This is a genomic window from Achromobacter seleniivolatilans, from assembly GCF_030864005.1.
Classification (GTDB): domain Bacteria; phylum Pseudomonadota; class Gammaproteobacteria; order Burkholderiales; family Burkholderiaceae_B; genus Achromobacter; species Achromobacter seleniivolatilans.
Genome location: NZ_CP132976.1, coordinates 168878 through 223944, shown reverse-complemented (window position 1 = coordinate 223944; position 55067 = coordinate 168878). Strand labels below are relative to the sequence as shown.

Below are 55067 nucleotides of genomic sequence, written 5' to 3'. Positions count from 1 at the left end.
GTCGTGTTTACGGGCGCCGGCGTCTCTGCCGAAAGCGGCATCGCCACATTCCGCGACGCATTGACAGGCTTGTGGTCGCGCTTTGATGCGCAGGCATTGGCGACGCCTGAAGCGTTCAGGGCACATCCCGACATCGTGTGGGGGTGGTACGAATGGCGTCGAGCGCAAGCGTTACGCGCCACCCCCAATGCCGCGCACCACGCCATTGCCGAACTCGCGCGCCACGTGCCCGAGCTGACCGTCGTCACACAGAACGTCGACGACTTGCATGAACGCGCAGGCAGCACAGGCGTGGCACATCTGCATGGCAGCCTGCATGCGCCCCGCTGTTCCGCTTGCGCAGCGCCGCAAACCTGCGCCAACGAAGCGCCAGACGAACCCGGCGAAGGCCGGCGCATCCCTCCGCCCGCTTGCACGGTCTGTGGCGCGCCAGTCAGGCCCGGAGTCGTATGGTTTGGTGAAAGCCTGCCTGGCGACGCTTGGAGCGCCGCCCTGCGCGCCGCTGAACAATGTGACCTGCTGTTCAGCATTGGCACCTCGGCGCTGGTCTACCCTGCGGCAGAGCTGCCACAACGCGCGCTTGCGGCGGGCGCAACGGTCGTGCAGATCAACCCCGCCGTCACGCCGCTGGACAAGCAAGCGCACTGCAACCTGCATGGGCTGGCGGCTGACGTCATGCCACGGGTGGTTGCTGCAATGGGCCACTCCACGAGCTAGCCGCCTGCGCACTTTTCAACGAATCAGACTCTGATGATCACGTCATGCCTCGTGAACATTTGTGAAGATCTTTCAGCCCGAACTGGAGTAGAAAGAAGGTTGCTGCGGCAGTCGAGGGGAAACCCCAAATCTCATTGATTGCGCAGCGGGATACAGTGGCGTCTAGCTTCGGCCGTGGAGAACATCATTCCTTTTTCGTGGAGACTTCCAGACGTTTTCGTGCGCTCATCAGACGGTGTCTTGCACCGGGTGGTGCGGCACGCGACGACCACGGCAACCATTGCCAAACTTGAGAGCATTCCAAGCAATTACCACCTGGATTGCGAGTGCATGCTGGACAATGGCGAAACGCTATCCTGGATCGGAAATAACCAGTATCGTCAGACCAAAGGCGGCGCAATTTTCACCGCCGAATCCGACGTCACAACACCCCGTGGCGAATCCCGCAGAAACGGCGGCGCCCGGAAAAACGTATTGACCGAACACAGGACACCCGCCCCGCACAAGAAACTGACTGTCGGGCAGAGTTCTCTACCACTAGCTGTCGTCAATCTAAAAACCGGCAACGATTGGAGTTTGATACGCGCTTGGCGTGAGCATCTTGATATCAGCACGACCGATATGGCTGCCCGGCTTGGCGTTGACCACTCCATCTATATTGAATTGGAACGGCCGCGCCCTACGCCCCGGCAGGTTATTCTCGACCGAGTTTCCGAGGCTTTGGGCGTAACACCCGACCAACTCGATGAATCATTGTTAGGAGGACATTTTCAATAGCGCTTGCTGGGAAACATCACTCTTTCCCGCAAGCTCCAGATTGAAAAGTCCGCGTGACTTTGGCGCCGCATCTATGACGGCCCGCGCATGGAGGTACAGAATATGCTCGGCACCGCAAGACGATTGACCGATGTGCTTGCCACCTCCCCTGATGGCACGCTGTATCGCATTGAACGATTCGTGGCAGACCCTGATGCGTACTCGGCATTGGGCACATCCCGTTTCGACCCTAAAACGCACTGCGTATGCCGTACCAGCTCTGGCGAAAAAGTCGCTTGGCTGGGCGGCCAGATCTATCAATTGCTTAAAAGCGGCACATCATTGACGGCGGTCGACCGACGGCGGCGCTGAACCACGCCAGTCAGCGCGCAAAGCGAGAGACGACAAAGTCCACAAACGTCGTCAACTTGGGCAAGGCCTGCCGGTCTTTGGGATACAGCAGCGAAATGGGCCGCGATGCGGGCCAGTAATCCTGCAAGACCGGCACCAGCTTGCCCGCACGCAGATCGTCAGCCAGCAACAGTTCCGGTTGCAGCAAGATACCGAAACCTGCCAGCGCGGCCTGCCGCAACGCCTGACCATTATTCGAAACGAAGCGGCCAGCGGGATACCCCGTCTGGCTGCCGTCGCTGCTGGCCAGTTGCCAGCCGGTACGGCGGTTCCAGTACGAAAAGTCCAGGAACTGGTGCTGCGCCAGATCCGCTGGCGTTCTCGGCGTGCCATGCTCCCGCAGGTAGGCGGGGGATGCGCAGATGATCATCTGATAGCGCCCTATCTGACGCGCGACCAGACCAGAGTCTGCGGGCTCGCCGATACGCACAGCCAGGTCGTAGCGCGCCGCAACGATGTCTTCCACAGTGTCGCTCAACACCAGCTCCACGCTGACCTCGGGGTATTTGGCCAGGTAGTCGGCGATCGCTGGCGCCAACGCAAATGAGCCAAACGTTACCGTGGAAGTAATGCGAAGCTGGCCGCTTGGCGTGAGACGCATGGCTTCAGCGCCCTGCTCGGCTTCTCGGATATCAGTAAGAATCGCCTTGCACCGCAGGACGTACGCCTGCCCCGCCTCCGTCAGACTTTGTCTGCGTGTAGTGCGATTCAACAGCCGCACACCCAGCCGGCTCTCCAGACCTTTGACATGCTTGGCCGCCATGGCGGGCGACATGCCATGCCTGGCCGCCGCAGCGGTCAGGCTGCCCAATTCAACCACCGCCACGAAAACTTCCATGCTTAACAAGCGGTCCATTGATTTCGTACCCTGAGTGTGAAGTGTTTCCACCATTCTAGGATTTTTCGATTGGAATGGAACGCGGAGAATGCAGTCATGCACTGGCGTCCCGCCAGCGTTCCCCCTAAACCGGCATGACACGGGAGACCATTATGAAAATCATCCTTATCGGCGCCAGCGGCACCATCGGCCGCGCCGTCGCGCAAGAATTGGGCCAGCGCCACGACATCATCACCGTCGGCAAGACCAGCGGCCAGTATCAGGTTGACATCACAAGCAGCGACAGCATTCGCGCGCTGTTTGAGCGCGTGGGCAAAGTCGATGCCATCGTGTCCGCGGCGGGCGCGCTGCACTTTGGCCCCCTGGCTGAAATGACGGCAGAGCAATTCAAGATCGGCTTGCACGACAAGTTGCTGGGCCAGGTGGACCTCGCGCTGATCGGACAGCACTATGTCAACGCGGGCGGTTCCATCACGTTGACCAGCGGCTGCGTCAGCGACGAACCCATACGCTTCGGCGCCAATGCGTCCGCGGTGAATTCAGCCATCGACGGATTCGTGCGCGGCGCTGCGGTTGAACTGCAAGGCATACGAATCAACTCGATCAGCCCCACCGTGCTGCAAGAGTCACTGCCCAGCTATGGCCCCTACTTCCAAGGCTTTGAAGCCGCCCCCGCCAGCCGCGTGGCGCTTGCCTACAGCCGCAGCGTGGAAGGCGCGCAGACTGGACGCACATTCCGCGTGTGGTGACGTGGCAGTGGTGATGCACCCGCAGTGATGCGATGGCAGTAACGGGCAGCGCGTTCTGCCAGACAAAAGAAAAGCGGCTTGATGGATAACCATCAAGCCGCTTTTGACTTTCGAGTAGAACTGCGGCGGCGCTGCTGATACTGATGCTGCTGATACCGCTAATTCTGAAATAAGGTTGGTGCGCCCGGCAGGATTCGAACCTACGACCCCCTGGTTCGTAGCCAGGTACTCTATCCAGCTGAGCTACGGGCGCCCCGAAAGAGGCGTGTTTATAACATGAAAAAAACACTTCATGCAAATCGAGAGGCGAAAATGTGCGCTTTTCCAGCTGCACCCTCAAGGGCTTGAGCCAAATCAATGATCGCTGCGGAGCCGGAGCAGTACGCTGAATGGCACGCAGCGAATGCGGCGAACCCAGCTGCAACCCGCCAACCAAAGGCAGCCGATCTGATGGCAAAGAAATTTCCGATGCACCCCAAACACCCAGAGCGTGTCTGCTGGGGCTGTGATCAATATTGCGCCACGGATTCCATGAAGTGCGGCAACGGGTCAGACCGCACCATGCACCCCGCAGAACTGCTGGGTGACGATTGGGCAAGCGTAGGAAACTGGGGATTTGACGACGCCGACAGCAAAGAGGCCCAAAGCCTAACCACCGCACCGGCGCATACCGGCTAACGAGCATTGCGGGAAACGCGCGGCACAAAACAAAAAGGCCTTCGATCTAAGATCAAAGGCCCTTCTATTTTCTTTTTTTTTCTTTCTCTTTCTTTGTTGGCACAAGCATCAATGTGACTTGAAACTTGGTGCGCCCGGCAGGATTCGAACCTACGACCCCCTGGTTCGTAGCCAGGTACTCTATCCAGCTGAGCTACGGGCGCTCCGACAAAGAGGCAAAATTATATCACAAAAATTTCGCCAATTTTAGTGCTTGTCTTAGCCACTTTTAGTGCTTGTCTTAGCCACTTTTAGTGCTTGTCTTAGCCACTTTTAGTGCTTGTCTTAGCCACTTTTAGTGCTTGTCTTAGCCACTCTTACTACGGCAGTTTTCACTACCCTTGCTTGGCTCCCAAAGTTTTTGCCTTGCCCCAGATGCACTCTTCTTTGCAGAAAAGGCATTCCTAAACAAAAACAAAACTTGGTGCGCCCGGCAGGATTCGAACCTACGACCCCCTGGTTCGTAGCCAGGTACTCTATCCAGCTGAGCTACGGGCGCGTCTTCAAGCAAGCCTTGAATAATAGCGCGATTTTTTTAGGCGTGCAAGTTAGGGGGACAGCAAGGCCTACGTCTGCCAGTCTCTCCCACCGATCAGATTCGTGCGCTCGCAGTGCGCGGTCAGCTTTCTGACAGCGGACGGTCACACCGATAGAACCTTGCCTCTTTAGCCTAGCGACCGTTAACGATGCCGGCTGTCATCCGGCGATTCCGTGGCGCAATGACAGTGCGCCACGTCACCCGCTAGCTCAAGAGTCCCTTCTCATGTCTGACAAAGAAAAAAGCAACGGCGAACCGTCCGCAGACTCCGCACACGCGGAACCCGCCGTACGCGCCACGCGCCGCGGCTTCCTGACCGGCATCGCTGCACTCGGCGCAAGCGCCGCTGCGATGGGCGCGCTGTCCGGTTGTTCCAGCGATGATGACGATGACAACACCGCCCCTGCTGCACCCGCTACACCCGCAGACCCTGCGCCCGCACCCGCGCCCGACCTGACCAAGCAACTGCGCGACAACGTGAAAACCGTCGTCGTGATCTTTGCCGAGAACCGCAGCTTCAACAATCTGTTCGCCAACTTTCCCGGCGTGGAAAAGCCCCTGTCCGCCCTGACCGCTGCTGACTACACGCAGAACGACCGCGACGGCACGCCGCTATCCGTGCTGCCTCCCGTGTGGAATGGCATGGTGCCCACGTCACAGCAGGCCAACCACATCACCTACCAGGTGGACCAGGCCGCGGCCTACATGAACAACCTGCCCAACGCGCCCTTCTCGCTGCTGGGACCGCAAGGCGAACCGCTGCCGCAAGGCGTCGTCACGCGTGACTTGTGGCATGTGTTCTATCAAAACCAGATGCAGATCAATGGCGGAAAAAATGATCGCTTCGTTGCCTGGGCCGACTCGGGCGCGCTCGTCATGGGCCACTACGGCGATTCCGCCTACAACCTGCGCCTGTGGAAGATCGCGCAAGAATTCGTCCTGTGCGACAACTTCTTCCAGGGCGCGTTCGGCGGCTCGTTCCTGAATCACCAATACCTGGTCGCGGGCCGGCCACCGTTCTATCCAGATGCCGCGACCTCCGTTGCCCAGACCCAGATCGCGCAGCTGCAAAGCGCCGACCCGGCCGATCCACGCTTGCAACCCAAGCCCGCCTCGCCCGCAAGCGCATTGACGGGCATTCCGCAGTTCGGCGCCAGCGCCTTGACGCCCGACGGCTACGGCGTCAACACCATGGCTCCGCCCTATTGGCCCTCGTTCACCCGCGATGCCACGGACCCGACATTGGCCGACCCCGCCAACCCGCAAACCATGGTGCCGCAATCACATAACAACATCGGCGACCTGATGACCGCCAAAGGTCTGGACTGGGCCTGGTACGCCGGCGGCTGGCAGGCTGCGGTGGACTCCACCGCCAGCACGGGTTTTCCGTCGTCGCCAAACTTCCAAGCGCACCACCAGCCCTTCAACTATTTCAAGAGCACCGCGCCCGGCACCGCCGCGCGCACCGCACACGTGCGCGATGGCGGCTTGGGCGACCTGTCGTCCACCAACAAATTCCTGGCCGATTCAGAAGCCGGTAAATTGCCACCACTGACGTTCTACAAGCCCCAAGGCAACTTGAATATGCACGCGGGGTATGCCGACGTGGATTCGGGCGATCGCCACATCGCCCACATCATCGACAGCCTGCGCAAGAGCTCGCAGTGGGCCAACATGGTGGTTGTGGTCACCGTGGACGAAAACGGCGGCTGGTGGGATCACGTGGCGCCCCCTAAGGGTGATCGCTGGGGTCCGGGCACGCGCATTCCCGCGCTGGTGATTTCGCCCTTCGCCAAAAAGGGCACCGTGGACCACACGACCTACGACACGGGGTCCATTCTGCGCCTGGCGACTCGCGTGTTCGACCTGCCGATGCTCGAAGGCCTGAAGGCGCGCGATGATGCCATGACCGCACGCGGCCAGAAACCGATGGGCGACCTGACCAACACGCTGACGTTCAGCGCCTAAGCATGACGCGCGTGCCGCTTCCGGCACGCGCAGCTTTGTCCTCTTTCAGACCGCTAAAATCGGACCGTTTTACTCACACGGCCGCAGCCCACTCTGACCCATGGATTTCTCCTTCAAATGCGCCTCATGCAATGAGGTGCACCACGGCTTGCCAAGTTTTGGCGCCGACGCGCCTGAAAGCTATTACCGCATCCCGCCGGACGAACGCGGCGCTCGCTGTGACCTGGGCAGCGACGACTGCGTCATCGACGAGCAGCACTTCTTTGTGCGCGGCTGCATCGACATACCCATTCAAGGACATGACGAGCCGTTCACGTGGGGTGTGTGGGTATCGCTTAGCCTGGAGAGCTACGAGACTTGGGTTCGCATGTCTGACGAGCCTCTGCGCGATCACACCCAGCCATTGTTCGGCTGGCTCAACACGCGGCTCGATCCCTATCCCGAGACCCTGAGCCTGAAGACGCACGTGCATCTGCGCAACGATGGTATCCGGCCATTCATAGAGCTGGAGCCAACAAGCCATCCTCTTGCGATTGAGCAGCGCGACGGCATCACGGTTGACCGGGTTGCGGAAATCTATGCCATGTTGGTGCACGGCGCGAACAACGCGTGAACCGAGGAAACCGGATGGACACAAGCAAGATATTTGACGCCGCGCGCAGCGGCGATGTGGCCCAGGTACGCGCCAGCCTCCAAGCCGGCGCAGATCCCGCAGCAGTCAATGACTATGGATTCACGGCGCTTCAGCAGGCCGCCATGGGCGCGAACGACTCTGAAATCGCCCCCAATCTGGCCGTACTCAAACTGCTGATCGACGCGGGCAGCCCGCTTGAGTTTCAGCGCGATGGCCGCACGGCGCTCTACTTGGCTGCGGAGTTTGCGCCCAGCACGGACGCAGTGCAGTTGCTGATCGATGCAGGCGCGCAAGCCGATATCCGCGACAGCCATGGCAACCACATCACCGTGAACGCGATGATGCCCGAGGTGCAAGAGCTGCTGTCCGCGCTGACGGGCGTCGCCATCGAAGCACCCGAACCCGAACCCGAACCCGCGCCGGTCAAACTCACCGCGGCGCAATGGCGCGCGGCCCAAGCAAAACTGGACACACTGTTCGAGACACTGACGCAAGCTGGCTTGGTCGCATTGCAGGACACGGGCACCACACAGTCGGATGGCTTCTCCGACTGCGCTGAGATCTTTCACGAACGCGGAGGGCTGTCAGCGGGAGTTCTTGGGTTTTGCTTCTACACCCGCCAGGATCGCAATCGCGCAAAACGAGAAGGCCGACTCGACCTGGCGTTCTGGGGTGCGCCAGACGGTGAATACGCCGACATGCTGAAGGTCGGCGATCTCATCGTCAGCGCCGCCGAGGCTGCCGGATTGCCCGTGACGTGGCATCGCAGCGCCGCCAAACGGCCGTCGGTGTTGCTGTACTGAATCCGCAGGAGCGGCCGCTATCTCCAACACCATTTCTCATGAGACCTCGAACACCATGACCGTCCCTCACCAACGCACGCTGGAAATCAGACGCCTATCCCCAGCCGAATGGAGCCAAGCCTACCCCGTCATGGCTCAACTGCGATCGTTGGACGAGGCAGAATTCTTGCAGCGGGTTCGCCGGCAATCACATACGGGCTACGAGCTTGTTGCTGCGCTTCTGGATGGAAGAATCATCGGCGTGCTGGGCATGAGGCCCGTCCACACCTTGGCTCGCGGACCGCACCTGCATGTCGATGATCTTGTCGTGGATACAGCGGTACGAGGCAGCGGCGCTGGCCGCGCCTTGATGGAATACGCCGAGACCGACGCACGCGCTCGCGGCATGACCGCAGTATTTCTTGATGCGCGGCCCGATGCCGTTGCGTTCTATGAGCGCGAGAGCTATCAGTTGCACGCCGCGCCATCGATGAAAAAGGTTCTGGCGCCGTGATGAGAATCCGCGGGCGGTTAGCGCCGCCGCTCTGACTACACAAGAAATCAAAGCAGACAGCCAAAGAAAAAACCCGCAATCACTTACGCGATTGCGGGTTTCTTAGCTTCGGTACTGAGCATGTTGCCAGAACCAAAACAGATCTGGCGGAGACGGTGGGATTCGAACCCACGATGCAGTTTTTAGCCACATACTCCCTTAGCAGGGGAGCCCCTTCAGCCTCTCGGGCACGTCTCCGAAAAGAGAACGAGATTCTAGCACGTTTTTTTGGAGTCTTGCCCGCACAGGGCCACTCTATTCAAAAAAAGTGCCAGAACCGTTTTCTTTATTCCTTGGCGCCCGGCGCTTGATCCAGGCCGAAGGCCTTGTGCAAGGCGCGCACACCCAACTCCATGTACTTGTCGTCGATGATGACGGACGTCTTGATTTCGCTGGTGCTGATCATCTGGATGTTGATGCCTTCTTGCGAAAGCGTCTGGAACATCAGGCTGGCAACGCCAACGTGCGAGCGCATGCCAATGCCCACGATCGAGACCTTGGCGACCTTTTCGTCGGTGGACAGTTCACGCGCGCCAACGGCGGGGATCACTTCGCGCTTGAGCAGGTCCACGGCGCGCGCAAACTCATTGCGGTTCACGGTGAACGAGAAGTCGGTCGTGCCAGCCACGGACTGGTTCTGCACGATCATATCGACGTCGATATTGGCGGCAGCGACCGGGCCCAGGATGGAGAAAGCGATACCCGGTTTGTCGGGCACAGCCAGCAAAGTGATTTTGGCTTCGTCGCGGCTGAAGGCGATGCCGGAGACAACGGCGGCTTCCATTTTTTCGTCTTCCTCAAAAGTAATCAGCGTGCCCGAAACCATTTCTTCTTCGAGCGGGATTTGCGGGTCGGTCAACGAGGACAGGACTCGGACCGGAACACGGTATTTGCCGGCGAATTCAACCGAGCGGATCTGCAGGACCTTGGAACCCAGCGACGCCATTTCCAGCATTTCCTCGAAGGAAACGACGGCCATGCGGCGCGCTTCGGGCACCACGCGCGGATCGGTCGTGTAGACGCCATCCACATCGGTGTAGATCAGGCACTCGTCAGCCTTGATAGCGGCTGCCACGGCCACGGCCGAGGTATCGGAACCGCCACGGCCCAGCGTCGTGATGTGGCCTTCGGGGTCAATGCCCTGGAAGCCCGTCACGATGACGACACGGCCTGCGTCGAGATCGCCGCGAATGCGAGCGTCATCGATGGAGCTGATGCGCGCTTTCGTGAACGACGAATCGGTGCGCACGGGCACTTGCCAACCGGCGTAGCTGCGCGCAGGCACGCCTTCGGCTTGCAAAGCAATGGCCAGAAGGCCGCTGCTTGCTTGTTCGCCGGTGGCGGCAATCATGTCGAGTTCGCGAGCGTCGGGCTGGGGCGTGATTTCGCGCGCCAGACCCAGCAGACGATTCGTCTCGCCGGCCATCGCCGACGGAACAACAACAACCTGGTGGCCGGCAGCGTGCCACTTCGCGACGCGACGCGCCACGTTTCTGATGCGCTCAACCGAGCCCATCGAAGTACCGCCATATTTGTGAACGATCAGGGACATCTCGTACTCTGGCTGGGAACCCGCCGCAAGAATGTTGACGGGCAAAACCATATATTCTAGCGTGGCGGTAAAAATTTGCGCAGATTGAGGAAATTTATGTTCATTGCGCAGCTATTTTTACGCTAATTCTTTCCAAATCCGCCTTTTTTTCAGCGACGGCCGCCCTGCTCTCTGGGCTCTACCCAGACCCGTCCCCGATGGCAACGGATTACGTGGCCAGCCTGTTCCACCCGCAACTGGCGGTCGTGGCCCAGGCTGTGCAGTTCGCGCAGCTGGCGCAGCAAGTCCCGCATGCGCGCATCCGTAGGCATGCGGGCGCCGTTGCGTTCCAGCCAATACCGCAACACCTGCGCCTGGCGCGCAGGCGACAAGCTGCGCCACGCTTGCAGTGAAAAGCTGTTGCCGTCGGGACTTGCGTCCAGTTGCGCGAAGTCTTCCTGCGCAACTTCTTCCAGGATTTCAGCGGCTTGCGCCATATGGCCGGCGTGACGAGCAACGATCCCTCGCCAGCCGGGCCAACGGCTGTCGAGCACAGGCGCCAGCAATTCACGCAAGGCAGCGCGGGTGTAGTGCGGATCGGAATTGGTCGGGTCCTGCACGGCACGCCAGCCGGTGGCGGCTTGCACCGCATTAGCGGCCTCCAGGATGGCCTCCCGGTCCACCGTCAGCCACGGACGCAGGTAGCAGACACCGTCGCGCTGCGACACGGCTGCCATGGCGGCCATGCCGGCCAATCCCGTTCCGCGCAGCAGGCGCAGCAAGACGGTTTCAGCCTGATCGTTGCGGTGATGCGCCAGCAGCACATGGCTGGTTCCATGCGTGCCGGCCAACTGCGCCAGTGCGGCGTAGCGGGCCTCGCGGGCAGCGGCTTCGATGCCCTTGCCGGACGCCTGCGCAACATCGACACGGGCTTCGAACACGGGCACTGACAACAGGCTGGCCAACGCTTGCACCTGCCTGCTCCACTCATCGGCAGCATCCTGCAAACCATGATGCACGTGGAACAACGCCAGCCCGATGCCCAGCTCGCGCGCGACGGCCGCAGCATGCACCGCCAGCATGGCGGAATCTGCACCGCCACTGATCGCTACAGCGACGCGCGCAGGAAGCGCCGGCAAGGCGCTCAACGCGCCGCGCAGCGCGTTGCCCAGGACGGGCGATAGCGGCAAAGGCGCAGGGCCGGAATGCAAGACGCCCGCCTCGGCCCGGGACGAAACATCGGGCGGTTGGCGGGCGGTCATGGAGTATGGCGCGACGGGCGCGGCCACGGCACAGGCGTCACCGCCCGCACCGGAGCACGCATTAAGCGCGCACTTCCTGGTAGGCGCCGTAGGACAGGACGCGTTGCACGCGCTGTTCCACAAGCTGGTCGGGCGTCAGCCCCTGAAGCTGGCGCAAGGAATCGCCCAGTGCGCGGCGCAGCAGGCGAGCCATGACGCGCGGATCGCGATGGGCGCCGCCCACCGGTTCGTTGACCACACGGTCGACCAGGCCAAGATCCTTCAGGCGCGGGGCGATGATGGCCAGCGCATCGGCGGCATCGGGCGCCTTGTCGGCGCTGCGCCACAAGATCGACGCGCAGCCTTCCGGCGAAATCACGGCGTAAGTCGCGTATTGCAGCATCAGCACGGCGTTGCCCACGGCAATAGCCAAAGCGCCGCCCGAACCGCCTTCGCCAATGATCGTGCAGATGATCGGCACTTTCAATTCGGCCATGACATACAGATTGTGGCCAATGGCTTCGGACTGGCCGCGCTCTTCCGCGCCAATGCCGGGATAAGCGCCCGGGGTGTCCACAAAGGTGAACACGGGGATGCCGAATTTTTCAGCCAGACGCATCAGGCGCATGGCCTTGCGATAGCCTTCGGGACGCGGCATGCCGAAGTTACGCGCGGCGCGTTCCTTGGTGTCGCGGCCTTTTTGGTGACCAATCACCATGCAGGGCGTGCCATTGAAGCGCGCCAGCCCGCCGATGATGGACTGGTCGTCGGCGTACATGCGGTCGCCGTGCAGTTCATGGAAGTCGGTGAACATTTCGCGCACGTAGTCCAGCGTGTAAGGACGCTGGGGGTGGCGGGCAACAAGCGCCGTCTGCCAGGGCGTGAGCTTGGCGTAGATTTCCTTGGCCAAGGTCTGGCTCTTTTGCTGTAGACGTCCGATTTCGTCGGAGATGTCTACCGCAGAGTCGGCCTGCACATAGCGCAGCTGCTCGATCTTGTTTTCAAGTTCGGCCAGCGGCTGTTCAAATTCCAGAAATGTATTGCGCATGTAGTGTGGTTCCGTAGATGGGCTGCCTGGTGTGCATCAGTATTGAACCGGTGTCGGTTCCAGACTGCGCCATAGGTACCAGGTCGCCACGGTACGCCAGGGTTGCCACGCCAGCGAGACTTCGCGAGCCTCGAAGCGCGAGACAGGCTCGCCACTGAAATAGTGTAGCGAGATTGCCTTGAGCAGCCCTGGATCATCCAGCGGCAGAACGTCAGGCCGCTGTAGATTGAAAATCAAAAACATCTCCGCCGTCCAGCGCCCAATGCCCCGGATGGCGACCAATTCAGAAATAACGGCCTCGTCGTCCATGGCCGCCCATTTCTCGGGATGGACCCGTCGCTCGCCGAAATGCACGGCAAGATCCAGCACGTATTCGGCCTTGCGTTGAGACAGGCCCGCTTTACGCAGCCCGTCCACGCCAACGCGCAGCACGGCGACAGGCGTGGGGCGTTTGCCCACGGCGTCGATGAACTTGGTCCAGACGGCATCAGCCGCCTTGGTGGAAATCTGTTGCCCGATGATCGCCCGGGCCAGCGTCACGAACGGCGTGCCGCGCGAGGTCAGCCAGACCTCGGGATGCTGGGGAATGATCTTTTTCAGGATGCGGTCGCGGCGCATCAGATGGGCGACGGCGGCTTCCCAGTACTCAGGCTTGGGAATGTCGAGGTCAGGAGCGGACATGTCGGGTGTATCCACTGGGCTCAAGCCCTGCGCCATTGCGTCAGACCACCCGGCTTGTCATCAAGCTCGATACCGGCATCGCGCAATTCCGCGCGGATACGATCCGCCTCGGCAAAGTTGCGGGCGGCCTTGGCCGCCGCGCGGGCGTCGATCAGGGACTGGATGGCATCCGCGTCCAACATGGCGCGCTGGCCCTGTTCGATGGCAGCCGCCGAGTAACGCGTGGACGACTGGAAATACGCCGCCGGATCTTGCTGCAACAGCCCCAGCAACGATGCCAATGCCTTCATCTGGCCGGCGCTGCGCGCGCTCTTGCCGCGGTTGGCCTCGGAGGCCAGTTCGAACAAGGCCGCGACAGCGCCCGAGCTGTTGAAGTCATCGTCCATGGCCGCTTTGAAGGCCTGGGCCTGCGGCTCGTTCCAATCGATGCCTTGATCGTCGGCCGGCACGTTCTGCAAGGCCTGATACAGGCGGTCCAGCGCGTTTTGCGCGTCGACCAGATTGTCAGGTGTGTAATTCTGCGAGCTGCGGTAGTGGTTGCGCACAATAAAGAAGCGCACCATTTCCGCTTCACGCGGGTTGACCGCGTAGGTGGCGGCATCTGCCGCCGGCTCGCCTTGGGCGACCGTCTGGCGGATGGTGCGGAAATTGCCCAGGGACTTGGACATCTTGTCCGAATCAACCATGAGCGGACCGCAGTGCATCCAGATATTTGCCAGTGTGCCGCCAAAGGCGCCTTCGGTCTGGGCAATTTCGTTTTCGTGGTGCGGGAATTTCAGGTCAGGACCGCCACCGTGAATATCCAGCGGCAAGCCCAGCAGCGACTTGCTCATTGCCGAGCATTCAATGTGCCAGCCAGGACGTCCCATGCCGTAGGGCGACTCCCACTTTGTGTCGGCCGGTTCTTCGGCTTTGGCCGATTTCCAGAGCACGAAATCGAGCGGGTCGCGCTTGGCCGAACCCACGGCTACACGTTCGCCAGCACGCAGGTCATCCAGCGTTTTGCCTGACAACTTGCCATAGCCGGGAAAGCCGCGGACGGCGTAATTCACGTCGCCGTCATCGGCCTGATAGGCCAGGCCGTTCTTTTCCAGCTTGCCGATGATGTCCAGCATCTCGCCCACGTACTGGGTGGCGCGCGGCTCACGGTCCGGCGATTCCACGCCCAGCGCTTGCTCGTCGGCATGCATGGCGGCAATGTAGAAGTCGGTGACTTCGCCGATGCGGCGGCCGGTTTCCACCGCGCGGCGGATGATCTTGTCGTCGATATCCGTAATATTGCGCACGTAGTCCACCGCCAGACCGCTGGCGCGCAACCAGCGCTGCACAACGTCAAACGAGACCAGCATGCGGGCGTGGCCCAGATGGCAGAAGTCATACACGGTCATGCCACACACGTACATGCGCACCTGACCAGCCTGGGCCGGTTTGAACGGTTCTTTGGTACGCGATAACGTGTTGTAGATTTGCAGCATGGCGCTTTTGGATTCGTCTAAATGTTCCGTGGCGGTTTCGGAAAGTGTTGCTAGCGAAGGACGATACCTTCACAGCGTGCCGCCTCTGGCCAAACTCGGTCAGACTCTGGCCAGATTACGGTATACCGTCAGAGCGCCCTGCCCAATGTCGAGCCAAAAACTCAACCGAGGCTAAAATGGCGGTCGTCAAGTATAGCAAGCGGCCCGGTCGCGCGCGTAAGTGCAAGCCGGCCACGACTTTTAACGGATACCCACGTGACTATCAAGCCGCGTTTTTATGTCGCCCTGCTCGCCCTGGCTCTTGCCGGCGCGCCGGTTGGAGCCGCCCTTGCCCAGTCGATGGCGGGTGGAGCGGGTCAGAACCCCAACGCTACCCGCACGACGTTGGACCCGATCCCGCCCGAAGGCGGCTGGGACGGTCTGGCAAAGCTGCTGGAAGCCGCCAAGCCCAGCGTCGACACCCGTCTTACGCCGTCCCCGTCGCAGATCACGACGTACATTGAACGCCTGCTGAACCAGGGCGACAACGAAGCCGCGCTTGCGATGATCGAAAAGCGCGAAGCCCAGATCAAGGACCAGCGCGGCACCGACGTGCAACTGATGTTCCAGCACGCCCGGGCGCTGGCCGCGCTGAACCGCACGGGGGAAGCCATCGACATTTATACCGACATGACCACCCGGTTCCCGGAACTGCCGGAACCTTGGAACAATCTGGCGGCTCTATATGCAAGCCGCGGTGAACTTGAAAAAGCGCAAGACGCCCTGCAAATGGCCCTGCGCGCCGACCCCGGCTACGCGGCTGCCCGCGCCAACCTGGGCGACCTGCAACTTCTGCAGGCGCTGAGCACCTACAAGAAGGCCGCCAGCGATGGCGTGCCCGGCATGCAGGACAAGGCCCGCGAAGTCGAAACCATGTTGAAGGATAAACAAGGCAAATGATGTCCCGTTACTCTCCTCTTCACCTGCTGCGCCTGACGGCGTGCTCGTTTGCGCTGGCGGCATTTGCCCCAGCCCTCGTCAGCGCCGCCCCCGCAGCCACTCCCTCCACCTCCACTTCTGAAGGCACAAAAACCATGAGCACCAACCCCCGCGTCAAACTCATCACGAACCAAGGCGACATGGTCATCACCCTGGACGCCGCCAAGGCGCCCAAGACCGTCGAAAACTTCCTGACGTACGTCAAAGAAGGCTTCTACAACGGCACGGTGTTCCATCGCGTGATCGACGGCTTCATGATTCAAGGCGGCGGTTTCGAGCCCGGCATGAAGCAAAAGCAAACTCACGCCCCCGTTGAAAACGAGGCCAACAACGGCCTGAAGAACGACAAGTACACCCTGGCGATGGCCCGCACCAGCGACCCGCACTCGGCTACCGCTCAGTTCTTCATCAACGTGTCCAACAACGACTTCCTGAACTTCACGTCGCCCACGCCGAATGGCTGGGGCTACGCTGTTTTCGGCACCATCACCGAAGGCACCGACGTGGTCGAGAAGATCAAGGGCGTGAAGACCGGCAACAAGGGCTTCCACCAGAACGTTCCGAACGACGACGTGATCATCGAGAAGGCCGAAATTCTTGAATAAGATCGCCCTGTCCGGCCCGATCTGGCTGGCGTCCGACCTGCATCTGGGGCCGGCTACGCCTGCTACCTCCGAGGCCTTTCTGGCCTTTCTGGAGGCCGCGCAAGAAGAAGCCGCCGCCCTGCTGCTGCCGGGCGACATCTTCGATGCCTGGATCGGCGACGACGTGATACGCGCCGCCCCGCCGTGGCTTGCCACGGTGGTGGCGGCGCTACGGGAAACAGCTGCGCGGATTCCCGTGTGGCTGGGCCGCGGCAACCGCGACTTCCTGATCGGCGAAGAGCTGGCGCAAGCCGTGGGCGCGCGCCTGCTACCCGAGCCCGCGGTGCTGGAAACGGATTTTGGCCAAGTGCTGCTGACCCATGGCGACGAGTTCTGTACGGACGACGCCGCCTATCAGCAATTCCGCACGATGGTCCGCAATCCGCAATGGCAGGCCGAGTTCCTGGCCAAGACCATTCCTGAACGCCTGGCAATGGCGCAACAGGCGCGTGGTGAAAGCCAGGCGGCGAATCAGACAAAATCCATGGAGATCATGGACGTCAATGCCGACGCCATCAATGCCATCTTCCGCGAGTCAGGCGTGCGCGTGCTGGTCCATGGCCACACGCACCGCCCCGCCCGTCACGTCATCGACGTGGATGGCAAGAAGCGCGAACGCTGGGTGCTGCCCGACTGGGATTGCGACCACGTGTCGCCCGCACGCGGCGGCTGGCTCGTCATCGACCGCGACGGCCTGGAATTCTACGATCTGGAAATGTAGGATGCGTTGCACACGATAAAAAAATGGCCTTGCATGATTGCAAGGCCATTTTTATTCCATCGCCAGAAGTCCTAGCGGGTGAAGACCCACGCGGCAACTATCGCGCCAAACACGATCCGGTACCAGGCGAACACCCGGTACGTGTGGTTGGCCACAAAGCGCAGCACGGCTCGAACCACCACCATCGCGCTCAGGAACGCCGCGATGAAGCCCACGGCAATGCCGGACAGGTCGTGCTGGGTCAGCACGCCAAAGTTCTTGTACATGTCATAGACCGCCGCGCCCAACATCGTGGGCATCGCCAGAAAGAACGAGAACTCGGTCGCCGTTTTGCGCTGAATACCCGCGATCATGCCGCCGATGATGGTGGCGCCTGACCGCGACGTACCGGGAATCATGGCCAGACATTGCGCCACGCCCACACCCAGCGCCTGCTTCCAGGTGATCTGTTCCAGCGTGCGCGCCGTGGCGCGCTCATCAGAAGCGGTGTCGTCAGCGGCGCCAGGCACGTCGCCCGGCGTGTGATGCGTCTTGCGTTCGACATACAGCATGATCAGGCCGCCCAACACTAGCGTCACTACGACGACGCCCGGATGGTAGAACACCGACTTGATGGACTTGATGAAGATCGCCCCGATGACCGCCGCCGGCAGGAAAGCGATGATCAGATTGCGGGTGAATGCGACTTCGGTCGGCACGCCAGTCAGCGTGCCGCGAATCAGCTGCAACAGCCGGGCGCGAAACACCCACATGACGGCCAGAATGGACCCCAGCTGGATCACGACCTCGAACACCTTGCCGTCGCCCGACTGGAAATTGATCCAGTCGCCCACCAGGATAAGGTGGCCGGTGCTGGACACCGGGATGAATTCCGTCAGGCCCTCAAGAATACCCAGGATAAAAGCTTTGATCAGATAGAGCGCGTTTTCAGTCACGATAAGGAGCAGTCCCGGTTAGTCGTTGGCAAGCGATGCTTCATCGGAAAGCGGCTCGTGGCGACGCTTCTCGACGCGCACCAGCGCAATGCGGCGGCCATCCATTTCCAGCACTTCAAAACGGAAATGCTCATGGTGGATTTCGTACTCGCAGACATCGCCCGGTTTGGGCAGGTGTCCAAAGCGCGACAGCAAATAGCCCGCCAAGGTTGAAAATTCCTGGGCCTCGTCGACCAAGCCTTCGGTTTCCAATACCTGTTCTACATGATGCAGGTCGGCTGCACCATCGATCTTCCAGGTGTTGTCGCCATCGGCCACAATATCGGGCAGTTCATCCTCATCGGGGAACTCGCCGGCAATTGCCTCGAACACGTCGATAGGCGTAACCAAGCCTTCAATGGCGCCGAACTCATCGGCGACCAGCACCAGTTGGCCGCGCGAACGCTTGAGCGTATCCATCAAGCGCAGGATACCGATGGCTTCGTGCACGATGATGGGGTCACGCAGGCGATTGCGGCGCACGCGGCCCTCGGTGATCAGGTCGGCCACCAGATCTTTGGCGCGCGCGATGCCCAGCACCTCGTCAAGCGAACCCCGGCAGACCGGGAAAAAGCTGTGCGGCGCTTCGGTCAGCTGACGGCGGATGACTTCCGGGTCGTCATCGATATTGACCCACGACACGTCCGTGCGGGGCGTCATGATCGACCGGATGGAGCGTTCGGCAAGCGTCAGCACCCCACTGACCATATTTCTTTCTTCGACCCCGAAAGCGGGCACCGACGGGCCTGCATGCGGCAGATCGGGTTCATCGCTGGCCGGCGGCCGCTTGCCCAACATGCGCAGCACAGCCGAGGCCGTGCGTTCACGCATGGGACGGCGGGCATCCAGCTTGAGCAGATTGCGGCGCGCGACCTGGTTCAGCGCTTCGATCGCCACCGAGAAACCGATGGCCGCGTACAGGTAACCCTTGGGCACCTTGAAGCCAAACGATTCAGCCAGCAGCGAAAAGCCGATCATCAGCAGGAAGCCCAGGCACAGCACCACCACGGTCGGGTGGGCGTTGACGAAACGCGTCAAAGGCTTGGACGCCAGCAGCATGATGCCAATGGCGATGATGACAGCAATCATCATGATGGCCAGGTGGTCCACCATACCGACGGCGGTAATCACCGAGTCCAGCGAGAACACGGCGTCCAGCACCACGATCTGCGTCACGATCACCCAGAAACTGGCGTACACGCGCGGCCCGGACGAGCCCATATGCTGGCCGCCCTCCAGACGCTCGTGCAGTTCCATCGTGCCTTTGAACAGCAGGAAGAAGCCACCCACCATCAGGATCAGGTCGCGTCCCGAAGGGGACAGCGGACCGATGGAGAACAAGGGGGTGGTCAAGGTGACCAGCCACGACATGACCGACAACAGGCCAAGGCGCATGATCAACGCCAGGCTCAAGCCCATGATGCGCGCGCGATCGCGTTGCGCAGGGGGCAGCTTGTCTGCCAGGATGGCGATGAAAATCAGGTTATCAATGCCCAGGACGATCTCAAGGACGACCAGGGTAAGCAAGCCGACCCACGCAGCGGGGTCTAGCAGCCACTCCATCAGGAGCTCCAGAAGTTATGCGACCGGTAATCGTACATGGAAAACCTGTGACATGCCGGTGACGAGTCCCGTCCGTATGCCTGATGGCCATTGGCTTTGAGCCATTTTCACCATGCTGGGCGAGGGGGTGAGCAGCGCGCGCGGACAAAAAAAAACCGGCCGAAGGCCGGTCTTTCAGCAGCGGGCTTGCGCCCAGTGCGTGCAAGGCGGCGGCAGTTAAGCCGCACGCCGGGGGTCTGCGTCTTGCGCTTTAAGCGGCCGAAGGCGGGTTGAGCGCCGACAGCATTTGCGTGAAGATCTTGGGGCTGGCGGCCAGGACGTTGCCGCTGTCCATCCAGCCTTGCTCGCCGTCAAAGTCAGCGATCAGGCCGCCTGCTTCCAGCACCATCAAGCTGCCCGCAGCGACATCCCAAGGCTTCAAGCCCACACCGCAGAAGCCGTCCAGACGGCCGCTGGCCACATAGGCCAGATCCAGCACGGTGGCGCCCAGGCGGCGAACGCCGGTGGCGCCTTCGGCCATTTCGCGGAAACGCGACGAACCCTGTTCGGGATCACCAGCTTGGGGCCAGTGCGCGCCCAAGAGCGCTTCGTGGTAGCGGGTACGGCCCGACACGCGCACGCGGCGGTCGTTCAGGAAGGTGCCGCTGCCACGGCTGGCCGTGAACAGTTCGTTGCGCGCCGGATCATAGATGACCGCTTGGGTCACTTGACCGCGATGCGTCAGCGCGATCGACACGGCGTAGTTGGGCAGACCATGAATAAAATTGGTCGTGCCGTCCAGGGGATCAATGATCCACTGGAACTCGGCTTGGTCAGGGCCTTGCAGACCGAATTCTTCGCCCAGAACGGCATGGTCCGGGTAAGCCGCATGCAGCGTCTCGACGATGGACTCCTCGGCGGCGCGATCGACTTCCGTGACATAATCGCGCGGCCCCTTGCGAGCCACGCTGAGTCGTTCCAAATCCATGCTGGCACGGTTGATAATGGTGCCGGCACGCCGGGCCGCCTTGATGGCGATGTTGAGCATCGGGTGCATAAAATTCCGTACGTATGCGGTGGGTTCGCGTGATGGTTGGCCACTTGCCGCCCCCCCGGGTCCGTCGTTGCCCCAACCGGGGAAATCGACCCAAAAAAACAGGAAGGCACTAAGCCAAACGTGCCATTTTAAATGACTCAAGCATTTTCACGTGTTCGCTTCGTTATGGTGAACCCCAGCCACCCCGGAAACGTGGGTTCGGCGGCCCGCGCAATCAAGACAATGGGCTTCTCCGAACTCGTCCTGGTGGCCCCAAAGTTTCCAGATGTAACCAGTCAGCCAGAAGCTGTGGCACTGGCCAGCGGCGCTCTAGACGTGCTGGAAAACGCCCGGATTTATGACTCCCTGGAAGAAGCGCTTGCGCCCGTCACCATGGCGTTTGCGTTGACCGCCCGCGTGCGCGACCTGGGCCCCCCGCCCTGCGACATCCGTCAGGCCGCTGATCTGGCCTGCGCCCATCTGGCCGAGACGGCCGAGGGCGTGGCAGCCATTGTGCTGGGCACCGAGCGCGCCGGGCTGACCAACGCGCAGATCGCGCTGTGCCATCGCATCTGCCACATTCCCGCCAATCCCGAATACAGCTCGCTGAACGTCGCTCAGGCCTTGCAACTGGCCGCCTGGGAGCTGCGTTATGCGTTGTTGGTGGACCAGGGCGCTGCTTTGCTGCCGGTGTCGACCGCACAGGAACCCTCGCGCGGCGCCGAACCGGCGTCCAGCGAAGCCGTCCAGGCTTTCCTGGCCCATTGGGAAGAAGCGTTGATCGGCGTCCAGTTCCTGGACCCTGCCCATCCCAAAAAGCTGATGCCGCGCATGCGCCATCTGTTTTCGCGTCCCGCCCTGAGCCGGGACGAAGTCGACATGCTGCGCGGCGTCTGCACTGCCATGCTGGCCACCGCAAGGCGCAACGGCGGCGCAAAAAAATAGGGACAGGCGCGAGCCCATCCCTATTTTCCGCTCTCCCGGCGGCATGCCGCCGGGAAGCCTTGCAGATCAGTCCACCGTGGCGCCCGAGGCCTTGATGACCGGGGCCCAGCCTTCCACTTCCGACTTGATGAATTGGCCAAACTCGGCCGGCGTGGTCTTCACGCCGACGGCGCCCAGCTTCTCAAAACTGAGTTGCACTTCGGGCTTGTCCAACGCCTTCTGCATCGCGGCGTTGAGCTTGTTGACCACGTCAGGCGGCGTACCGGCCGGAGCGATCAGGCCAAACCACGACGACACGTCGAAGTTGGCATAACCCGCTTCCTTCATCGTGGGCACATCCGGCGCGCTCTTGGAGCGTTCGGCGGTGGTCACGGCCAGGGCGCGCAGCTTGCCCGATTGCACGTGCGGCCAAGCCGACGGCATGTTGTCGAACATGAACTGCACCTGGCCGCCGATCAGATCGGTGATGGCCGGCGAGCTGCCCTTGTAAGGCACGTGCAGCACGTCAATGCCAGCCTGCATCTTGAACAGTTCGCCCGCCATGTGGATGGACGTGCCGCTGCCCGACGAAGCGAAGGCCAGCTTGCCCGGATTCTTCTTGGCGTAATCCACCAATTCCTGCACCGATTTCACCGGCACCTGGGGATTCACGACCAGAATATTCGGCACCTTGGCGCCCAGGGCGACGGGCGTGAAGTCCTTGGTCAGGTCAAACGTGACGTTCTTGTACAGCGTCTGGTTGATGGCGCTGGTCACCGCCACGAACAGCAGCGTGTAGCCGTCGGGGGTGGCGCGTTGCACCTGATCGGTCGCGATGTTGCTGCCGGCGCCCGGCTTGTTTTCAACCACGAACGATTGGCCCAGGCTCTCGGTGAGTTCCTTGGCCATAATGCGGGCAATCACGTCAGTCGTGCCGCCGGCGGAAAAACCGACCACGATGCGGACAGGTTTGTCAGGGTAGGCGGCATGGGCCGAACCCATGGCAAATGCGCTTGCGGCGGTGGCCAGAAGGGTGGCGGCAAGACGCCGCATGCCAGGCTTGTGACCTGTAGTCATAGTGTCTCCGTGCAGGTACTGTCCACTAAGTGGACGATTTGAATTATTAGATGCTGCATTCTCAGCTATACAGCCGTGGTACATCAAGGTAGAGTCCACGGTACGGACAATGGTTTTCCCTTGACCGTTCCGCAATAACCTAAAGTTTTCAGAGATTTACATGCAAGACAGCGATGCCGCGGCCGCAGGCCCACGCACATTGCGCCGTGGGTTGGCCGTTTTGGCCGCCTTGCGTGACCAAGGGCCCGACGGCCTGAGCGTGACAGATATCGCCCGCCTGACGGGCATACAGCGTCCCACCATCTACCGGTTGCTGGCCGCCCTGCTCGACGCGGGTCTGGTGCTGCCGGTGGCGGGTACCAAGAAATACCGCGCCCAATTGGCCGTAGACCCGGACACGCGTTCGCGAGATCCGCGCGTGCGCCAGTTGCTGCCCGTGTTGCGCCGCCTGGCCGACCGGACTGGCGACGCCGTTTTTCTGGTGGTGCGCGAAGAAGACGACTCCATCAGCCTGCACCGCGAAATCGGCAGCTACCCCGTCCAGATCCTGGCAACCTACGCGGGCAAGCGTCAGCCGCTGGGCGTCGGCTCTGGCGGCATGGCCTTGCTGGCCGCGCTGCCTGACGATCTGGCGCGCAGCATTGTCGAGCGCAACTCCGGCAGGCTGGATGAGTACGGCGGCATGACGCCGCAGGAAATGTACCGTTTGATCGAAAACACCCGTGCCCGCGGCTATTCAGTGGTGGGCAACCACGCTGTGCGCGGCGCATTGGGCGTTGGTTGCGCATTGCTGGATGCGCAAGGCGTCCCGCTGCTGGCCGTAAGCGTCACGGCCATCATCGACCGCATGCCGGCCCAGCGCCAGCGCGAAATCGCGGGCTGGATCAAGGCTGAACTGGCGCGGCTGGCCATGCAGGCCTGATCCGCCGGCAGTGCGAGCAGCCTGCCGAAACCCTAAGCAAACGGGCGCCCTAGGGCGCCCGCTGCCTGCCAGCCATAGCCGCGCCTGGATCAGGTCGCCGCGTCGTCCGACACGTTCTTACCCGAGTCCTTGGCGCCCAAGGCGGGCGCGGCAGGAGCGGCGCCCGTTCTGGGGTTCTGGATTTCGCGCAGCGGAATCGGCGGCTGGAAACCGGCGGCTTCCAGCGACGTGCGAATTTGCTGGTACAGGCCCCAACGCAGGTCCCAGTACTTGCTGGCTTCGGCCCACACGCGCACATTCACGATGACGCCGTTTTCCTTGTACTCAAACACCTTCACCTGCGGCGCCGGGTCTTTCAGCGCGTCTTCGCGACCGTTCACGATTTCGGTCAGCTTGGCCAGCACTTGCTCCAGGTCATCGCCATAACGGACCGGCACAGGGATATCCAGGCGGCGCGTCTTGTTGCGGCTGTAGTTCGTGATGGTGGCGTTCCACACCGTGCTGTTGGGCAGCGTCAGATGGATGCCATCGCCCTGCACCAGACGCGTCAGGAACAGGCCGACCTCTTCCACCGTGCCGTCGGCGCCGGAGCTCAACGCCACATACTCGCCAGCGCGGATCGGGCGCAACATCAGCAGCATGATGCCGGCGGCAATGTTTTGCAGCGTTCCTTGCAGCGCCAGACCCACCGCCAGACCTGCCGCGCCCAGCACGGCAATCAGGCTGGCCGTCTGCACGCCAAAGCGTGCCAGCACGGCAATCACCGTGAAGATCCGCACTGCCCAAACGACGGTGCTGTAAAACATCGGCACAATCGTGCGGTCAATTTTGCTTGAGCGCGTGGCCGCGCGGCGGACCCAGCCGCCCAGCAAGGACGATATCCACCAGCCGGCGATAAGGATCAACAAGGCCACGAGCAGATTGATGCCCATGTCCATCAGCCTGGGGGCCCAGGCGTTAAATTCTCTAACGGCGTCTTCCACGGAATCTCCTGCAAAAAAAATGCGACCGAAAACTGTATCAGATGGCGGATGCGCAAAGGGCCGCATCGCGGCCCTGGAGTGTCAAGCTTTGTAAGGGAACGGCATGGCCGTTCAAGCATGCCTCTAGGCCGCAACGATACGGAAATGATTGTCCCAGGATAGCTCACGAGACGGCGGCAGCACGGGTTTTTCTTGCCCAGCCGCATCCGTGCGCACCATGGCGCCCAGCCCGCTGCTGACCAGGAATCCCGCTTGCGTGGCGGGCGCCACGCCGCAGCCATCTGCAAGCTGGGTCGTGCCCAGGCAACGCCCGCTGGCCGTATCCCAATAAATCACCTGCCCGCCCACGGGGCTGGACGTGGCGGCAATGCTGCCCGAAGCATCAACCGTTACCGAGCCCACATAGTTGCGCATATTGCGCAGTGTCTCTACGGGTCCTTCGAATAATTCCAGCTGCGCGCCACGGCGATGACGGCCCACCAGCGCGGGGCGATCGGCGGCGGGTCCCATGTACTGGCAGCCGAACCAGACGCAACCATCTGCCGCCAGCGCCAGATGCCTGATCGACAAGCGATGCAGTTCCGGCGCCAGCTCCACCTTTTCCAGCAACTGGCCGCTTGCCGCATCGATATACGCCAGCGATGGCCGCATCGTGTCCAGATTGAGTTCCAGCTTGCCGTAGTCCGGGTGAGTCAGAATGCCGCCATTGGCCACGCACAGCGTCTTGCCGTCGGGCATCAGCACGACTTCATGCGGCCCGATGCCGCCGGAATCGAATTCGCCGATACGCCGGTAGGCGCCGCCGGGCGTCGCGTCGTAGATACCCAGTACGCCCCGACCCGCTTCAAAATCATTTTCTGTCGCCACCAGCAGCCGGCCGCCATCCACAAAGGCTCCGTGGCCAAAGTAGTGACGTTCGTCCGGTATCGGAAGGGCCTGGGGTTCGCCCGCTTGCTTGAGCGAAAAGGCCAGCGCAAAAAACCCCGGCTGCCGCCCGAATACCACGGCACGCTGGCCGATGGCATCAATGGCAAAGCTGTGACCGCGAGCAGGCATGGGGATGACAAGGCGGTCGCCGCCGGCCTCATCCAGCAAAACGGCTTCGTCCCGCCCTCCGCGCTTGCGGGCGCTGAGATACAAGGGGCCGCCATCCGCCGGCAGCGCAGCCAGCGCGGCGCAAGGCGACATGCCAAGCGCCGCGGCCAGCGTCAAGAAACGGCGGCGATCAATCACCATCGAGCGCATTGAATCCGATGGTGACGCCTAGCGCTGGCGCCAAGTCCTGATCAACGATGGCCTTGGCATTCTTGATGGTCAGCGAGGCCAGCTGGAGCAAGCGGCGGCCTTCTTCAGCGGCCAGAGCCTTGTCCAGCGGCACAGGCACGGCTTGCAGGGTCTGCGCGGCGCTATTCAATTCGCCGCGCACCGACACGTCCATCCAGTCGCCGCCCTTGGGCAGCGGATAGGCGCCTGCCTGATAGAACGCATTCAAGCCTTCAAGATTGGCCGCGAGCAAGCGTGTGGACAAATCACTGCGCCAGAACGCGGCGCGCTTGGGCCGTGCCGCTTCAGGCGAATCGCCCAGCACCGGCAGAATCTTTACGTCGCGCGCGAACTGCAATCCGGTGGACAGCGCCTTCATCGCCTCGGCCGCGACTTCCTGCGGATCACGGTACAGATCATTGCCCGCTTGCGGCTTTGCAAACTGCCGGCCGAATTCGCCATTCGGCCCCCAGGCCGCTGCCACATCGCGCGACATTGCGGCGACATTGGCCGCGACAGCCCGGGCATAACCGCAGGAATAGGCAAAGGCTGGCGCGCTGCTCTGCTTGAGCAAGGCGGGCTCGCCATACAACACGTATTCCAGCGCTGGCAGGCCCTGCACGGCCACACTGCGGCCGGCCAGCGCCCCCGGAGCCAGCAAGGCTTCGTCGCGGGCCGCAATCAGCGCCTGCACCTGTTTGGGCATCACCCCGCGAGTATCGGGCCAGAAAGCCAGGCGCTCGAAACGGTTGGCCTGCACCAACGGACCAAAGCGCAGGATCTCGACTCCCGACCAGGCGAGCGCAAGCCCTGTGAACGCCTCGCCCACGCGTGCGGCGCCGGCCGCGTCCGGCTTGGCGCACCAATTGCCCAACGCGCCATCCAGCGCGGTGGCGGCGTCCACCATCTTGCCGACGGCAGGACGCGCGTAGTCGCGCGCCAGACGCTCACCCAGATCGGCGGGTAATTCCGCATGCGCGGTCAGCGTTGCCGTCAGCAGCAGCGCGGCCGCCAGGGTTTGCTTGAACAACGGCCGGATTGGTCGAACCATCACAGCGACTCCAGGAAACGGATCAAATCGGCGCGCTCATCGGGCGTCATTTCTACCACGCGGTCACGAGCGGGCTTGGCTACGCCGCCATGCCACAGGATCGCTTCCAGCAAGCTGCGGGCGCGCCCGTCGTGCAGCCACGTCGCGCTGGGGTTCACGGTCTTGGTCAGGCCTATGCCCCACAACGGCGGCGTGCGCCATTCACGGCCATTGGCTTGCCCATCGGACACGCCGTCGGCCAAGTCGTCGCCCATGTCGTGCACCAGCATGTCGGTGTACGGCCAGATCAACTGGAAACGGTGCTCGGGCTGCTTGGCATTGCGGCTCGTCACGTACTTGGGTACGTGGCAGGCCACACAGTTGGCTTCGTAGAAGAGCTTCTTGCCTGCCAGCACCCGCGCGTCGTCGGCGTCGCGCCGCTGGGGCACGGCAAGATTGGTGGAGTAGATTGTCACGAAGTCCATCAGCTTGGCCGGCACTTCTTCCGGCCCAAAGCGCGGCTGCGCGCCATGCGGCATGTCCAGGCATTGCTTTTGCGCCGGCGTGCAATCCCCCGAGTGCTTGGGGAACATCGGCGTGGACAAGCCCATATCGTTCGAGAATGCCGCAGCGCTTTGCTGCTCGACCGTGGGCTGACCCGCCTTCAAGTTGAAGCGGCCCAGCACGCGGGCGCCTGTGCGCGCATCCGTGACCCAATTCGGCTTGCCGACGATGCCGTCGCGCTTGTCCGCGCCAACATTGGCCAGGATATCGGCCTCGTGAATGGACTCCAGCAGCCCCAGCCCGATCATTGGCGGCGCCAGGCGCGGCGAAATTTGGGTGTCAGCGCGCATCGGACCATAGCCCAGGTTCTCGATGCGATACGCAGGCTTCATCAAGGTAGCGGTTTCACCGCCCTTGAGCGCCACCGCGATGGGCTGGTAGTCAATCTCCATGCGGCCTTCGGCGGGCAGGCCCGCAACCGCGAAGTTCTGCAACTGCACGCCATAAACGGGTTCCGGCAAGGCGGCGATCTCGCCCGCCGCCAGCTTGGGATGTCCCCGGTCAGGTCCCTGCGGCACGGCCAGGCGCAGCAGCAGCGCCACGGCGTCAGTACGTTCCAAAGGATCGAAACCCGGCACCGTGCCGCGTCCGTCCTTGGTATGACAGGCCTGGCAGGACCGCGCATTAAACAGCGGCCCCAACCCGTCAGACGCTTGCGTGGACGCGGGCGCAGACACCCAGTCTTTGCGAAACAAGCCATTGCCGACCTGGAATTCCTGGCGGCCTTCAAAGCTCATGTTGGCCGAAGGCTGAGAAAAGATGTCTGCGTTGATGAGTTTGTTGGTGGTCGCCGCCCCGGCCTGCATGGTCTCGAAGGTTTCCACTTTCGAGAAATCCCACGTGGGCGCAGTGATGGCGGTGACGCGTTTTTGATCTTCGGGCGTAAGGTCGTCACGCCCGGCAGGCACTTGAGGTGCGGCGGCGGCGCCGGCATGCGCCGACGCCGCCAGTACGGCAGCTAATACGAGTTTCACTTGAATACGGCGTCGGGTTTATCCAGGCTGTCCGAACCTTCGATCGCGACCTTGCCCAAGTCCAGCAGCGTGATCACGCGTTCCAGGCTGCGCGTCTGATCGACCAGGCGGTCAATCGCGGCTTGCACAACAGCGTTGCCTTCCTTATTGCCGTCCGCGATCATCTGGTCATAGGTCTCGACCGTTTCAGCGCGCGTCTTCATCGCCTGCATTGCAGCGACCGTGGCTTCCAGCTTGGCGCGCACTTCGGCGTCCAGCTTCGGGTCCTTGGCCTTGACCAATTCCGAGAGGCTCGCGCCCGTGACCTTTTTGCCGTCGATGCGCGTGTAAGCGCCCAGATAGACGTTCTGGATGCCGATTTGGTCAAAGAAGTGCGAGTTGTGCGTGTTGTCCGAGAAGCAATCGTGCTCTTCTTCCGGATCATGCAGCATCAGGCCGAGCTTCATGCGTTCGCCGGCCAGCTCGCCGTACGACAGGCTGCCCAAACCGGTCAGCATGGCGATCAGACCCGCCTTGGGATCTTCTTCGACGGCCTTGCGCGCGGCGCCGTCCTTCTTCCAGTTGCCCACCATTTCTTCCAGGTCGGTAACCAGCAGGTCGGTCACGGCCTTCAGGAACTCGATACGGCGTTCGCAGTTGCCGCCCGTGCATTGCTTGGGATCGAAGTCGGTGTACGGACGATTACCCGAATGGCGTTCTTGCGGTGTGCCCTTGCGGTCTGCCGGCGCCGGGCCGGTACCGTTCAGATCCTGGCCCCACAGCAGGAATTCGATGGCATGGTAGCCGGTAGCGACGTTGGCTTCGTTGCCATCGGCCTCGTGCAGCACTTCGGACAAAAGCTTGGGCGTGATCTTGCTGACGTCGACCGTCTTGCCGCCCACCGAAATCTTGGAATTGGCGATGACGTTGACCGAGTAGTACGCGTTCTCGTCGTTTTCGGTGCCGTAAGAGGCGTCCACGTAGTCGATCAGGCCTTCGTCCAGCGGCCACGCGTTCACGCGCCCTTCCCAATCGTCAACGATGGGGTTGCCGAAGCGGTAGGCCTCGGTCTGCTGGTAAGGAACGCGGGCGGCCAGCCAGGCTTCTCGCGCGGCCTTCAGCGTGTCGGCGCTGGGCTTGGCGACCAGGGCATCAATCGCGCTGCGCAGCGTCTTGGCGGCGGTCAGCGAGTCTTCATACCCCGCCAACGCCAGATCCGAATAGGTAGCGACCACGGCCTTGGGTTCCACCGCGGCGTGAGCCGTTCCCCCGAATACCGCCGCGGCCAGCACCGCTCCCAATAGCAACTTGCGCATCGCACTTTCTCCCGTAACTCGAACGGCTCCCGCCCCCGCGGCGGACCGTTCCGACTTGAATTTTGTGGATGCGAGTGTAAACAATTTTCGTTTGATGTTCAGCGCAAAGTCAGATACCTGACATTTTTTTGAACGCAGCCCGGGCCTGCGCAGCTGAAAACAGGCGAAAAAAACCCGGGTCATAACCCGGGCCGCCCTCGTGCTGATAACGCGCGATTGCGCGCCATCAGCCTTAATCAGCGCTGCAAAGGCGCCTTTGCCGTTTCCTTGGCAGCCAACAGCGCAATTGCCGTCACCACCAGCGCCGCCGCCACATACAGCGAGATCGCCAGGGTAGAACTCCAGGACTTGTACAGACTGGCAATGATCAGCGGCGCAAAGCCTCCGCCCACAATACCGGCCAGCGTGTAAGCCAGGGAAGATCCGGCATAGCGCACGCGCCCCGGGAACTGTTCAGTAATGAATGCAGCTTGAGGGCCGTACATCATGGCGTGGATCAACAGCCCCACCACGACAGCCGCGCAGATGGCGATCGGGTGCGCCGTGTCCATCAGCACGAAAAAGACAAAGGCCCAGATCATGCCCAGCACCGCCCCCGCCAAATACACCGGCCGCCGGCCGATCTTGTCCGACAGATGTCCGCACAACGGCACCGCCAATGCGTTGAGCGCAGCGCCCAGCATGGTCGCCGTCAACGCCATGGGGCGCGACAAGTGCAAGACCGTTGTCACATAGGTCAGCGTAAACACCACGACCAGCGCATACAGCACGTCAGAGCCAATGCGCGAACCGCCCGCGATGAGCAACTGACGCCAGTGCTGGACCAGGACTTCTTTGATGGGCGTGCTGGCGGTCTCGCGCTTTTCTTCCATTTCCAGAAACACGGGCGTTTCTTCCACGCCACGGCGCAGCCACAGGCCAAACAGCACCAGTGCGACACTGGACACGAACGGCAGACGCCAGCCCCAAGCCTGGAATTCTTCCGGGCTGAGGAACGCCGACACCAGGGCGATAAAGCCCGTGCCGATCAGCGTGCCGCACGACGGTCCCACTTGCGTGAACGACGCATTGCGCCCGCGCTGATTCGGCTTGCCGTGCTCCATCGACAGCAGCACAGCGCCCGCCCATTCCCCGCCCAGCGCCACGCCTTGCACAAATCGCAGTGCGACCAGCGCCACCGGCGCCCAGACGCCCCAGGATGCGTAGGTCGGCAACAGCCCCATCAGACCGGTCGAAATGCCCATGATGACCAGCGTGGCAACCAGAACGAACTTGCGGCCCAGCCGATCGCCCAGATGGCCGAAAACAAAACCGCCCAGCGGCCGCGACACATAACCCACGGCATAGGTCGAGAAGGCCAGGATGGTGCCCGTCAGCGGATCAAATGACGGAAAGAAAACGGCATTAAATACCAGCGCCGCCATCAGGTTGTAGATCGTAAAGTCGTACCACTCCAGTGTGGTGCCGACCGAACTGGCCATAGCCAGTCTGCGCATCTTGTTTGGCGCCGCCGCGGTTTTCAAGACCGCAGGATCACGTAGTGTATTTTCAGCCATAGGCTTCCCCTTGATTCGTTATTCGATGTGGTGCCGCGCTGCGCGATCAGCGCAGATCGGATGCGTTCAGCTTCCAGCCCAACTCAAGCAGCCAGGCGTCAGCGGGATTCCGGTCAAAGGCCGATGCCGCCAATTCGCGAAGCGCGCGCGCGGCAGAAACCGTGCTGGCTTCCACGACAAACAATGGGTCCAGCGTGCGATTCTCTTTGGACTCGCGCGGAAGCGGCGTGCTCAGTGTCGTGTCGGGCACCAGCAGGTACGACTGAACAAAACCATCGGCGTCGGCCAGTTTTTCGCCCAGCTCGCGGGCCTGCTCAATCAGCGCCTGGGCATCCCCTGCTTGCGGCAAAGGCAGCACCACCAGCTGGCTGCCGCTGCCAAAGCCCGTGACGGCTTCCACCGAGCAGACGCGGCGCATGGGATTGCGCATGCGGTCCAGATTGGCCACGGACCACGGCGTCTGGCGCTCGAAGGCGGCGCGGTAATCAGCGGTTGTGAAGGCGTCCAGCGATTCAGTACGGTACAGGCCCAGGTACTTTCGCCCGCCGCTTTGCGACACGTAGCGCGCGCCGGACAGGAAGCCCGGGATGCGCACGCGTTCTTCCACGTGTTCGCGGTCGTACCAGCGGTTGAAATCGGGCTCGTCGGCAGCGTCAACGTCAGACGCGACAAACAACAGGCCATGGGAAGGCAAAGCAGAAGCGGCAGATGAATTCATAAACAGAAGACCGGAAAAACCTTCGATTGCGGAAGGCCCAATCTTCAGCCGCCAGGCGGTGCGCGGACAAACGAGTAATTCTTCCGGGCAGCAACAGAATTACTGAAAGCCACCCTAGGGATAACACTATTGCGCAGAGCCGAAACGCGGCGCTGCCACGGACGTCGTGAATTGATCGGAGGCGCGGCTGGCCAGCTCGGCCACCAATCGGATCGCGTCCGAACCCGCGCTTTCCAGATAGCTCACTACCAGCAGTTGGGGCGGCACGGACATATCGCTGCGTATCACCTGCACTTCCCCGCGTGCCACGTATTCGTAGATAGGGGGCAGCGGCACCAGCGCCCGGCCAAAGCCGCTGCGCACCAGCCGTGCCAAAGCCGAAATTGAACTGACGCAATGCACCTTGCCCAGCGGCATGCCGGCTTCGCGGAACAGGGCTTTCAGCGCCTCGTGCGGCTGCGAACCCGGGCTCATTGTCAGTACCGGTTCGCTCAGCAGTTGCTGCACGGTCAGCGATTCTTCATCGCCCGCGCGTCCGACCCAACCCATTTCCATCGGCAGGCAGGCCGTGCTGATGATGCCCGTGTCGCTGATCAGGTCCGTTTGCAAGGCGATGTCCAAGGTGCCTTCACGCAGCCCCCGATGCAAGGCGCGCGTCGTTTCGGAGGTCAGCTGCACTTCAATACCGGGATAGGTGGACCGCAAGTTCGTCAGGAAACCGATCAGCCAGGTATGCACCACCGTTTCGATGGCGCCGATGCGCACGAGGCCGAACACCTCGTCGCCGCTTTTACCCAATGACAGGATCTGCTGGCGAATCTCCAGCAGCCGTTCGCCATAATCCAGCAGGCGAGTGCCGACGGCCGTCAACCGCAACTCCTTGGCGTCCCGCTCGAATAAACGCGCGCCGATGTCTTCTTCCAGCGAAGAAATGCGATTGGCCACGGCGGCCTGAGTGATGTGGAGGCGGTCGCTGGCGGCTCGAAAGCTGCCCAACCGCGCCGACCACAAAAAAGCTTCAACAAAACGCGTATTCATATTGCACCGGAGCCACAAGCCCGCTTGTTGAGATCACAGAACGCCATGTCCTGATCCGGCTACATCCTACCGCCTTCGGGCCCGGTGCAGCCGTGCGCAGTGCTGCGTCCCCTTCAGTGGTGCGTCATGCACCAAATTGGTTCATGCGCGGCACCAGCACGAAGCCCGCCGGCAGGCCCGTCATAGGGCAGCGGCCCCTGGAAACAAGTTGGCACGAGTTTTGCTTGATGACTGGTATGCAAGCTTGTCTACAAGCCCCCACCTTCCAAGCAGACCAGGAGCCCACATGATCAACCGCAATGCGCCCTACGCCTTCAACGCCACCCGCCGCCGGCTGATCCAAGGGGCCACTCTGGGCGCCGCGGTAATCGCCGCGCCCGCGCTGGTTCGCGCGCAAACGGGCCCGGTGATCCGTATCGGCTTCTGGCCCGTCGCGGCCGGCCTGCCATTCTATGCAGCGGTAGAAAAGGGTTACTTCAAGGAAGCGGGCCTGAATGTCGAACCGCTGAAGTTCGCGGGCGCGCAGCAAGTCATGGAAGCGATGCTGGCTGGCCGCGCGGATGGCAGCGCCAACGGCACCGGTTCCGCCAACCTGGCCATCGGCGAAATCGCATCGCCCGGCCTCTTTAAGATTTTTGCTTCCAATCCCAGCAACGTCAAAAACGTGCTGGACGAGTTCATCGTCGCAAAAGACAGTCCCATCAAATCTATAGCAGACCTCAAGGGGAAAAAGGTCGGATCTGGACCCGGCATCCAGAACGCCACGCTGGCCAAAGCAGTGCTGGAGCGCGCCGGCGCAACCGGGGCAACCGTGGTCGAGTTGGCAATCAGCCAACACGTCGCCGCGGTTGCCGCCGGCCAGTTAGATGCGTGCTACACGCTTGAACCCACCGGCACGGTGGGCCGTTTGAACGGCACCACTCGCGTGCTGGAAACTGGCGTGATCGCCAAGTACGTGCTGGGTGATCCGATGGCGCCGTGGTTTGGCGGATCGGCATCGCTGACCACCGCCTTCCTGAAAAAATATCCGGAAGAAAGCAAGAAATTCATCGCAGCCTATGCGCGCGGCATCGAACTGATCCGCACCAAACCGGCCGAGGCGCGCCCCTTCATGAAGGGCTACACCGCCATCGAAGGCCCCATGACCGAAGAAGTGCCGCTGGCCGCCTACACGCTCTACAACGAGTTCACGCCCAGCGACATCGCGTACTTCCAGAAATTCTTCGACCTGTTCACCGACAAGGGCATCTTTGCGCAGAAGGTCGACGTGTCCGCCATGCTCTACAAGGGCTGATCCATGACAGCCGCAACAAGCAAGCCGCCATCGAAATTCAACACCTCGCGCTTTCTGCCGCTGATTGGACCGCTGGCGCTGTTCGTGGTCTGGGATCTGGTTGTGCGCCTGCAACTGGTCAGCCCCGTATTGCTGCCCACGCCCAGCGCCACCATCGTGGCGCTTGTAAAAGGATTGGCTGGAGGCCCGCTGCTGTGGGATTTCCTGTCCTCGCTCAATCGCACCTTGCAGGCGTTTGTCATTGCCGGGGTCGTTGGCGTGCCCTTGGGCGTGTTGTTGGGCAGCAATGAAAAGGCCTACCGCAGCGTCGAGTTCCTGGTGGATTTTTTCCGGTCTACGCCCTCCTCTGCGCTGATCCCGCTGTTTCTGATGATTTTCGGCGTGACCGACATGAACAAGATCGCCATCGCGGCCTTTGCCGCCGTGCTGGTGATTCTGTTCAACAGCGCGTATGGCGTGATCAACGCGCGCAAGCAACGCGTGATGGCGGCCCGCGTGATGGGCGCGTCGCGCTGGCAGATCTTTAAAGACGTGTTGATCTGGGAAAGCCTGCAACCCACGTTTGTGGGCCTGCGCAGCGGCGTATCGATGGCGCTGGTCATCGTGATCGTGGCCGAGATGTTCATTGGTTCGGACAGCGGTCTGGGCAATCGCATCATCAATGCGCAGCAGGTGCTGAACGTGCGCGAGATGTACGCAGCGATTCTTGCCGCGGGCGCCTTGGGTTATGTGCTGAACATCCTTTTTCTCGTGCTGGAAAAGCGCATGGTCCATTGGAGCGGCCGATAAATGTCCACCGTTATCAACCCCATCATCGAGCCCGGCCCGGCCGTCGCCCCATTTGCACCCGGCCCGCTGGGCACGCACATCACGATACGCGGGCTGACCAAGTATTTTGCGGGCTGGCCCCTGTATGAAGACTTCAACCTGGACATACCCAAAGGCAAGATTGTCTCGGTGTTTGGCCCGAACGGTTGCGGAAAATCTACCCTGATCAACATGATCGCGGGCCTGATTCCCATCGACGCTGGCGAAATTCTTTTCGATGGCAAATCGCTGGCGCAAACCAAAATCGGTTATGTGTTCCAGAACTATCGCGAAGCCATGTTTCCGTGGCTGCGCACGATCGACAATATCGCCTACCCGCTGCGTCTGGAAGGCCGCAGCAAGGCCGAAGTGGATGCGCGCGTTCAAGAGCTGGTGGCGTCGTTTGACGTCAAGTTCGACTTGAACCGCTATCCCTACGAGCTCTCGGGCGGGCAGCAGCAGACCGCGTCCATCATGCGTGCGCTGGCGCCCGGACCTGAAGTGCTGTTCCTGGACGAGCCATTTTCAGCGCTGGACTTCGAGATGACGCTGTTCATCCGCGAAAAGCTGCAAGAGGTCTTCTTGCAGACGGGCACCACCATGCTGCTGGTGTCGCATGATCTGGAAGAAGCCGTGTATCTGGCCGACCAGATCCTGCTCTTGACCAAGCGCCCCACCCGCGTCGCCGAGATTCTGGATTACGGCGATGCGCGCCCCCGCACGGTGGACACCTTGTCCGAACCCAGCTTCATTCAAATGAAGAAACTCAGCCTGGAAATCTTCCAGCGAGAAGTGCGTAAATAATTCACTGAGTAAGTCAGCAAATCAGACTATCCGGAGAGTTCGCCATGACCCAGGAAACCATCGATCAATATGTGCGCAGCGCATTGGCGCTGTCGGGCTACGCGCTGCGCGAGGCCACTACAGCAGAGGTCGTGCAGCAGTTCTCGCGCATTCACGACATTGCGGCAAGCTTCGTTGATGAGCCGCTGCCGGTAGAGCTGGAATCGGCCTTGGTGTTTCGTCCGTGAGCGGCCCCGCACACGACATCGCCCGCCAGGTCCGCAGCGGCGAGCGCAGCGCCACGGCGGTGCTGGAGGCAACGCTGGCACGCGTGCGCGAGCGCAATCCCGGCCTGAATTGCTTTACTGCCATCACGGAGGCCCGTGCGCGTCAGGAAGCCGCGGCCATCGATGCGCGCCACGCACGGGGCGAAACCTTGCCGCCGCTGGCAGGCGTGCCCTATGCCGTCAAGAATCTGTTCGACATTACTGACGAAGTGACATTAGCGGGCGCGCGCGTCAATGCAGCCAACCCGCCAGCGCTGCGCGACGCTCGGTTGATCACGCACATGCGCGAAGCTGGCGCGGTGCTGGTGGGCGCGCTGAACATGGACGAGCACGCCTACGGCTTCACCACAGAAAACACGCATTACGGCGCTTGCCACAACCCGCATGACACGACCCGCATTGCGGGCGGCTCGTCGGGCGGCAGCGCCGCTGCGGTTGCCGGCGGAATGGTGCCGCTGACGCTGGGTTCCGACACCAACGGATCGATCCGCGTGCCCGCATCGCTATGCGGCGTGTTCGGCTTGAAGCCCACCTTCGGGCGCCTGTCCCGCACCGGCTCATTCCCCTTCGTTGGCAGTCTGGATCATCTTGGTCCGTTCGCCGCCAGCGCCAGCGATCTGGCTGCGGCGTACGACGCCTTGCAAGGCCCCGACGCGGATGATGCCGCTTGCGCGCAGCGGCCCGCGGAACCCGTGCTGCCGGGCTTGGCTGGCGGCGCACGAAAACTTCGCGTGGCGGTGCTGGGCGGCTATTTCTCTGAGATGGCGGGGCCGCAAGCCCGCCGCGCCGTCGAGATTGCGGCGCTCGCGCTGGGCGCCACCGCCATCGTGGACTTGCCTGGCGCGACGCAGGCGCGGGCTGCTGCCTTCATCATCACGGCGGCTGAAGGCGGCGCGTTGCACAGGCGCAAACTGGTCACGCATTACGACTACTACGAGCCCTATTCGCGCGATCGCCTTGTTGCAGGCAGCCTGGTGCCCGCAGCGTGGGTGCAGCAGGCGCAACGCATCCGGTATCGCGTTTACCGCGAGGCGCTGGCGCTGTTTGCCCAGTACGACGTGCTGATCGCGCCCGCCACGCCCGTATCCGCCACTCCTATCGGCACAGACTGGCTGACGCTGGCGGGCAAACAACTGCCAGCGCGCGCCAGCATGGGTCTGTTAACGCAACCGATCTCCTGCATTGGCCTGCCGGTGTGCACCGCCCCTACCTGGCCGGAGACCGATCAGGACGGCCACCTGCCGCTAGGCGTGCAACTGATAGGCGCGCCGTGGCGCGAAGCAGACTGTCTGAGCGCGGCGTTGGCATTGGAACAGGCCGGCGCGGCACGTGTACGTCCCCTTTGAATCGACTCCAAGGCCAAGCTATGGAAACCGCTTTCACCGCCATCGACATGCCGCGCACCCTGGCCGATACGGCCTATGGCGCGCTGAAGCGGGACATTCTGGACTTCCGCCTGGCGCCAGGCGACCGCTTTACCGAAACCGAAATCGCCGACCGCCTGCAAGTCAGCCGCACCCCCGTGCGCGAAGCGTTGTTCCGGCTGGAACGCGAGGGGTATCTGGAAGTGCGTCAGCGCAATGGCTGGCTGGTCAAACCGCTGGACTTCAACACGCTGGACCACTTCTATGAATTGCGCAGCGTGTTGGAAGTGGCCGCCGTGCATGCGCTGTGCACGCCTGGGCAATCACCGGACCCGTTGCGCGCCCTGCGCTCGCTGACGGACATCTGGCTGGTAGATGCCAGCGCGCGCTCGACCGATTGCGAATGGCTGGCTGACCTGGATGAACGCTTTCATGTTGATCTGGTGGGCGCTGCGGGCAACCCAGAGATCTCCCGGGTGCATCGCGCTGCCACCGAACGCATACGTATCGTGCGCCGGCTGGACTTTACGCAGCCAGACCGCGTAGACAAGACCTATGAGGAACATGGCGCAATCTTGCGTGCGGTTCTGGAACGCGATGGCGCCACCGCCGCCACGCTCTTGCAAACGCATATTCAAGACAGCCAGGAGGCGGTGCGCAAGATCACGTTGCACCGCCTGTATTCAACGCGCCGGGCAAAAGCCGCTTAGGAGAAGCGCCGCCACCGCGCGGCAACGCTTCTCCTCGCGTGGCAGAACTCAACCAGCGCGCAACCAGCGATGCAACACGCGCGTGATGACCGGAATGCAGACAAACACCATGATGGGCGTCAGGGTGACGCTGGTGATCAAGACGCGCCAGAATACGGGCAGGGCAATCAAGTGTTCGCTGACCAGCATCGAAAACACCAGCAAGACCGGAAAGTAGGCCAGCCAAATACTGACCGCCTGCTTCCAGCGCGGCGGCGCGCTGGCGGCCTTGGGCGCAAACCAGCTGTCCGTACCGCTGACGCGATGCTCATGACTGGCGCGCACCAGGTTTGCGCCGCGCTCGAGCCACATGCGGCGCGGCAGCGATTTTTCCCAACGATTCAGGCTGGCTTCGTCGCTAAAACGGAGCACGATTTGATACTGGTCCCCGCCCTCGGGCGGCTGCAACACGCCCGACCCCAGAAACCCCGGAAAACCTGCCGCCAGGATTTCGCCCTGGCGCATCCAGGACAGAAAATCGCTATAGCGTTCGGGGGTAATGTGCCGGGTGACCAGCATGGTGACCGGGGCAGAAACAGCGGAACTGGACATGGTGGAACTCCTGGGCATCGATGCAGCTTGTTATGCAGTGTTAACCCTAGCAAGCCGCGTGCCAGCTTTGCAGCGCAGCATTTCCCCAGCAGCTAGGGCCGCCAGACCACATTGCCAAGAACTTTGCGCACCGCACAACACACCATATTGGTGATTACCCCTACAACTCGCACCATATTGGTGCAAACCCGGAGATGCCTATGGAAATCAATCTGCCCGACGTGGTGGCTGAAGTCACCGCCGCGTGTAAGCGCTATGAAACGGCGCTGGTGAACAATCTGGTCGACGAGCTGGACACCCTGTTCTGGAACAGCCCGCACACGTTGCGATATGGCGCAGGCGAGAATCTGTATGGCTACGACGCCATCCGCGCCTTTCGCGCCGCGCGTTCTCCGCAAGGTTTGGCCCGCCGCGTACTGCGCACTGCCATCACCACATACGGCACCGACTTCGCCACCGCCAACCTGGAATTTCAGCGCGAGGGCAGCGATCGTACTGGGCGTCAGAGCCAGACCTGGATGCGCACGCCCGAAGGCTGGCGCGTGGTGTCCGCGCATGTCAGCCTGATGACATAGCGCACGCACAAGGCGCTGCATATCAATATGTGCAATCGGCATTGAGCGTGTCACGGTCCAGGTCTACACTGGGTATTCCTTTACACCGTTGGAGCATTTGCCCATGAGCACATACAAGATTGCGGTTTTCGTCGGAAGCCTGCGCGCCGCGTCGATCAATTTGCGTCTGGCGCGTGCCTTGGAAAAACTGGTTCCCGCGGACTTCAAGTTCGAATATGTGAGCCTGGGCGACATCCCGCTGTACAACCAGGACAACGAAAACAACCTGCCCCCGCCTGCCGCCAAGCTCAAGCAGCAGATCGCCGATGCCCAAGGCATTTTGTTTGTCTCGCCCGAGCACAACCGCTCGGTGCCCACGGCTATCAAGAATGCGATCGACTGGGGCTCGCGCCCTTGGGGCCAGAACTCGTGGACGGGCAAGGCCGTAGGCATCGTCGGCGCGTCTCCGAGCGCCGCTGGCACCGCGCTGATGCAACAGCACTTGCGCAATATTCTCGCCGCCGAGGGCGCCAATTCCCTGACCACGCCCGAAGTCTTCCTGCAATACACGGATGGCCTGGTTGATGATCAGTTCAACATCACGAACGAAGGCACGCGCAAGTTCCTGCAAGGCTGGATCGACCGTTATGTGGACTGGGTCAAAAAGCTGAACACCTGATCGCCGCCGCTGCCGGCCGGGGTCAATCCCTGGCCGGCGCCGATCGCCCGCTCTACCTCCGGGCGATCAAGCCCCCCGATTCGTCGGGGGGCTTTTTTATTGGGCCGCAGGATCTGCGCCCCGCCCTTGCGAAGTTATCCCCGTCAACTGTGGAGAAGCTTGAGGACAGTATTGGGGTAGAGTCAAAAATCGTCATCAGTTCAAGCACTTGCGCAGGGTGATCAAACAATGCGCAATCATCCTTTTGGATGAGATTCGGCGTATTTATTCACAAAAAACCTGGATGCATGCCCAGCGGTTTCATGAAGCGTTGAGGGTGTGTGGATTTGTCCCAGCATTCTGTGGACAAGCATGAGGACAGTCTGAGGGCAGGTCGAAAATCCCCAACGATATCAACGCCCTGCAAGGGGTGGTCAACAATAGCCCAATCGCCTGAATCGGAGCCGATGTTGTCCCCGGCAAATGTGGATAAGCCTGAGGACAGTTCCAGGGCACTCTTCAAATCCCCTTATATCCCAATGACTTGCAGGCAGCGGGCAAAAAACGCTCACATGCGCCGCCGCCCGATGCCAGGCTGTGGACAGTTCACGCGGCCCCAAAAACGAAACAGGCTTGTCCCCATGGAATGTGGACAAGCCTATGAACAGTCGGACAACAAGTCTGAAAAGTCCTTATCCGACAATCACTTGGAAGGCGTGCTCAAAAAAGAAGCAGCGACGGAATTACTCGTTGCCTTCCAGGCGCATACCGATCTTCAAACCGACCTGCCAATGCGCCACCTTGCCATTCTTGATGTGGCCGCGCACCTCGGTGACTTCGAACCAATCAAGATTGCGCAAGGTCTCGGATGCGCGTTCTATAGCTTTGGAAATAGCATCATCGGTGGACTTGGTGGAAGAGCCCACCAATTCGATCTGCTTATAAACGTGATTCGACATAGCTCGTCTCCGCTAAGGGGGGTGAGTCATGAATCGTCGGTGCGTTGGCCTTGTTCCGGCGCGTGCGACCGGCAATCCATTCGAACTCACAGGATACCCCCGCAGCGCCAGCCTGGTGTTACGAGTTTCGACGCGCGGTATGGCTCCAGGCGCTTAGCCGGCTTCGAACTGCTTGAAGCGTTCTTGCAGAAACTCTCGCAACCGTCTGACGGCGGGCGACAGCAGCATGCGATGCACGCAGAGCAAATACAAAGGGGATGGCTCGCTGACGTAGTCCGCCAGCAGCTCGACCAGACGGCCCGCCCGCAGATCGGACAACACGTCATAACGCGACTTGTAGGCCACGCCGTGCCCCGCCAGTGCCCAGCGGCGCACCAGGTCGCCGTCATCGCCCACCCGGTCTCCCTTTACGGGCACCGTCTGACTGGCGCCCTCGCGCTCGAACGTCCAACGGTCGTGCAAGGTTTCACCCAGCACGAAAGACAGGCAATTGTGGCGGCGCAGATCGCCAGGCGCTTGCGGCACGCCATGACGCGCCAGATATCCGGGCGAAGCGCAGACCACACGGCGGTTGTGCTCGGCCAGGGGCAAGGCCACCAAAGCCGAATCGTTTGGCGTGCCGTAGCGCACCGCAATATCGACGGGCTGGCGGTACAGATCCGCCAACCGGTCGCTGATACGCACCTGGAAACTGACCCGCGGATGCTGGACCTGAAAGTCATCCAGCCAGGGCAGCAACACGTGCCGCCCCAGATCAGACGGTATGGATATCGACAAGGTGCCAGAGATGCCAGTCTTGTCGCGTGCCATGGCATTTTTGCCCGCTTCAAGCGTAGACAGCGCAGACCGGGCGTATTCTAGATAACGCTCGCCATCGCTCGTCAGGCGCAAGCTGCGGGTGGAGCGCACGAACAAGCGCGTGTCCAGCGTCAATTCCAGGCGTTTGAGCGCCGCGCTGGCGACCGCTGGCGTCAGATCCAATTCGCGTGCGGCGGCAGAAAAGCTGCCCTGATCGGCCGCTGCAACAAAGATCTTCAAGTCTTCGAACCGGACCATGGCTGCCTTATTTTCAAAAAATTATTGAAACTGAGTCCGATGCTAGCCGGTTTTTCATCGCTTCGGACTGGGTAATGATGGCCCTACCCCCGAGACCCTTTGGAGTCACCGCATGAAAATCGAACTACACGGCAAGAAGGCCCTCGTCACCGGATCATCCGGCGGCATTGGATTAGCCATCGCTTTAGGACTGGCTGAAGCTGGCGCGCAAGTCGTTCTGCATGGCCGCAACGCCGATAAGCTGGCCCGAGCCGCGGCCACCATCACTCAGAAATTTCCCGACGCGCAGGTCAGTACCGTGCAGGCGGACCTGGCTACAGCGGATGGCGCCGCATCGGTCAGCGCCGCTCATCCTGACGTGGATATCCTGGTCAATAACGCTGGCTTTTTCGCGCCTAAATCGTTCACCGAAATCACGGACGATGACTGGCAAAACATGTTGAACACGAATGTCATGAGCGGCATCCGCCTGTCGCGCTATTACCTGCCGCGCATGATGGCCGCCAACTGGGGCCGCGTAATCTTTATTTCCAGCGAATCCGGAGTGCAGATTCCTGCCGAAATGATCCACTACGGCGTCAGCAAAACCGCGCTGCTGGGCGTTTCGCGCGGCTTGGCCGAATTGACCGCCGGCACGGGCGTCACCGTCAACGCCGTGCTGCCCGGCCCTACCCGCTCTGAAGGCGTGGCCGATTTCTTCGCCGAGATGGCCAAGGAACAAGGCGTATCGCAAGCCCAGATGGAACAAGACTTTGTTGCCCAGCACCGCCCGACGTCGCTGCTGCGCCGGCTGGCCACGGTGGAAGAAGTGGCCAATATGGTTGTCTACACCTGCTCCACACAAGCCTCGGCCACCAACGGTGCCGCGTTGCGTGTCGATGGCGGCGTCGTCCGCTCCATTCTTTGATCCCTGAGTTGAGCCCAATGAAAGCTATTGCCTACTTCAAGAATCTGCCGTCCTCCGACGCCGAATCTTTGCAGGACATCACGGTCGCCGAGCCGGTGCCCGGCGATCACGACCTGCTGGTCGATGTGCACGCCATCTCGGTCAATCCGGTGGACGTGAAGATCCGCGCCAACCGCCCCGCTAAAGAGGGCAAGCCGGAGATCATTGGCTGGGACGCTGCCGGAGTGGTCCGCGCCGCAGGCGCCAAGACCAGCCTGTTCAAGCCCGGCGACCGCGTCTGGTACGCAGGCGCGTTGACTCGCCCCGGCGCCAACAGCGAGCGGCATGTGGTGGACGAGCGCATCGTCGGCCATATGCCGAAAAGCCTGGACTTCGCCCAGGCTGCGGCGCTGCCACTGACCACCATCACCGCCTGGGAACTCCTGTTTGACCGCCTGCGCGTGCTGGACAACGCTGCGCCCAGCCAGCGCAGTTTGCTGGTCATCGGCGCGGCCGGCGGCGTGGGTTCCATTCTGGTGCAATTGGCCCGCCAACTGACCGGATTGACCGTAATCGGAACCGCCTCACGCCCTGAAACGCAGGCCTGGGTGCGCGAGCTGGGCGCCCATCACGTGATTGACCACAGCAAACCTTTGACCGAAGAGCTCAAACGTATCGGCTTTGATCAGGTCAGCTACATTGCCGGCCTGAACCAGACCGACAAGCACTTCCCGCAAATGGCCGAAGCGATCGCCCCGCAAGGAAAAATTGCGTTGATCGACGACCCATCTGCCATCGACGTGCGCCTGCTGAAAGGCAAGTCGGCATCTTTGCACTGGGAATTCATGTTTGCCCGCCCGCTGCACAACACGCCCGACATGATCGCCCAGCACGAATTGCTGAACCAGGCTGCCCGCCTGATAGACCGCGGCACGCTGCGCACGACTCTGGGAGAGCACTACGGCAAGATCAACGCCGAAAACCTGCGCCGTGCGCACGCCTTCCTTGAAAGTGGCAAGGCGCAGGGCAAGGTGGTGCTGGAAGGCTTCTGATCCTGCCATTGCGAGATATCTCGCCCGCCACGGGCGGGATAGCTCGCTATTACAGCCGGAAAGCGGTAAAAACTCGGGCGTACCGTTGTCGCGCCATTTTCAGGAGTTTTTTCTGCTTGCCCACCTGATCGAACAGATGCTTGAGCCCCTGCTGTGGGGCATGGTCGCGTTCACCCTGGCCATGCTCCGCGTGGCGCCATTGCAAGGATGGAGAGCCGTCATCGTTGCGGGCATCTCGGCCGGCATGGTGTTCGACACGATCCAGTTCCGCGTGGGCCCGCCACGGCTGTGGGATACGCTGGTTGTGGAGTCAATCGTGGCCGCGCTGCTGGCAGGCGCCGTGCTGGAAACGGCGTTTCATCTGTTCCAGCGGCTGCGCGCCGCCCGGCGCGCATAAAGCGCCCTCGCAGCCTTAGCCGCGCCCTTCCCGCTTCGCGCGGGCATGCGGATCATTGATCTCTGACTCCAGCTCGGCAACCAGCCATTGAAACCAGCCGTTCTCGGTGCGGGCGTAGACCACTGCTGCGGGAATCTTTCCGTCGCGCCATCCAGCCTGATGCGTGTCCATCCAGGCGGACAGACTCTTGTGCGGCGCCAGCAGGCCAGACAACCAGGTCCAGACATACTCCGGCACGTTGCGGCGAAAGCCCTTGGCACTGGCGTAGATGGTGGGCTCAAGCGGCAGGCTGCCCGAGCGGGCCAGCTTCTCTTGCACCCGGCGCAGCGTTTCGGCCGCAGCCTGCAATTGTTCGGTGCTGAGCTTTTTCACGAGGGAACTCCTAGACTGGTTTTGTCCGGATTATCGCCGGAGGAAGCGACGCTCTCCAAGCGCCATGTTCGAACGCAGCCCCGCGTCAGCCGCGCGTGCCGCGCGCTAGCGTCAAGCCCAGCAACGCAGTGGCGCTAAAGCGCGAGCCCGGGTCCAGCACCTGCATGCCGGTGCGCGTGTCTCCCGAGGCCGCCAGATTGAAGGCATCCGCCAAATTGGTCACCGGTTCAACGCATAGAAAATCCGCGCCCGGCGCGGTGTAGACCACCACATGCGCAAACGCCGGGTCTGCATGCAGCGCCAGTTCGTGGCCGTCTGGCCAATGCAAGGTGGCGCGCCCCGCCCATTGCGACAGGTAGGTGTCGCAACCTTCGGCCGACTGGCGTAGCTCACGCACATGCTTGACCTTGCTGCCCGTAGGCAGCCCGTCCGCATCAGCGGGCCACACACGGCGCGCATTCAAGGTGACCCGTTCTGCCGTGAAGTAAGGATGAATCCCCAAACCGAAGGGCATGGGCGTATCGCCATGATTGATGATCGCCAGGCTCAGGTTAAGCCCGCGCGCATCCAGCCGATAGCGCTGCACGCATTCAAACGGCCACGGCCAGCCCAGCACGCCAGCAGGCTGATTCAGCACCAGATCAACGCTGTCTTCGGTCAGGTTGCGCACCTGCCAAGGTAGATACAGCCCCGCGCCATGAATCGCATGCGGCCGGCCCGGCACAGATTGCAGGACATGGCGGGCGCCATTGAACGTAAACACCCCGTCCCGGATGCGGTTGGAATACGGCGTCAAGGGATAGGACCCGGCGCGCGGCCACTTGCCGGCCGGCCATTCTGTGGCGGTCAACGGCACAATCCAGTCATGCGCGCCGGTGGACAAGCGGGTCAAGCGCCCGCCGCCACCCGGCGCGAATTCGGCCCGGTGCGCGCCGCTGGCGATCGTTACGCGCTCGGTCGCGTCAACACCCTGGGCAAAAGGTAAATCCGGCATCTGCTGCTCCGGCGGCATACACAGTGCCGCTGTCGTGCGATTGTGCCGGGCGCGGTCTGGCGCAGCAAGCCTGGCCGTCTGGATGCCGCAGCAAACTCAAACGAATTGCGACGCCGAGCGCGCCCTTGTGCGCGAGCACTTTGATGACTGCTGGGTTTGGGCTTTTCGAAACGTGGCGCATGGGTTGCGCAGGCGCAAGCCGCTGAACATTTCCCGCCCTGACCCCGAAAAAAATCAACGCGCGCCAAAACTGTCTCCCCCGGCGCCGCACCCGGCCAGCCGGCCCGATACAATCACGGGCATGAATTCAGCAACACAAAACACCGCCGCCGACGCCCACGTGGGCCACACTCCGATGATGCAGCAGTATCTCCGCTTAAAAGCGGAGGCTGGCCCCTTGCTGCTCTTCTACCGCATGGGCGACTTCTATGAAATGTTCTATGAAGACGCGGAGCGCGGCGCGCGTCTGCTCAACCTGACGCTGACCAAGCGCGGCTCGTCCAACGGCATTCCTATCCCGATGGCGGGCCTGCCCGTACACGCCATGGAGCAATACCTGGCACGGCTGGTTGCCATGGGCGAATCCATTGCCATCTGCGAACAGATCGGTGATCCGGCCACGTCCAAGGGCCCTGTCGAACGCCGCATCGTGCGCATCGTCACGCCGGGCACGCTTACCGACGATGCCCTGCTCCCGCCTAAGGCCGACCGGGCGCTTGCCGCCGTGTTCGTGACCGGCAATGCGCGCGCGCCGCGCGCCGGGCTGGCGTGGCTGAATCTGGCCAGCGGCGAATTCCGCGTGACTGAATGCGCGCCTGCGCAGCTGGAATCTGAGTTGCACCGCGTTGCCCCTGCCGAGATCATCTGCGCCGACACGGCTGAGTTTGATTTCCCGTTTGACGGCGCCCGCGCTCGCGTGCCCGACTGGCACTTTGAAAGCGACGGCGCCCGCGCTCACTTGCTGGCGCACTTCAAGACCGACACGCTGGCGGGTTTTGACATCGAAGACATGCCGGCAGGCATCTGCGCCGCGGGCGCGCTGTTGCGGTATGCCGCGCGCACGCAGTCGCAGGCGCTGGCCCACGTGCAAAGCCTGTCAGCCGAACGGCCCGGCCAGTACGTGCTGCTGGACCCCGTCACGCGCCGCAACCTGGAGTTGACGCAGACGCTGGCGGGCGAAGATTCGCCCACCTTGTTCTCGCTATTGGATGGCTGCCGCACGCCGATGGGCAGCCGGTTGCTGCGCCGCTGGCTGCATCACCCCCTGCGCGAAAACGAGCAAGCGTTGGCGCGCCAGCAAGCCATCTCGGCTCTGCTGGCTGGCCGTATGGACGTCGAGCAGACTTTTGGGTCAGCCGGCCTATTGGAAGCACTGCGCGCCGCGCTCAACGCATTCCCTGACATTGAACGCATCGCTGCGCGGCTCGCGCTGCGCTCGGTGCGCCCGCGTGAGCTGGCCAGCTTGCGCGACGCGCTGGAATCCCTGCCCGCGCTACGCGATCTGGTGGCCCCGATGGCGTCGTCGCCACGCTTGGGCGAGCTGATCTCGCACCTGTCCGTAGACCCTGCGCTGGCAGCGCTGCTGGTGCGCGCTATCGCGCCGGAACCGTCTGTCGCCATTCGGGACGGCGGCGTACTGGCTGCGGGCTTTGATGCCGAACTGGACGAACTGCGCGGTCTGGCGGCGGATGGCGGCGATTTCCTGGTCAAGCTGGAAGCCCGCGAACGCGAACGCACTGGCATCAGTAACCTGCGCGTGGAGTTCAACCGAGTCCACGGTTTCTACATTGAAGTCAGCAAGGGCCAGACGGCCAAGGTGCCGGAAGACTACCGACGCCGCCAAACGCTGAAAAACGCCGAACGCTACATCACCCCCGAACTCAAAACCTGGGAAGACAAGGTACTGTCCGCGCAGGACCGTTCGCTGGCTCGCGAAAAGTGGCTCTTTGAACAGTTGCTGGATGTGCTGGCCGAACATGTGCGCCCCCTGTCCGACTGCGCAGCTGCTTTGGCTGAACTGGACACGCTGGCCGCGCTGGCCGAGCACGCACGCCGTCACGACTGGATGGCGCCAGAGCTGTCGGAACAGGCTGATATCGACATCGAGGCTGGCCGCCATCCCGTGGTCGAACACGCCATCGAGCGCTTCACGCCCAACGGTTGCCGGCTGGACCCGGCGCGCCGCATGCTGCTGATCACCGGCCCGAACATGGGCGGTAAATCGACTTATATGCGGCAGATCGCATTGATTGTGCTGCTGGCGCGCATAGGCAGTTTTGTGCCGGCTACGCGCGCGCGTATCGGGAAGATCGACCGTATCTTTACCCGTATCGGTGCAGCCGATGACCTGGCTGGCGGCCGTTCGACCTTCATGATGGAGATGACCGAAGCAGCCGCCATCCTGTCCGCCAGCACGCCCAACAGCCTGGTGCTGATGGACGAGATCGGCCGCGGCACGTCCACCTATGACGGCTTGGCGCTGGCGTGGGCCATTGCTTGCCGCCTGCTGGCCCACAACCGCGCGCTGACGCTGTTCGCCACGCACTACTTTGAATTGACCCGCCTGCCCGCTGAACAACCCGCTTCCGCCAACGTGCATCTGGCCGCCGCGGAATCGGCAGGCGGCATTGTCTTCCTGCATGAAGTGCGCGAAGGTCCCGCCAGCCGCAGCTATGGGATTCAAGTCGCGCAGCGGGCAGGCGTGCCCGCTGCCGTGATCCGCCAGGCCACGCGCGAACTTGAACGCCTGGAATCGCAAGGCGCCCCCACGCCGCAATTGGGCCTGTTCTCGGCCGCCGCAGATGCCGACGCGCAAGCCTACGCCGAAGCGGACCGGTCCGACGCCATCCAAGCGCTGGACACCCTGCGCGAAGAATTGGCCACCATCGATCCCGACAGCCTCACCCCGCGCGAAGCGCTGGATGCCCTCTACCGCCTGAAGAAGCACCTTCAATGAACCTCGACCACCCTTTGCCGCTTCTGGGCAACCAAAGCCCTAACGACTTCATGCGCCGCTACTGGCAGAAGAAGCCGCTGCTGATCCGTCAGGCCATCCCGAATTTCAAGCCGCCCATCACGATCGCCGCGATCAAAAAACTGGCTCGCCGCGACGACGTGGAGTCGCGTCTGATCTGGCGCGAGAACGGCGAATGGCAAATGGAAAATGGCCCGTTCGCACGTCTGCCCAAAGACAATGAAGGCGACTGGACACTGCTGGTCCAAAGCGTGGACCTGCATAGCGATGCCGCGTCCGAGCTCATGGGACTGTTCCGTTTCATTCCTGATGCACGCCTGGATGATGTGATGATCAGCGTCGCCAGCCACGGCGGCGGCGTGGGACCGCATTTCGACAGCTATGACGTCTTCCTGCTGCAAGCGGCAGGAGAACGCGAATGGAGCTACGGCCGTCAGAAAGACCTGTCGCTGGAAGAGGGCCTGCCCCTGAAAATTCTTAGCAATTTTCAGCCGGAAGAAAAGGCCGTGCTGTCGCCCGGCGACATGCTTTACCTGCCGCCGCAGGCTGCGCACGACGGCATCGCGGCCGGCGATGGGTGCATGACCATCTCTATCGGTTTCCGTGCGCCCACGCAGGCCACGCTGGCGCGCGGGCTGCTGGAAGCCGCTGCCGATCAGGTCATGGCGCGGGTCGGCCTGTTGGGCGGCCCCTATGGCGAACCTGCACTCCCAGGCCCGAAGCTTTCCGCCGTCTACCGTGATCCTGGCCAACCTGCTGTCGACACGCCCGCCGCCCTGCCGGACGCTCTCGTTGCCGCCACGCTGGAAACCGTAGAAAAACTGCGCTTTGATGACGCGCTGGCTTCCCGCTTCCTGGGCTGCTGGCTAACCGAGCCCAGCAACCTGAGCGTGTTCGACGCGCCCGAGGGCATGGACGTAGACCTGGAAGAAGACTGGCCCGCATCTGGCCGGCTGGTGCTGGATCGGCGCAGCCGCATGCTGTATCGCGGCAAACAACTCTTCATCAACGGTGAAACGGCTATGACGCCGGCTGATGCCGCCCTTCGTCTGTTGGCTGACGCCCGCAGCCTGGACTGTTCAGCTCCCGTGTGTGGCCGCCTGTCCGACGAAGCGCGCTCATGTCTGGCTGATTGGCTGGATTCGGGCTGGATTCATTACGTACCCGCGTAGTATCCAGACACCTCCACGTATCTGGGTCGCACAGAACGCAATAAGGTCTATAAGTCGCGTCACATACGGAAAGACATAACACGAAGCTGAAAGGTTTGTTGCCGTTGGGATGCTACCTATATAACTTTCACACGTGATCGGGCGCTGGCTTCCTGTAGCCTGACCTCTGGTTTCCCCTAATGGGGTTTCAAGAGTCGTCATCTACAGGAGTCCAAAAATGATGAGCAAAACCTTAATTATTGCGTCTGTGCTGGCCATCGGGCTCAGCGCTTGCAACAAGAAGGAAGATGCCCCGGCGCCCGCGACCAACCCCGCCCCGGGCGCAAGCACTCCCGCTGCCCCGTCCAGCACGCCCCCGGCCACCTCGCCGGCTCCGGCTCCCACACCCAATACCACGCCGGGTGGCGGATCGAATACCCCGGGCGGCTCGACCACGCCCGCGTCTTAATAAAACAGAGACGAACCCCCGCTCTGAAGACGTAAAAAAGCCCTGGCAAATTGCCAGGGCTTTTTTGCGCCCGCCACGGCACGGCGTAGCCCGGCCAGCCATCGATTGCCGCGCAACCGCAATTTGATGGATTACGCGCGATGCACACGCCAGCGCTTGCGGCTGTTGGCCCGGCTAGCAAACTCCATCGTACGATCACCGGTCGTCCCACAAGCGTTGGAGCCACGCCCCCAAAATCAACGGGCAAAGAAAAAGGCCCCGAAGGGCCTTTTCCATTCAATCGATGCGTGAGCACCGATTGCTTCTGCCTTACATCTTGTCTTTCAAGACGCTCAACAGACGTTGGGCGGTAGCGCTGTTGTCGCGGGCGCCGTTGGCGTCCAGCACCGTCACCGTTGTCTGTTCGCCAGTTGCGACCAGGTGGATGCGGTATTGCGGCGCTTCGGCCTTCTTGTCGCCCGAGAACATGCGGCTGAAGAAGCCCGGTTGCTCGTTCTTCTCACCCGTGTCGGTATCAACATAGCGCACGAAGTAGTCTCCGGCCGAACGGTCGCGGTCATCTACTGCGAAACCGCCGCCATCCAACGCCACGCCAACACGGCGCCATGCGCGGTCGAACGACTCAGCAACCAGCAGCGACGTGCCTTGCGAGCGGACGTCTTCCTGGACGGCAGGCTTTTGCGGCGCGGCTTCTGCCTGCTGCACCAGCTTGCGGGCGTTGTCGACGTCGGTACCGAGGTAGACCATCATGCGAGCAAGCATGGCGGCGTTCAGGCCCGGATCTTCCTTGCCGTTTTGCCATTGCACTTGCGAGCCATCACCACCGACGCGCTTTTCCAGCATCTGGCGATGGCTGACATAGACTTCGGTGTGACCGTTGACGCGTTCGACGCGGGTGCGGAATTTCTCGCGTTCACCGCTATCCCAGGCCGATTCCAGCACCGCGCCCAACGCTTGGCGCAGCCAGCTTTCCGGGATCTTGGCGCGGTTTTCCGCCCAGTCGGTTTCGATCAGACCCGCGCTGGGGTTGTTGCTTGCCACGGTGAAACCGTTTTCGGTCCAGAAATCGACCAAACGCGGGAACACATCTTCGGGTGCGCGGTCGATGACCAGCCAGCGCAAATCGCCGTCACGCTCGACCCGCATATCCTGGCGGCCCGGCAGCACATTGCTGGCCTTCGGGCTGCTGGCCTGGACCTGACCTTGCTGCTGGAACTGCGAGTACGTCGTCGAGCCGGAAGCGGGCGCGCGGTAGCGCGGATCGCTGTTGGCCTGAGTCAGATCCGGCGGGATGCTCAGAGGCTCTCCACGCTGGGTGACGGCGCTCTTGTAGTTGACGGATTCTTCATTGCCCAGGAATTGGTTGACCTCGCTGCAGCCGGCCAACAACACCAGAGACATCAATGCCGACAAACCGGCATGACGCTTGTTCATACGTATCCTCACGATATTTAGAGCAGACCCGTTTCCTGGAGCGCACGACGCACGATTTCGTGGTTTTGCGTTGCCAGTTCAACCAGCGGAAGCCGGTAGCCCAGTGCGCTGTGGCCCATTTCGGCCAACGCCCACTTGACAGGGATAGGATTGGCTTCGACAAACAAAGCCTTGTTCAGACGCGCCAGGTAGGCGTTTAGTTCACGCACCTTGGGCACGTTGCCAGCCAGAGCGGCGGCGCAGAGCTCATGCATGAGCTTGGGCGCCACGTTGGCGGTAACGGAAATATTGCCACGCGCGCCCAGCAGAATCAGGGCAGCGGCGGTGGGGTCATCGCCGCTGAAAACCTGGAAGCTGGCTGGCGCTTCGCGCAGCAGCAGGCCACCGCGGGCGATGTCGCCCGTGGCGTCCTTGATGCCGATGATGCCCGGCACCTGAGCCAAGCGCAGAACCGTTTCGTTGCTCATGTCGGCAACGGTGCGGCCCGGCACGTTGTACAGGATCGTGGGCAGATCGACGGCTTCCGCGATAGTGCGGAAGTGACGATACAAACCCTCTTGCGAGGGCTTGTTGTAATAAGGGACGACCGACAGGCCAGCCTGCGCGCCGACCGCTTTTGCGTGGCGTGTAAGGTGAATGGCTTCGTCGGTGGAGTTGGCGCCCACGCCTGCGATGACCGGAATGCGGCCTGCGGCATGCTCTACAGCAACGCGGATCAGCTCCGCATGCTCTTCCATGGAGACCGTAGGCGACTCCCCGGTGGTACCCACCACCACAAGTGCGTCGGTTCCTTCCTGGATATGCCAGTCGATCAACGACCGGTAGGCAGCGTAGTCCAGGCTGCCATCAGGCTGCATGGGAGTGACCAGGGCCACCAAGCTGCCCTGGAAATTAACGCCTGCGGCGGTTGCAGGGGATGCCATAAATGTAGGGCTCCAACGCCCCGCGGCAGGATGCCCCAGGGCCAGAATCAATGAAACCGCTGAGTTTAACGGATATTGGCCAAAATCCTACAGAAACCACTGAACGATTGTCGTTCCAAGACTAAGCACTGGCCGCATCAAAAGCCAGAGCACGTCGGTGACCAGCAGGACAATGACAATCACCAGGCCATAGGGCTCAATTTTTGAGTATTGCCAGGCCAAACGGTTAGGCAGCAGACTAAATAGGATGCGTCCCCCATCCAAGGGCAAAATCGGCAACAAATTGAGCGCCATCAACACCAGGTTGATGTTCACACCCGCCATGCCCATTTCGAACCAGAACGATTCCTGCATACCGGATTCCAGCAGCAGGCGCAGCGAAAACGCCCAAAGAATCGCCATCAGCAGGTTGGCGGCGGGACCAGCCAGCGCCACCCACAGCATGTCTTTTTTGGGACGGCGTAAACGGCCGAAATCGACGGGAACGGGTTTCGCCCAGCCAAACAGCATGCCGGGACTGCCCAGCAGTTTGGATGCCAGCAAGATGGCAATGGGCACCAGCAGCGTGCCGACGGGGTCGATATGACGCGCCGGGTTCAGGCTGATGCGGCCCGCTTCATAAGCCGTCGGGTCGCCGAACATCCTGGCCACATAGCCGTGAGCGGCCTCGTGCAAGGTGATGGCGAAGATAACCGGTATCGCGTAGACCGCAATGGTTTGGATGATGTCGTTCATGGCGAACCGGATTGTAGATGAGCAACGTGCCGGCATGAGCCGGCACGTGTTTGGCGCCCTGATGAATCAGCCAAGACCAAGCGTAGCGGGGTCACCGCGGCCAATGCGAACCACCACCGGCTCGTCGCTGGTAAGGTCGATCACGGTGGTCGGCGATTGCGGGCAGGCGCCCGCATCGATGATGGCCGCCAGCTCGTGGTCGTAACGCTCGCGGATGTCTTCGGCGTCGTTCAACGCGTCGGTTTCGTCTTTGGGAATGAGCGTGGTAGAGAGCAAAGGCGCCCCCACCTGCTCAAGCAAGCCCAACATGACGGCGTGGTCTGGCACGCGGATGCCGATGGTCTTGCGTGAAGGGTGCGACACACGCCGCGGCACTTCCTTGGTGGCTTCCAGAATGAAAGTCCAGGGACCCGGTGTGGCGGCCTTCAATAAGCGGTATTGTTTGTTGTCCACCCGCGCAAAGTGGCCGATTTCAGCCAGGTCACGGCACAGCAGCGTCAAATGATGTCTTTCGTCCAGACCGCGTAGCCGGCGCAAGCCGTCAGCGGCGTCCTTATCGTCCAGCCGCGCGACAACGGCATAACTGGAATCGGTGGGTACGGCCACAAGGCCCCCATCGTTCAGCCATTGGGCTGCCTGCTTGAGCAGGCGAGGTTGAGGATTCGCAGGATGAATAGAGAAATACAGAGCCATGGGTTTATCCTAACACTCTTGAAGGCCGCCAAGTAAAGCGCGGCGATGCAAAATGACGGGAACGCCGACCCGTCCGGAGAAACAGTATGCGCCTCGATGACTCGCGCGAAAGCGACAATGTGGAAGACCGCCGTGCCAGTGGCCCACGTATCGGCGGACGTGGCACCATCGGTATCGGTACGATAGTACTTGCCCTGGTGGCCATGTACTTCGGCGTGGACCCCAGCGTGATTCTGCAAATGGCCGAAGGCCCGCCCGCCACGCAACAGCAGGCGCCTGCCACGCGCCCGCCCGTTGACGATCCTCAAGCCCGTTTCGTGGCCAAGGTGCTGGGCGAAACCGAAGACACCTGGAGCGCCATTTTTCAGAAAGATCTGAATCGCCAATATGTCGCGCCCAAGCTTGTGCTGTTCCGTGGCGCGACCCCCACGGCTTGCGGTACGGGGCAATCGGCGATGGGCCCCTTCTACTGCCCGGGCGACAGCAAGGTCTATATCGACTTGACGTTTTTCGACGAATTGCAGAACCGCTTCAAGGCGCCGGGCGACTTCGCCCAGGCCTACGTGATCGCGCATGAAGTCGGCCACCATGTGCAGCACCTGCTCGGCATCTCTGATCAGGTCGATCAGTTGCGCCGCCGCAATCCTGCCCAGGCCAATGCGCTGTCGGTGCGCGTGGAATTACAGGCCGACTGCTTTGCCGGACTGTGGGCGCAACGCGCCAATGCTGCGCGCAATATTCTGGAAGGCGGTGACGTTGAAGAAGCGCTGGCGGCGGCCACCGCCATTGGCGACGATCGTCTGCAAAAGCAAAGCCAGGGGTATGTGGTGCCCGATGCGTTTACGCATGGTTCTTCGGCGCAGCGAGTGCGCTGGTTCAAGCGCGGGCTGGAAAGCGGCAACATCAAACAATGCGATACGTTCTCAGCCACATCGTTGTAGCTGGCGCTTGAACTTTCGCGCACCCCCGCCCCTTTAACTGTATTTATATACAGTTAAAGGGTTTACACCGTCTTCATCTTGTAAGATTACGCCCCCTCGCACTGT

General features: G+C 61.8%; 56 protein-coding genes and 4 tRNA genes (1 of these 60 cut by a window edge). 29 read left to right on the top strand and 31 right to left on the bottom strand.

Going from position 1 to position 55067, the window contains the following annotated elements; translation table 11 throughout:
- The 3 genes from RAS12_RS01060 to RAS12_RS01050 form a co-directional block, all read left to right on the top strand.
- Window positions 1–717 carry the 3' portion of an SIR2 family NAD-dependent protein deacylase gene (locus RAS12_RS01060; protein WP_306944620.1) on the top strand. The gene continues 66 nt to the left of window position 1, outside the view, so 717 of the gene's 783 nt are visible here — the last part of the coding sequence; its start codon lies off the left edge, out of view; its stop codon occupies window positions 715–717.
- 174 nt (window positions 718–891) lie between these two features.
- Complete coding sequence (locus RAS12_RS01055; RefSeq protein WP_306944619.1) at window positions 892–1494, top strand: helix-turn-helix domain-containing protein; 603 nt, start codon at window positions 892–894, stop codon at window positions 1492–1494.
- A 102-nt stretch (window positions 1495–1596) separates the two neighbouring features.
- Window positions 1597–1845, top strand: a complete 249-nt coding sequence (locus RAS12_RS01050) for a hypothetical protein (RefSeq protein ID WP_306944616.1) — start codon at window positions 1597–1599, stop codon at window positions 1843–1845.
- 10 nt (window positions 1846–1855) lie between these two features.
- Here the strand turns inward: RAS12_RS01050 and RAS12_RS01045 are convergent, their stop codons facing one another.
- The gene (locus tag RAS12_RS01045) at window positions 1856–2740 is read right to left on the bottom strand and encodes a LysR family transcriptional regulator (protein ID WP_306944614.1); all 885 of its coding nucleotides are present in this window, start codon (window positions 2738–2740) and stop codon (window positions 1856–1858) included.
- Between the two features lie 134 nt (window positions 2741–2874).
- Here RAS12_RS01045 and RAS12_RS01040 point away from each other — a divergent pair, with 134 nt between their 5' ends.
- The gene (locus RAS12_RS01040; RefSeq protein ID WP_306944613.1) at window positions 2875–3471 is read left to right on the top strand and encodes a short chain dehydrogenase; all 597 of its coding nucleotides are present in this window, start codon (window positions 2875–2877) and stop codon (window positions 3469–3471) included.
- 176 nt (window positions 3472–3647) lie between these two features.
- Here the strand turns inward: RAS12_RS01040 and RAS12_RS01035 are convergent.
- Window positions 3648–3724, bottom strand: a tRNA-Arg gene (locus RAS12_RS01035).
- Window positions 3725–3921: 197 nt separating this feature from the next.
- On the opposite strand from RAS12_RS01035, the gene RAS12_RS01030 reads away from it, so the two are divergent.
- The gene (locus tag RAS12_RS01030) at window positions 3922–4149 is read left to right on the top strand and encodes a DUF3079 domain-containing protein (RefSeq protein WP_306951708.1); all 228 of its coding nucleotides are present in this window, start codon (window positions 3922–3924) and stop codon (window positions 4147–4149) included.
- Window positions 4150–4275: 126 nt separating this feature from the next.
- On the opposite strand, the gene RAS12_RS01025 is transcribed toward RAS12_RS01030, so the two are convergent.
- Window positions 4276–4352, bottom strand: a tRNA-Arg gene (locus RAS12_RS01025).
- A 258-nt stretch (window positions 4353–4610) separates the two neighbouring features.
- Window positions 4611–4687, bottom strand: a tRNA-Arg gene (locus tag RAS12_RS01020).
- A gap of 264 nt (window positions 4688–4951) precedes the next feature.
- Here RAS12_RS01020 and acpA point away from each other — a divergent pair.
- The 4 genes from acpA (at window position 4952) to RAS12_RS01000 (ending at window position 8624) form a co-directional block, all read left to right on the top strand.
- Window positions 4952–6694: an acid phosphatase gene (gene acpA / locus RAS12_RS01015; RefSeq protein ID WP_306944610.1), complete on the top strand. Its 1743-nt coding sequence runs from the start codon at window positions 4952–4954 to the stop codon at window positions 6692–6694.
- Window positions 6695–6794: 100 nt separating this feature from the next.
- On the top strand, window positions 6795–7307 hold the full coding sequence (locus RAS12_RS01010) for a DUF2199 domain-containing protein (RefSeq protein WP_306944608.1): 513 nt from the start codon (window positions 6795–6797) through the stop codon (window positions 7305–7307).
- A gap of 14 nt (window positions 7308–7321) precedes the next feature.
- Window positions 7322–8131 (top strand): ankyrin repeat domain-containing protein, encoded by an 810-nt coding sequence (locus RAS12_RS01005; RefSeq protein ID WP_306944606.1) that lies wholly within the window; start codon window positions 7322–7324, stop codon window positions 8129–8131.
- 55 nt (window positions 8132–8186) lie between these two features.
- A complete protein-coding gene (locus RAS12_RS01000; protein WP_306944604.1) occupies window positions 8187–8624 on the top strand; it encodes a GNAT family N-acetyltransferase in 438 nt (145 codons plus the stop codon).
- Window positions 8625–8768: 144 nt separating this feature from the next.
- Here RAS12_RS01000 and RAS12_RS00995 read toward each other — a convergent pair.
- The 6 genes from RAS12_RS00995 to cysS all read right to left on the bottom strand — a co-directional run bounded on the left by RAS12_RS00995 (window position 8769) and on the right by cysS (window position 14639).
- A tRNA-Ser gene (locus RAS12_RS00995) sits at window positions 8769–8861 on the bottom strand.
- Between the two features lie 88 nt (window positions 8862–8949).
- Window positions 8950–10215, bottom strand: coding sequence for an aspartate kinase (locus tag RAS12_RS00990; protein WP_306944602.1), 1266 nt, complete (start codon window positions 10213–10215; stop codon window positions 8950–8952).
- A gap of 149 nt (window positions 10216–10364) precedes the next feature.
- Complete coding sequence (tilS, locus tag RAS12_RS00985) at window positions 10365–11354, bottom strand: tRNA lysidine(34) synthetase TilS (RefSeq protein ID WP_306951706.1); 990 nt, start codon at window positions 11352–11354, stop codon at window positions 10365–10367.
- A gap of 163 nt (window positions 11355–11517) precedes the next feature.
- On the bottom strand, window positions 11518–12483 hold the full coding sequence (locus tag RAS12_RS00980) for an acetyl-CoA carboxylase carboxyltransferase subunit alpha (RefSeq protein ID WP_306944600.1): 966 nt from the start codon (window positions 12481–12483) through the stop codon (window positions 11518–11520).
- 36 nt (window positions 12484–12519) lie between these two features.
- Window positions 12520–13164: a DNA-3-methyladenine glycosylase family protein gene (locus RAS12_RS00975; protein WP_306944598.1), complete on the bottom strand. Its 645-nt coding sequence runs from the start codon at window positions 13162–13164 to the stop codon at window positions 12520–12522.
- 20 nt (window positions 13165–13184) lie between these two features.
- Window positions 13185–14639 (bottom strand): cysteine--tRNA ligase, encoded by a 1455-nt coding sequence (cysS, locus tag RAS12_RS00970; RefSeq protein ID WP_306944595.1) that lies wholly within the window; start codon window positions 14637–14639, stop codon window positions 13185–13187.
- Between the two features lie 255 nt (window positions 14640–14894).
- Here cysS and RAS12_RS00965 point away from each other — a divergent pair, with 255 nt between their 5' ends.
- The 3 genes from RAS12_RS00965 to RAS12_RS00955 all read left to right on the top strand — a co-directional run bounded on the left by RAS12_RS00965 (window position 14895) and on the right by RAS12_RS00955 (window position 16982).
- Window positions 14895–15578, top strand: coding sequence for a tetratricopeptide repeat protein (locus RAS12_RS00965; RefSeq protein WP_306944593.1), 684 nt, complete (start codon window positions 14895–14897; stop codon window positions 15576–15578).
- A 134-nt stretch (window positions 15579–15712) separates the two neighbouring features.
- Window positions 15713–16222 (top strand): peptidylprolyl isomerase, encoded by a 510-nt coding sequence (locus RAS12_RS00960; RefSeq protein ID WP_306951704.1) that lies wholly within the window; start codon window positions 15713–15715, stop codon window positions 16220–16222.
- Complete coding sequence (locus RAS12_RS00955; protein WP_306944591.1) at window positions 16215–16982, top strand: UDP-2,3-diacylglucosamine diphosphatase; 768 nt, start codon at window positions 16215–16217, stop codon at window positions 16980–16982. The genes RAS12_RS00960 and RAS12_RS00955 overlap by 8 nt, the downstream gene beginning before the upstream one ends.
- Before the next feature lie 71 nt (window positions 16983–17053).
- On the opposite strand, the gene RAS12_RS00950 is transcribed toward RAS12_RS00955, so the two are convergent.
- The 3 genes from RAS12_RS00950 to RAS12_RS00940 form a co-directional block, all read right to left on the bottom strand.
- Complete coding sequence (locus RAS12_RS00950; RefSeq protein WP_306944589.1) at window positions 17054–17917, bottom strand: undecaprenyl-diphosphate phosphatase; 864 nt, start codon at window positions 17915–17917, stop codon at window positions 17054–17056.
- A gap of 18 nt (window positions 17918–17935) precedes the next feature.
- On the bottom strand, window positions 17936–19519 hold the full coding sequence (locus tag RAS12_RS00945) for a TerC family protein (protein ID WP_306944586.1): 1584 nt from the start codon (window positions 19517–19519) through the stop codon (window positions 17936–17938).
- A 250-nt stretch (window positions 19520–19769) separates the two neighbouring features.
- Complete coding sequence (locus RAS12_RS00940) at window positions 19770–20555, bottom strand: inositol monophosphatase family protein (protein WP_306944584.1); 786 nt, start codon at window positions 20553–20555, stop codon at window positions 19770–19772.
- A gap of 132 nt (window positions 20556–20687) precedes the next feature.
- On the opposite strand from RAS12_RS00940, the gene RAS12_RS00935 reads away from it, so the two are divergent.
- Entirely contained in the window at window positions 20688–21479 is a 792-nt protein-coding gene (locus RAS12_RS00935) for an RNA methyltransferase (protein ID WP_306944582.1), read from the top strand.
- A gap of 66 nt (window positions 21480–21545) precedes the next feature.
- Here the strand turns inward: RAS12_RS00935 and RAS12_RS00930 are convergent, their stop codons facing one another.
- Window positions 21546–22535 carry a Bug family tripartite tricarboxylate transporter substrate binding protein gene (locus tag RAS12_RS00930; RefSeq protein ID WP_371321234.1) on the bottom strand — a complete coding sequence of 330 codons (990 nt, stop codon included), beginning with the start codon at window positions 22533–22535 and terminating at the stop codon, window positions 21546–21548.
- 160 nt (window positions 22536–22695) lie between these two features.
- Here RAS12_RS00930 and RAS12_RS00925 point away from each other — a divergent pair, with 160 nt between their 5' ends.
- Window positions 22696–23457, top strand: coding sequence for an IclR family transcriptional regulator (locus RAS12_RS00925; protein WP_306944580.1), 762 nt, complete (start codon window positions 22696–22698; stop codon window positions 23455–23457).
- 89 nt (window positions 23458–23546) lie between these two features.
- Here RAS12_RS00925 and RAS12_RS00920 read toward each other — a convergent pair whose 3' ends face one another.
- The 8 genes from RAS12_RS00920 to RAS12_RS00885 all read right to left on the bottom strand — a co-directional run bounded on the left by RAS12_RS00920 (window position 23547) and on the right by RAS12_RS00885 (window position 32878).
- A complete protein-coding gene (locus tag RAS12_RS00920) occupies window positions 23547–24395 on the bottom strand; it encodes a mechanosensitive ion channel family protein (protein WP_371321324.1) in 849 nt (282 codons plus the stop codon).
- 168 nt (window positions 24396–24563) lie between these two features.
- Window positions 24564–25676 (bottom strand): DUF1513 domain-containing protein, encoded by a 1113-nt coding sequence (locus RAS12_RS00915; protein ID WP_306944577.1) that lies wholly within the window; start codon window positions 25674–25676, stop codon window positions 24564–24566.
- On the bottom strand, window positions 25666–26754 hold the full coding sequence (locus tag RAS12_RS00910; protein WP_306944575.1) for an imelysin family protein: 1089 nt from the start codon (window positions 26752–26754) through the stop codon (window positions 25666–25668). The genes RAS12_RS00915 and RAS12_RS00910 overlap by 11 nt, the downstream gene beginning before the upstream one ends.
- Window positions 26754–28271 (bottom strand): di-heme oxidoreductase family protein, encoded by a 1518-nt coding sequence (locus tag RAS12_RS00905; RefSeq protein ID WP_306944573.1) that lies wholly within the window; start codon window positions 28269–28271, stop codon window positions 26754–26756. The genes RAS12_RS00910 and RAS12_RS00905 overlap by 1 nt, the downstream gene beginning before the upstream one ends.
- Window positions 28268–29566, bottom strand: a complete 1299-nt coding sequence (locus RAS12_RS00900; RefSeq protein WP_306944570.1) for an imelysin family protein — start codon at window positions 29564–29566, stop codon at window positions 28268–28270. Before RAS12_RS00900 ends, RAS12_RS00905 begins: the two co-directional genes overlap by 4 nt.
- A gap of 236 nt (window positions 29567–29802) precedes the next feature.
- Window positions 29803–31122 carry an MFS transporter gene (locus tag RAS12_RS00895; protein ID WP_306944568.1) on the bottom strand — a complete coding sequence of 440 codons (1320 nt, stop codon included), beginning with the start codon at window positions 31120–31122 and terminating at the stop codon, window positions 29803–29805.
- 46 nt (window positions 31123–31168) lie between these two features.
- Complete coding sequence (locus RAS12_RS00890; protein WP_306944567.1) at window positions 31169–31840, bottom strand: DUF4286 family protein; 672 nt, start codon at window positions 31838–31840, stop codon at window positions 31169–31171.
- A 126-nt stretch (window positions 31841–31966) separates the two neighbouring features.
- Window positions 31967–32878, bottom strand: coding sequence for a LysR family transcriptional regulator (locus RAS12_RS00885; RefSeq protein ID WP_306944565.1), 912 nt, complete (start codon window positions 32876–32878; stop codon window positions 31967–31969).
- A gap of 286 nt (window positions 32879–33164) precedes the next feature.
- Between RAS12_RS00885 and RAS12_RS00880 the strand changes: the two genes are divergently transcribed.
- The 6 genes from RAS12_RS00880 to RAS12_RS00855 are packed head-to-tail and all read left to right on the top strand — an operon-like array spanning window position 33165 to window position 38123.
- Window positions 33165–34172 carry an ABC transporter substrate-binding protein gene (locus RAS12_RS00880; RefSeq protein ID WP_306944563.1) on the top strand — a complete coding sequence of 336 codons (1008 nt, stop codon included), beginning with the start codon at window positions 33165–33167 and terminating at the stop codon, window positions 34170–34172.
- Window positions 34173–34175: 3 nt separating this feature from the next.
- Window positions 34176–34961: an ABC transporter permease gene (locus RAS12_RS00875; RefSeq protein ID WP_306944561.1), complete on the top strand. Its 786-nt coding sequence runs from the start codon at window positions 34176–34178 to the stop codon at window positions 34959–34961.
- A complete protein-coding gene (locus RAS12_RS00870) occupies window positions 34962–35783 on the top strand; it encodes an ABC transporter ATP-binding protein (RefSeq protein WP_306944560.1) in 822 nt (273 codons plus the stop codon).
- Between the two features lie 44 nt (window positions 35784–35827).
- Window positions 35828–36010, top strand: a complete 183-nt coding sequence (locus RAS12_RS00865) for a DUF4089 domain-containing protein (RefSeq protein WP_306944558.1) — start codon at window positions 35828–35830, stop codon at window positions 36008–36010.
- A complete protein-coding gene (locus RAS12_RS00860; protein WP_306944556.1) occupies window positions 36007–37395 on the top strand; it encodes an AtzE family amidohydrolase in 1389 nt (462 codons plus the stop codon). The genes RAS12_RS00865 and RAS12_RS00860 overlap by 4 nt, the downstream gene beginning before the upstream one ends.
- Before the next feature lie 20 nt (window positions 37396–37415).
- Window positions 37416–38123, top strand: coding sequence for a GntR family transcriptional regulator (locus tag RAS12_RS00855; protein WP_306944554.1), 708 nt, complete (start codon window positions 37416–37418; stop codon window positions 38121–38123).
- A gap of 48 nt (window positions 38124–38171) precedes the next feature.
- Here the strand turns inward: RAS12_RS00855 and RAS12_RS00850 are convergent, their stop codons facing one another.
- Complete coding sequence (locus RAS12_RS00850) at window positions 38172–38714, bottom strand: antibiotic biosynthesis monooxygenase (RefSeq protein ID WP_306944552.1); 543 nt, start codon at window positions 38712–38714, stop codon at window positions 38172–38174.
- Window positions 38715–38914: 200 nt separating this feature from the next.
- On the opposite strand from RAS12_RS00850, the gene hpxZ reads away from it, so the two are divergent.
- Complete coding sequence (gene hpxZ, locus RAS12_RS00845; protein ID WP_306944550.1) at window positions 38915–39289, top strand: oxalurate catabolism protein HpxZ; 375 nt, start codon at window positions 38915–38917, stop codon at window positions 39287–39289.
- 103 nt (window positions 39290–39392) lie between these two features.
- On the top strand, window positions 39393–39947 hold the full coding sequence (locus tag RAS12_RS00840) for an NADPH-dependent FMN reductase (RefSeq protein ID WP_306944548.1): 555 nt from the start codon (window positions 39393–39395) through the stop codon (window positions 39945–39947).
- A 722-nt stretch (window positions 39948–40669) separates the two neighbouring features.
- On the opposite strand, the gene RAS12_RS00835 is transcribed toward RAS12_RS00840, so the two are convergent.
- The gene (locus RAS12_RS00835; RefSeq protein ID WP_306944546.1) at window positions 40670–40885 is read right to left on the bottom strand and encodes a dodecin; all 216 of its coding nucleotides are present in this window, start codon (window positions 40883–40885) and stop codon (window positions 40670–40672) included.
- Window positions 40886–41038: 153 nt separating this feature from the next.
- Window positions 41039–41941, bottom strand: coding sequence for a LysR family transcriptional regulator (locus tag RAS12_RS00830; protein ID WP_306944544.1), 903 nt, complete (start codon window positions 41939–41941; stop codon window positions 41039–41041).
- 112 nt (window positions 41942–42053) lie between these two features.
- On the opposite strand from RAS12_RS00830, the gene RAS12_RS00825 reads away from it, so the two are divergent.
- The 3 genes from RAS12_RS00825 to RAS12_RS00815 all read left to right on the top strand — a co-directional run bounded on the left by RAS12_RS00825 (window position 42054) and on the right by RAS12_RS00815 (window position 44276).
- Window positions 42054–42848, top strand: coding sequence for an SDR family NAD(P)-dependent oxidoreductase (locus RAS12_RS00825; RefSeq protein ID WP_306944542.1), 795 nt, complete (start codon window positions 42054–42056; stop codon window positions 42846–42848).
- Window positions 42849–42865: 17 nt separating this feature from the next.
- Window positions 42866–43879 (top strand): zinc-binding alcohol dehydrogenase family protein, encoded by a 1014-nt coding sequence (locus tag RAS12_RS00820; RefSeq protein WP_306944540.1) that lies wholly within the window; start codon window positions 42866–42868, stop codon window positions 43877–43879.
- An 85-nt stretch (window positions 43880–43964) separates the two neighbouring features.
- Window positions 43965–44276, top strand: coding sequence for a hypothetical protein (locus RAS12_RS00815; RefSeq protein ID WP_306944538.1), 312 nt, complete (start codon window positions 43965–43967; stop codon window positions 44274–44276).
- 15 nt (window positions 44277–44291) lie between these two features.
- On the opposite strand, the gene RAS12_RS00810 is transcribed toward RAS12_RS00815, so the two are convergent.
- Both RAS12_RS00810 and RAS12_RS00805 read right to left on the bottom strand, forming a co-directional pair.
- Window positions 44292–44648 (bottom strand): hypothetical protein, encoded by a 357-nt coding sequence (locus RAS12_RS00810; protein ID WP_306944536.1) that lies wholly within the window; start codon window positions 44646–44648, stop codon window positions 44292–44294.
- 85 nt (window positions 44649–44733) lie between these two features.
- Window positions 44734–45642 carry an aldose epimerase family protein gene (locus RAS12_RS00805; RefSeq protein ID WP_306944533.1) on the bottom strand — a complete coding sequence of 303 codons (909 nt, stop codon included), beginning with the start codon at window positions 45640–45642 and terminating at the stop codon, window positions 44734–44736.
- A gap of 301 nt (window positions 45643–45943) precedes the next feature.
- Here RAS12_RS00805 and mutS point away from each other — a divergent pair, with 301 nt between their 5' ends.
- The 3 genes from mutS to RAS12_RS00790 all read left to right on the top strand — a co-directional run bounded on the left by mutS (window position 45944) and on the right by RAS12_RS00790 (window position 50236).
- Entirely contained in the window at window positions 45944–48598 is a 2655-nt protein-coding gene (gene mutS, locus RAS12_RS00800; RefSeq protein WP_306944531.1) for a DNA mismatch repair protein MutS, read from the top strand.
- A complete protein-coding gene (locus RAS12_RS00795; protein ID WP_306944529.1) occupies window positions 48595–49788 on the top strand; it encodes a ribosomal protein uL16 3-hydroxylase in 1194 nt (397 codons plus the stop codon). Before mutS ends, RAS12_RS00795 begins: the two co-directional genes overlap by 4 nt.
- Before the next feature lie 217 nt (window positions 49789–50005).
- A complete protein-coding gene (locus RAS12_RS00790; protein ID WP_306944527.1) occupies window positions 50006–50236 on the top strand; it encodes an endopeptidase in 231 nt (76 codons plus the stop codon).
- 309 nt (window positions 50237–50545) lie between these two features.
- On the opposite strand, the gene bamC is transcribed toward RAS12_RS00790, so the two are convergent.
- The 4 genes from bamC to RAS12_RS00770 form a co-directional block, all read right to left on the bottom strand.
- A complete protein-coding gene (gene bamC, locus RAS12_RS00785; RefSeq protein WP_306944525.1) occupies window positions 50546–51670 on the bottom strand; it encodes an NlpB/DapX family lipoprotein in 1125 nt (374 codons plus the stop codon).
- A 17-nt stretch (window positions 51671–51687) separates the two neighbouring features.
- Window positions 51688–52593: a 4-hydroxy-tetrahydrodipicolinate synthase gene (gene dapA / locus RAS12_RS00780; protein WP_306944524.1), complete on the bottom strand. Its 906-nt coding sequence runs from the start codon at window positions 52591–52593 to the stop codon at window positions 51688–51690.
- Between the two features lie 87 nt (window positions 52594–52680).
- The gene (locus tag RAS12_RS00775; RefSeq protein ID WP_306944522.1) at window positions 52681–53328 is read right to left on the bottom strand and encodes a site-2 protease family protein; all 648 of its coding nucleotides are present in this window, start codon (window positions 53326–53328) and stop codon (window positions 52681–52683) included.
- A gap of 66 nt (window positions 53329–53394) precedes the next feature.
- A complete protein-coding gene (locus RAS12_RS00770) occupies window positions 53395–54021 on the bottom strand; it encodes an L-threonylcarbamoyladenylate synthase (protein WP_306944520.1) in 627 nt (208 codons plus the stop codon).
- 86 nt (window positions 54022–54107) lie between these two features.
- Here RAS12_RS00770 and ypfJ point away from each other — a divergent pair, with 86 nt between their 5' ends.
- Window positions 54108–54962: a KPN_02809 family neutral zinc metallopeptidase gene (ypfJ, locus tag RAS12_RS00765; protein WP_306944518.1), complete on the top strand. Its 855-nt coding sequence runs from the start codon at window positions 54108–54110 to the stop codon at window positions 54960–54962.
- The last annotated feature ends 105 nt before the right edge of the window (window positions 54963–55067 follow it).

What these genes read in the sequence shown, in the direction of transcription:
- RAS12_RS00980 (WP_306944600.1), bottom strand. Translation starts at nt 12,483, where the DNA reads ATGCGCAATACATTTCTGGAATTTGAACAGCCGCTGGCCGAACTTGAA.
- RAS12_RS00925 (WP_306944580.1), top strand. Translation starts at nt 22,696, where the DNA reads ATGCAAGACAGCGATGCCGCGGCCGCAGGCCCACGCACATTGCGCCGT.
- RAS12_RS00850 (WP_306944552.1), bottom strand. Translation starts at nt 38,714, where the DNA reads ATGTCCAGTTCCGCTGTTTCTGCCCCGGTCACCATGCTGGTCACCCGG.
- RAS12_RS00910 (WP_306944575.1), bottom strand. Translation starts at nt 26,754, where the DNA reads ATGGTTCGACCAATCCGGCCGTTGTTCAAGCAAACCCTGGCGGCCGCG.
- RAS12_RS00945 (WP_306944586.1), bottom strand. Translation starts at nt 19,519, where the DNA reads ATGGAGTGGCTGCTAGACCCCGCTGCGTGGGTCGGCTTGCTTACCCTG.
- RAS12_RS00890 (WP_306944567.1), bottom strand. Translation starts at nt 31,840, where the DNA reads ATGAATTCATCTGCCGCTTCTGCTTTGCCTTCCCATGGCCTGTTGTTT.
- RAS12_RS01050 (WP_306944616.1), top strand. Translation starts at nt 1,597, where the DNA reads ATGCTCGGCACCGCAAGACGATTGACCGATGTGCTTGCCACCTCCCCT.
- RAS12_RS00990 (WP_306944602.1), bottom strand. Translation starts at nt 10,215, where the DNA reads ATGTCCCTGATCGTTCACAAATATGGCGGTACTTCGATGGGCTCGGTT.
- RAS12_RS00940 (WP_306944584.1), bottom strand. Translation starts at nt 20,555, where the DNA reads ATGCACCCGATGCTCAACATCGCCATCAAGGCGGCCCGGCGTGCCGGC.
- RAS12_RS00820 (WP_306944540.1), top strand. Translation starts at nt 42,866, where the DNA reads ATGAAAGCTATTGCCTACTTCAAGAATCTGCCGTCCTCCGACGCCGAA.
- RAS12_RS01005 (WP_306944606.1), top strand. Translation starts at nt 7,322, where the DNA reads ATGGACACAAGCAAGATATTTGACGCCGCGCGCAGCGGCGATGTGGCC.
- RAS12_RS00895 (WP_306944568.1), bottom strand. Translation starts at nt 31,122, where the DNA reads ATGGCTGAAAATACACTACGTGATCCTGCGGTCTTGAAAACCGCGGCG.
- RAS12_RS00865 (WP_306944558.1), top strand. Translation starts at nt 35,828, where the DNA reads ATGACCCAGGAAACCATCGATCAATATGTGCGCAGCGCATTGGCGCTG.
- RAS12_RS00875 (WP_306944561.1), top strand. Translation starts at nt 34,176, where the DNA reads ATGACAGCCGCAACAAGCAAGCCGCCATCGAAATTCAACACCTCGCGC.
- RAS12_RS00975 (WP_306944598.1), bottom strand. Translation starts at nt 13,164, where the DNA reads ATGTCCGCTCCTGACCTCGACATTCCCAAGCCTGAGTACTGGGAAGCC.
- RAS12_RS00885 (WP_306944565.1), bottom strand. Translation starts at nt 32,878, where the DNA reads ATGAATACGCGTTTTGTTGAAGCTTTTTTGTGGTCGGCGCGGTTGGGC.
- bamC (WP_306944525.1), bottom strand. Translation starts at nt 51,670, where the DNA reads ATGAACAAGCGTCATGCCGGTTTGTCGGCATTGATGTCTCTGGTGTTG.
- RAS12_RS00775 (WP_306944522.1), bottom strand. Translation starts at nt 53,328, where the DNA reads ATGAACGACATCATCCAAACCATTGCGGTCTACGCGATACCGGTTATC.
- RAS12_RS01030 (WP_306951708.1), top strand. Translation starts at nt 3,922, where the DNA reads ATGGCAAAGAAATTTCCGATGCACCCCAAACACCCAGAGCGTGTCTGC.
- RAS12_RS01000 (WP_306944604.1), top strand. Translation starts at nt 8,187, where the DNA reads ATGACCGTCCCTCACCAACGCACGCTGGAAATCAGACGCCTATCCCCA.
- RAS12_RS00855 (WP_306944554.1), top strand. Translation starts at nt 37,416, where the DNA reads ATGGAAACCGCTTTCACCGCCATCGACATGCCGCGCACCCTGGCCGAT.
- ypfJ (WP_306944518.1), top strand. Translation starts at nt 54,108, where the DNA reads ATGCGCCTCGATGACTCGCGCGAAAGCGACAATGTGGAAGACCGCCGT.
- RAS12_RS00825 (WP_306944542.1), top strand. Translation starts at nt 42,054, where the DNA reads ATGAAAATCGAACTACACGGCAAGAAGGCCCTCGTCACCGGATCATCC.
- acpA (WP_306944610.1), top strand. Translation starts at nt 4,952, where the DNA reads ATGTCTGACAAAGAAAAAAGCAACGGCGAACCGTCCGCAGACTCCGCA.
- RAS12_RS00795 (WP_306944529.1), top strand. Translation starts at nt 48,595, where the DNA reads ATGAACCTCGACCACCCTTTGCCGCTTCTGGGCAACCAAAGCCCTAAC.
- RAS12_RS00870 (WP_306944560.1), top strand. Translation starts at nt 34,962, where the DNA reads ATGTCCACCGTTATCAACCCCATCATCGAGCCCGGCCCGGCCGTCGCC.
- RAS12_RS01045 (WP_306944614.1), bottom strand. Translation starts at nt 2,740, where the DNA reads ATGGACCGCTTGTTAAGCATGGAAGTTTTCGTGGCGGTGGTTGAATTG.
- RAS12_RS00840 (WP_306944548.1), top strand. Translation starts at nt 39,393, where the DNA reads ATGAGCACATACAAGATTGCGGTTTTCGTCGGAAGCCTGCGCGCCGCG.
- RAS12_RS00830 (WP_306944544.1), bottom strand. Translation starts at nt 41,941, where the DNA reads ATGGTCCGGTTCGAAGACTTGAAGATCTTTGTTGCAGCGGCCGATCAG.
- RAS12_RS00805 (WP_306944533.1), bottom strand. Translation starts at nt 45,642, where the DNA reads ATGCCGGATTTACCTTTTGCCCAGGGTGTTGACGCGACCGAGCGCGTA.
- RAS12_RS00930 (WP_371321234.1), bottom strand. Translation starts at nt 22,535, where the DNA reads ATGACTACAGGTCACAAGCCTGGCATGCGGCGTCTTGCCGCCACCCTT.
- RAS12_RS01040 (WP_306944613.1), top strand. Translation starts at nt 2,875, where the DNA reads ATGAAAATCATCCTTATCGGCGCCAGCGGCACCATCGGCCGCGCCGTC.
- RAS12_RS00880 (WP_306944563.1), top strand. Translation starts at nt 33,165, where the DNA reads ATGATCAACCGCAATGCGCCCTACGCCTTCAACGCCACCCGCCGCCGG.
- RAS12_RS00835 (WP_306944546.1), bottom strand. Translation starts at nt 40,885, where the DNA reads ATGTCGAATCACGTTTATAAGCAGATCGAATTGGTGGGCTCTTCCACC.
- RAS12_RS00920 (WP_371321324.1), bottom strand. Translation starts at nt 24,395, where the DNA reads ATGGACATGGGCATCAATCTGCTCGTGGCCTTGTTGATCCTTATCGCC.
- hpxZ (WP_306944550.1), top strand. Translation starts at nt 38,915, where the DNA reads ATGGAAATCAATCTGCCCGACGTGGTGGCTGAAGTCACCGCCGCGTGT.
- RAS12_RS00770 (WP_306944520.1), bottom strand. Translation starts at nt 54,021, where the DNA reads ATGGCTCTGTATTTCTCTATTCATCCTGCGAATCCTCAACCTCGCCTG.
- RAS12_RS00900 (WP_306944570.1), bottom strand. Translation starts at nt 29,566, where the DNA reads ATGCGCAAGTTGCTATTGGGAGCGGTGCTGGCCGCGGCGGTATTCGGG.
- RAS12_RS00935 (WP_306944582.1), top strand. Translation starts at nt 20,688, where the DNA reads ATGACTCAAGCATTTTCACGTGTTCGCTTCGTTATGGTGAACCCCAGC.
- RAS12_RS00960 (WP_306951704.1), top strand. Translation starts at nt 15,713, where the DNA reads ATGAGCACCAACCCCCGCGTCAAACTCATCACGAACCAAGGCGACATG.
- RAS12_RS00915 (WP_306944577.1), bottom strand. Translation starts at nt 25,676, where the DNA reads ATGGTGATTGATCGCCGCCGTTTCTTGACGCTGGCCGCGGCGCTTGGC.
- cysS (WP_306944595.1), bottom strand. Translation starts at nt 14,639, where the DNA reads ATGCTGCAAATCTACAACACGTTATCGCGTACCAAAGAACCGTTCAAA.
- RAS12_RS00790 (WP_306944527.1), top strand. Translation starts at nt 50,006, where the DNA reads ATGATGAGCAAAACCTTAATTATTGCGTCTGTGCTGGCCATCGGGCTC.
- RAS12_RS01010 (WP_306944608.1), top strand. Translation starts at nt 6,795, where the DNA reads ATGGATTTCTCCTTCAAATGCGCCTCATGCAATGAGGTGCACCACGGC.
- dapA (WP_306944524.1), bottom strand. Translation starts at nt 52,593, where the DNA reads ATGGCATCCCCTGCAACCGCCGCAGGCGTTAATTTCCAGGGCAGCTTG.
- mutS (WP_306944531.1), top strand. Translation starts at nt 45,944, where the DNA reads ATGAATTCAGCAACACAAAACACCGCCGCCGACGCCCACGTGGGCCAC.